Origin of the sequence: Clostridium pacaense, assembly GCF_020709765.2 — a bacterium.
Taxonomy (GTDB): domain Bacteria; phylum Bacillota; class Clostridia; order Lachnospirales; family Lachnospiraceae; genus Enterocloster; species Enterocloster hominis.
This window is the reverse complement of record NZ_JAJFEB020000003.1, coordinates 403,698-457,335: the sequence shown is the minus strand read 5'-3', so window position 1 is coordinate 457,335 and position 53,638 is coordinate 403,698. Positions and strand designations below refer to the sequence as shown.

General features: G+C 48.0%; 37 protein-coding genes and 1 pseudogene (1 of these 38 running past the window's edge). 7 read left to right on the top strand and 31 right to left on the bottom strand.

The genetic code is table 11. From position 1 onward, the window contains the following. Nucleotides 1–4,104, bottom strand: a 4,104-nt coding sequence (locus LK536_RS38090; RefSeq protein ID WP_506092106.1) for an InlB B-repeat-containing protein, incomplete at its 3' end; no start/stop codon positions are given. Nucleotides 4,105–4,522: 418 nt separating this feature from the next. Here LK536_RS38090 and LK536_RS38085 point away from each other — a divergent pair. Continuing rightward, nucleotides 4,523–5,707, top strand: coding sequence for an AAA family ATPase (locus LK536_RS38085; RefSeq protein WP_227795365.1), 1,185 nt, complete (start codon nt 4,523–4,525; stop codon nt 5,705–5,707). A gap of 13 nt (nt 5,708–5,720) precedes the next feature. On the opposite strand, the gene LK536_RS38080 is transcribed toward LK536_RS38085, so the two are convergent. The 4 genes from LK536_RS38080 to LK536_RS38065 all read right to left on the bottom strand — a co-directional run bounded on the left by LK536_RS38080 (nt 5,721) and on the right by LK536_RS38065 (nt 10,077). Then, complete coding sequence (locus LK536_RS38080; protein ID WP_008721935.1) at nt 5,721–6,938, bottom strand: AfsR/SARP family transcriptional regulator; 1,218 nt, start codon at nt 6,936–6,938, stop codon at nt 5,721–5,723. A 102-nt stretch (nt 6,939–7,040) separates the two neighbouring features. Next, entirely contained in the window at nt 7,041–8,366 is a 1,326-nt protein-coding gene (locus LK536_RS38075; RefSeq protein ID WP_025483009.1) for an MATE family efflux transporter, read from the bottom strand. Nucleotides 8,367–8,415: 49 nt separating this feature from the next. Further along, entirely contained in the window at nt 8,416–8,919 is a 504-nt protein-coding gene (gene greA / locus LK536_RS38070) for a transcription elongation factor GreA (protein WP_025483010.1), read from the bottom strand. A gap of 39 nt (nt 8,920–8,958) precedes the next feature. Continuing rightward, nucleotides 8,959–10,077 carry a hypothetical protein gene (locus LK536_RS38065; RefSeq protein ID WP_227795364.1) on the bottom strand — a complete coding sequence of 373 codons (1,119 nt, stop codon included), beginning with the start codon at nt 10,075–10,077 and terminating at the stop codon, nt 8,959–8,961. Nucleotides 10,078–10,378: 301 nt separating this feature from the next. Here LK536_RS38065 and LK536_RS38060 point away from each other — a divergent pair, with 301 nt between their 5' ends. Continuing rightward, nucleotides 10,379–10,885 (top strand): superoxide dismutase family protein, encoded by a 507-nt coding sequence (locus LK536_RS38060; RefSeq protein WP_008721924.1) that lies wholly within the window; start codon nt 10,379–10,381, stop codon nt 10,883–10,885. Nucleotides 10,886–11,036: 151 nt separating this feature from the next. Here LK536_RS38060 and LK536_RS38055 read toward each other — a convergent pair whose 3' ends face one another. From LK536_RS38055 to LK536_RS37980, 16 genes are all read right to left on the bottom strand, one after another. Beyond that, nucleotides 11,037–12,005: a tRNA dihydrouridine synthase gene (locus LK536_RS38055; protein WP_227795363.1), complete on the bottom strand. Its 969-nt coding sequence runs from the start codon at nt 12,003–12,005 to the stop codon at nt 11,037–11,039. 243 nt (nt 12,006–12,248) lie between these two features. Then, nucleotides 12,249–12,956, bottom strand: a complete 708-nt coding sequence (locus LK536_RS38050; RefSeq protein WP_227795362.1) for an MBL fold metallo-hydrolase — start codon at nt 12,954–12,956, stop codon at nt 12,249–12,251. 30 nt (nt 12,957–12,986) lie between these two features. After that, on the bottom strand, nt 12,987–14,216 hold the full coding sequence (locus tag LK536_RS38045; protein WP_227795361.1) for a D-galactonate dehydratase family protein: 1,230 nt from the start codon (nt 14,214–14,216) through the stop codon (nt 12,987–12,989). A 37-nt stretch (nt 14,217–14,253) separates the two neighbouring features. After that, nucleotides 14,254–15,147 carry an SDR family NAD(P)-dependent oxidoreductase gene (locus LK536_RS38040; protein ID WP_227795360.1) on the bottom strand — a complete coding sequence of 298 codons (894 nt, stop codon included), beginning with the start codon at nt 15,145–15,147 and terminating at the stop codon, nt 14,254–14,256. Next, nucleotides 15,144–15,695: a hypothetical protein gene (locus LK536_RS38035; RefSeq protein WP_227795359.1), complete on the bottom strand. Its 552-nt coding sequence runs from the start codon at nt 15,693–15,695 to the stop codon at nt 15,144–15,146. The genes LK536_RS38040 and LK536_RS38035 overlap by 4 nt, the downstream gene beginning before the upstream one ends. 2 nt (nt 15,696–15,697) lie before the next feature. Continuing rightward, nucleotides 15,698–17,314 carry a sugar ABC transporter ATP-binding protein gene (locus tag LK536_RS38030; RefSeq protein ID WP_227795358.1) on the bottom strand — a complete coding sequence of 539 codons (1,617 nt, stop codon included), beginning with the start codon at nt 17,312–17,314 and terminating at the stop codon, nt 15,698–15,700. A gap of 67 nt (nt 17,315–17,381) precedes the next feature. Next, entirely contained in the window at nt 17,382–18,443 is a 1,062-nt protein-coding gene (locus tag LK536_RS38025) for a sugar ABC transporter substrate-binding protein (protein WP_227795357.1), read from the bottom strand. Nucleotides 18,444–18,541: 98 nt separating this feature from the next. After that, the gene (locus tag LK536_RS38020; RefSeq protein ID WP_227795356.1) at nt 18,542–19,507 is read right to left on the bottom strand and encodes an ABC transporter permease; all 966 of its coding nucleotides are present in this window, start codon (nt 19,505–19,507) and stop codon (nt 18,542–18,544) included. Between the two features lie 10 nt (nt 19,508–19,517). Then, on the bottom strand, nt 19,518–20,567 hold the full coding sequence (locus tag LK536_RS38015) for a LacI family DNA-binding transcriptional regulator (RefSeq protein ID WP_227795355.1): 1,050 nt from the start codon (nt 20,565–20,567) through the stop codon (nt 19,518–19,520). 383 nt (nt 20,568–20,950) lie between these two features. Beyond that, the gene (locus LK536_RS38010; RefSeq protein ID WP_227795354.1) at nt 20,951–23,308 is read right to left on the bottom strand and encodes a hypothetical protein; all 2,358 of its coding nucleotides are present in this window, start codon (nt 23,306–23,308) and stop codon (nt 20,951–20,953) included. 247 nt (nt 23,309–23,555) lie between these two features. Next, nucleotides 23,556–24,875 (bottom strand): acetyl-CoA hydrolase/transferase family protein, encoded by a 1,320-nt coding sequence (locus LK536_RS38005; RefSeq protein ID WP_227795353.1) that lies wholly within the window; start codon nt 24,873–24,875, stop codon nt 23,556–23,558. Beyond that, a complete protein-coding gene (locus LK536_RS38000) occupies nt 24,872–25,435 on the bottom strand; it encodes a 2-oxoacid:ferredoxin oxidoreductase subunit gamma family protein (protein WP_130789485.1) in 564 nt (187 codons plus the stop codon). The genes LK536_RS38005 and LK536_RS38000 overlap by 4 nt, the downstream gene beginning before the upstream one ends. Continuing rightward, the gene (locus LK536_RS37995; RefSeq protein WP_025483016.1) at nt 25,432–26,181 is read right to left on the bottom strand and encodes a thiamine pyrophosphate-dependent enzyme; all 750 of its coding nucleotides are present in this window, start codon (nt 26,179–26,181) and stop codon (nt 25,432–25,434) included. The genes LK536_RS38000 and LK536_RS37995 overlap by 4 nt, the downstream gene beginning before the upstream one ends. Nucleotides 26,182–26,185: 4 nt before the next feature. Further along, nucleotides 26,186–27,247 (bottom strand): 3-methyl-2-oxobutanoate dehydrogenase subunit VorB, encoded by a 1,062-nt coding sequence (gene vorB / locus LK536_RS37990; RefSeq protein WP_008721915.1) that lies wholly within the window; start codon nt 27,245–27,247, stop codon nt 26,186–26,188. A gap of 50 nt (nt 27,248–27,297) precedes the next feature. After that, on the bottom strand, nt 27,298–27,501 hold the full coding sequence (locus LK536_RS37985) for a 4Fe-4S dicluster domain-containing protein (protein ID WP_227795352.1): 204 nt from the start codon (nt 27,499–27,501) through the stop codon (nt 27,298–27,300). A gap of 68 nt (nt 27,502–27,569) precedes the next feature. Next, nucleotides 27,570–28,235 (bottom strand): nucleotide-binding protein, encoded by a 666-nt coding sequence (locus tag LK536_RS37980; RefSeq protein ID WP_227795351.1) that lies wholly within the window; start codon nt 28,233–28,235, stop codon nt 27,570–27,572. 336 nt (nt 28,236–28,571) lie between these two features. Between LK536_RS37980 and LK536_RS37975 the strand changes: the two genes are divergently transcribed. Both LK536_RS37975 and LK536_RS37970 read left to right on the top strand, forming a co-directional pair. Next, a complete protein-coding gene (locus tag LK536_RS37975; protein WP_227795350.1) occupies nt 28,572–29,969 on the top strand; it encodes an SLC13 family permease in 1,398 nt (465 codons plus the stop codon). A gap of 86 nt (nt 29,970–30,055) precedes the next feature. Beyond that, a complete protein-coding gene (locus LK536_RS37970; RefSeq protein WP_227795349.1) occupies nt 30,056–30,763 on the top strand; it encodes a GntR family transcriptional regulator in 708 nt (235 codons plus the stop codon). Nucleotides 30,764–30,847: 84 nt separating this feature from the next. Here the strand turns inward: LK536_RS37970 and LK536_RS37965 are convergent, their stop codons facing one another. Then, nucleotides 30,848–31,552, bottom strand: coding sequence for an alpha/beta hydrolase (locus tag LK536_RS37965; RefSeq protein WP_227795348.1), 705 nt, complete (start codon nt 31,550–31,552; stop codon nt 30,848–30,850). A gap of 266 nt (nt 31,553–31,818) precedes the next feature. On the opposite strand from LK536_RS37965, the gene LK536_RS37960 reads away from it, so the two are divergent. Next, the gene (locus tag LK536_RS37960) at nt 31,819–32,376 is read left to right on the top strand and encodes a TetR/AcrR family transcriptional regulator (protein WP_227795347.1); all 558 of its coding nucleotides are present in this window, start codon (nt 31,819–31,821) and stop codon (nt 32,374–32,376) included. A gap of 20 nt (nt 32,377–32,396) precedes the next feature. Here the strand turns inward: LK536_RS37960 and LK536_RS37955 are convergent, their stop codons facing one another. Then, nucleotides 32,397–32,525 (bottom strand): DUF6783 domain-containing protein, encoded by a 129-nt coding sequence (locus LK536_RS37955; RefSeq protein ID WP_327395107.1) that lies wholly within the window; start codon nt 32,523–32,525, stop codon nt 32,397–32,399. Here LK536_RS37955 and LK536_RS37950 point away from each other — a divergent pair. After that, nucleotides 32,484–32,651 (top strand): annotated as a pseudogene (locus tag LK536_RS37950) (DUF6783 domain-containing protein); the annotation flags it as partial. The gene LK536_RS37955 and the pseudogene LK536_RS37950 sit on opposite strands and share 42 nt — an antisense overlap. Here the strand turns inward: LK536_RS37950 and LK536_RS37945 are convergent. Continuing rightward, the gene (locus LK536_RS37945; RefSeq protein ID WP_227795346.1) at nt 32,575–33,948 is read right to left on the bottom strand and encodes an MATE family efflux transporter; all 1,374 of its coding nucleotides are present in this window, start codon (nt 33,946–33,948) and stop codon (nt 32,575–32,577) included. The pseudogene LK536_RS37950 and the gene LK536_RS37945 overlap by 77 nt on opposite strands. Nucleotides 33,949–34,073: 125 nt before the next feature. On the opposite strand from LK536_RS37945, the gene LK536_RS37940 reads away from it, so the two are divergent. Beyond that, the gene (locus LK536_RS37940; RefSeq protein ID WP_227795345.1) at nt 34,074–34,607 is read left to right on the top strand and encodes a PadR family transcriptional regulator; all 534 of its coding nucleotides are present in this window, start codon (nt 34,074–34,076) and stop codon (nt 34,605–34,607) included. 244 nt (nt 34,608–34,851) lie between these two features. Here the strand turns inward: LK536_RS37940 and LK536_RS37935 are convergent, their stop codons facing one another. The 7 genes from LK536_RS37935 to LK536_RS37905 form a co-directional block, all read right to left on the bottom strand. Continuing rightward, nucleotides 34,852–35,577, bottom strand: coding sequence for a DUF434 domain-containing protein (locus LK536_RS37935; RefSeq protein WP_227795344.1), 726 nt, complete (start codon nt 35,575–35,577; stop codon nt 34,852–34,854). Nucleotides 35,578–35,594: 17 nt separating this feature from the next. Beyond that, nucleotides 35,595–36,998 carry an MATE family efflux transporter gene (locus LK536_RS37930; RefSeq protein WP_025483024.1) on the bottom strand — a complete coding sequence of 468 codons (1,404 nt, stop codon included), beginning with the start codon at nt 36,996–36,998 and terminating at the stop codon, nt 35,595–35,597. A gap of 6 nt (nt 36,999–37,004) precedes the next feature. Beyond that, the gene (locus LK536_RS37925) at nt 37,005–37,448 is read right to left on the bottom strand and encodes a MarR family winged helix-turn-helix transcriptional regulator (protein WP_008721892.1); all 444 of its coding nucleotides are present in this window, start codon (nt 37,446–37,448) and stop codon (nt 37,005–37,007) included. 912 nt (nt 37,449–38,360) lie between these two features. Continuing rightward, complete coding sequence (locus tag LK536_RS37920) at nt 38,361–39,371, bottom strand: GGGtGRT protein (protein WP_008721887.1); 1,011 nt, start codon at nt 39,369–39,371, stop codon at nt 38,361–38,363. Between the two features lie 27 nt (nt 39,372–39,398). Continuing rightward, nucleotides 39,399–40,091 (bottom strand): iron-sulfur cluster assembly scaffold protein, encoded by a 693-nt coding sequence (locus LK536_RS37915; RefSeq protein WP_008721886.1) that lies wholly within the window; start codon nt 40,089–40,091, stop codon nt 39,399–39,401. A gap of 117 nt (nt 40,092–40,208) precedes the next feature. Continuing rightward, nucleotides 40,209–41,558, bottom strand: a complete 1,350-nt coding sequence (locus tag LK536_RS37910; protein WP_227795342.1) for an MATE family efflux transporter — start codon at nt 41,556–41,558, stop codon at nt 40,209–40,211. Nucleotides 41,559–41,781: 223 nt separating this feature from the next. Further along, a protein-coding gene (locus LK536_RS37905) for a SpaA isopeptide-forming pilin-related protein (RefSeq protein WP_227795341.1) crosses the window boundary here: on the bottom strand, nt 41,782–53,638 show its 3' portion. The gene runs 1,121 nt beyond the window's last position; only the last 11,857 of its 12,978 coding nucleotides appear in the window; its start codon lies beyond the right edge, outside the window; the stop codon is at nt 41,782–41,784.

Below are 53,638 nucleotides of genomic sequence, written 5' to 3'. Positions count from 1 at the left end.
GTATCCGAAGGCCGCCTTGATGGCCGGTACCTCGATGGCACTGAACTCCGTGCCCTTCAGCACCTTCTGGCTCACGCTTCCCTCCAGGCTTCCATGTTCCCCTGCCAAGAAGGTCACCGTTGCCCAGTCTTCCGCATTCTCCTCATACTGTGCCGTATAGGTCGCATTACTGGTTATGGCCGTTGTCCCACCCGGCAGCTCCGGGCTCCATGGCTGTTCCGCCACCTGGTATCCGAAAGCCGCCTTGATAGTTGGCACTCTAATCTCACTGAAATCGGTTCCCTTTAGAACTTCTTGAGTTAATACTCCTTCAAGTTCTCCATGTAATCCTTTATCAAAAGTTATAGTCACCCACTGGCTGAGATCCTTTTCAAATTTGGCATAGAATGTCGTTCCATTTTTCCATCCATTTTCAGGACGTATAGGTTTATAAAGCAAATCGGAGGATAATTTATACTTTTCCTCACAGCTCTTATCACTATACCATCCTACAAATCTGTATCCGTAATTCGCCTTTGCTGTAGAACCATTAGATACGCCAATGTCTGGATTTAGCCATTCATTTTGTGGTCCAACCGTTCCACTTCCTATGATACCAACCACAGCATATTTAATTTCAACACTGTTTTTAGGGTTCCATTGAGCGTATAATATCATATTGCTAGTAAGTTTTATACGATTACCTGGGGAATAAGAAATACCACTACCATCCCTCTCGGTATTCCAACCAACAAACTCATAGCCTGAACGATACATTGTATTTTGACCTTGAACAAAAACGCTACCACCTACTATTTCCTGCTGGCTATCGGGTTCCTTGCCTTGGGCACCATTTCTATCATACGTCAAGTATACACTTTCATAATTACGCAATGCACCATCTATATGCCATGTATTATCCGTCCCAGTTCCTCTTTGATCTTTAATAACATACCATTCAATATACTGAGTTTCAGAATCCCACCAACGGTACTTGTTATTCTGTTGCTCTACTAATTGATAAAAATTGTTTGTTAAATTGTTGCTTACATCATCAATTCCTGTTGTAGTATGTGCATATCTAATATATTTAAGTATGTTCACAGAATCCGGGGATGAATCATATACCGTAATATGTTCACCAGAATGTATTGATGGTTCAGCATACACAGTTCCATCTGTAAATACCGCAATCTTAAATTTTGAATATTTACTTCCTGAATCCTGTGCCCACACAGCATAAAGAGTAACATTATCTTTACCAACACCAAAATATTCTCCTGGCTTTATAACTTCCGGTGCTAATTTATTAACGCCATCCACACCAGATTCAATTTTGCTGGAATCACTCGATAATGACCATCCTAAGAATCGATATTGATTCTTCATCAAACTCCCCTGCCCGGGTAAAACAATTGAAGAATCCGGACTCACTTTCAATGCGGCCGGAGCCTCACCACTCCCGTTATTCGCATTAAAAGTCACCGTTAATTTCTCCTCAGAGAACAACATCTTAACAGTGGTTCCTGATTTTAAATCATTCCATGTACTACCACCATTAGAACTGTACACAAAATTGTATTTCCACCCTTTTTTATATTCTCTGGTATATCCAATATGTGTAACTTCTATATTAGCATTCGTACTTAAAACAGCCTTTTCAAACTTGTATCCTGTCTGATTTATTCCCAAAGCTTTCGCCATATCCTTAGAAATATCAGATACACTTTTTGAAGTAGACTCCCAACCGATACCAAAGGACAACTTATAAGAGTTGTTCTTATCTAAACCATCAGGATATATCTCACGGCCTGTTGCCTCATTAAAAGGAACAAAGTTTATGATATTCTCACTATTTCCGGAAGAATTTGTAAAGGTTACTGTATATACAGAAAAATGTTCAGCCTCAAATGCAATTTCACTAATACTTTGTTCACCGGATACATCAACCGCATCAGCCACTGCTTCTACTGAAATCACGTCATGTGAGCTGACATCCGCCTGAGGTTCATCCTCTTTCGTAGTAGCAACATATAGCACCTCAACTGAATCAGCTTCCTTACTGTTCTTCTCAATAGGAGCACCTGTAAAGGTCACCTGCACAGCGCCACTCCAAATTTCATCGTCTAGTTTATTACCACTCACATCTAGCAAATCGATATTGTAGGACAAAGAAGTAATTACTTCCTTTGTTTCCCCTTCAGCCGCCGCCTGTGCTTCAACACTTTCCTTAACTACATCTTCAATACCAGTTACAACACTTGCAACTGCTTTTGTATTTGCTGGCAATACTCCTTCTGGTGCATACAGACTAATTATAGTTCCGTCTTCCATCGGAAGTTCTGCACTAAACTCCGGATGCTCCCCAGTCTCCGTCATATAGACTTCAACCTCCTGCTCCTCATAAATCTCAGGAACAGAATACCAGACAGTCTGTGAACCATCATCATTATCCGTGATGGAATCAACTGAGAGGATTTCTCCATTCGCAGTCACACTCTCAACCGCATACCCAATCTGATTCTTAACACCAAAGCTTAACGCCTGGCCTTCCTCAACGCCTCTTGGTCCTTCAACGATGCGGGCGCTGGCTTCCGGGTAGATGGCATAAGAAATCTTATATCCCTCAAAGTCATCCAAAGCCTTCAGCTGGTTGATGGTAGTCACATAAACCTTAGCAGTGGAACAATAACCGATTCCAACCAAATCACTTGTTCCTGCCGCAGAAACATTATCATCTTTTGCAGGTGCCTCGGTCGGCTTAGCCTCTGACGGTGAAGCCACATCCGGAACCGTCTGTGCCGGCGCCTTAGTTTCGCTTTCATCCGCAGAACTGCTTCCGCTCTCCACCGGTGCTGCCGTTGTCTCATCCGTACCAGGTACGGTGGTTTCCCCATCAGCTGCAGTAGTGGTTTCGTCAGTTGCATCCTGAGCCGGCTTTGTCGGGTCTGTTGAATCTGTTGCTTCTGTTGACTCCTCCTTGGTCGGAGCCTCTGTTGCATCAGTCTCTTCAGCCGTTGTTGCCTCTTCCTTCGTGGGAGCCTCAGTCTCCTTTGGCGCTTCCTCTTTCTCAGGTTCAGGAGCTTCTGTTTCTTCCTTGGCTTCCGCTTCTTCCTTAGTCCCGGCTGCGTCCCCATTCTCATTGTCAGCAACCAATGGTGCGTTGTGACGGATGATGGATGCTACAGGTTCGCCTACCTCGGCTTCAGGAGCTTCTGCTTCGGGTGCTTCGGTTTCAGGAGCTTCGGTCTTCTCCGGCTCGGTTGCTTCCTGAGTTTTTTCCTCAGCAGCTTCCGTTGTCGCCGGTTCTTCTGTCTGGCTTTCCTCCGGAGCAGCTGTTGTCTCATCCGGTAAGGTTGCCTGCGTCTCATCAGCAGCTGTGGTTTCATCCGGAGCTGTTGTGGTTTCGTCTGTTGCATCGTCCGGTGCTGCCGTGGTCCCATCTACAGATGGAGCCGTGGTCTCAACCTGGCTCTCAGTCTCTGCTGGTGCCGTTGTTTCATCTGCGCCAGGCCTGTTTGTATCTTCAGGTAACGGTGCAGGTGTTTCCACTGGCTTGGAGATGAGATTCACTTCCTCATCGCCATAAGCAGCCTCATAACTCTTTACAGTAACACGTTTGGTCTTCTTGACCTTTTCCACACCGTCATCCATCCTTGTGATTTCAGTGGTGCAGCTGATGCTATCTTCTCCGTTATTCACATATAAGAAGATAATCTCTTCATCGCCGGTTACCATATACATGTCATCAGCATCTTCCGGCAGCCGTACGAACACCCTTAGTTCTGCGTCCATACTTCCGCCATCCGGATCAGGGAATGCCTCATAGATTTTCCCCTCCCCGAAGAAGAGTTTCTCAAATTCAGCAATCTTTCCATTGGTGAAATCGAGATCCTCTGCCGTCACTTCATTACCATTGGCGATTGCTTCATCAATGGCTTTGACAAGCTGTGATCCGCTCATCGAGAAGGTGACGGATTCTGACGAAGTTGCTGCAAGGGCCGTATTCAAATCCGCACCCACATTGGTTAGGATCATGGCTGCTGCAAGCACGAACGCCAGAAGTCTTTTCTGAACGCTGTACACTGTCCGCGACAGCGCCCTAGACCTTTTTCTTCCTTCCATACATATTCTCCTCTCATGATATTTCTTTTCCAAACTTAGGATAATTTACAACTATCTGGAACAAGTATATCAAATGACAGTTACAAACGGGTTACAAATTAAGAAAAGTTAAAATTTTTCTTAAATTATTTCTGCCCATTCCTAACCTCTGTAATAATCATAGCAAACCCGGCGTTACAAGGGGCGTTATTTCATACAGCTTTTTTGTTACTATTTCAATCCTCTTCCCCATTTTAGATTTTACTTTATAACCGGTTTTGCATTTTTGGACGTACATCAGATTTAAATTGTCAAATAATATCTGCAATTGTTGTCGTGAGATTTTTTCTCGTTCATTATTGCATTTCCCCCTCTTCCTATGGTACAATGTTACCAATGATTGTTATGAGTTTTTTTCTCTCAGAAAGTGAGGTATACCATGCTGGTTCAGCTTACATTGAAGAATTTTAAGATATTCAAAGAGGAAACCCTGTTGGATTGTATTCCCGGTCCGATTAATGAGCATAAGGCATCCCTGATTAAGGATCCGCTGGATGGCGAACAGTTCCTTCCTGTCATCTCCGTCTATGGCCCAAACAGCGGGGGGAAGTCCACGGTCCTCTATGGACTCTCGTATCTGTCCGCTCTTATTACCGCCCCGGCATCCGCATCATCCATACCATCCGTACCCCAGCATCTTTCATACCGCATGGATCCGGATTGTGCCCACATTCCCACTGAGTTTGATGTGCTGTTCCGTCATAAGGGATTCCTGTTCCGCTATCAGCTTCATCTTCTGAGGGGAGTCATCCAGGAAGAGAACCTTTTCTATGGACGCCTTGGCAAGGATGATGCAGGTATTCTTTTTAATAGGAAGGAATCCGATTTTCATCTGGGGAAAACCGTGCCAGCGGTTCAGATTGAACAGCTTCCTCCGGACCGTCCTCTCCTTGCGCTTCTGTTCCATTCCCTGGATTGCGGATCCATGGCCTGTGAATCAGTGCAGGCTGCATTTTCCTGGTTCAGGGACATCCATTTCCTGTCTCCTGACAGCCCGGTGTACCCGCAGCTGCCCAATGAGCCGGACATGCAGGCTGCAATCTGCTCTGCTCTGCAGGCCATGGATTTAGATATTACCGGTTACAGGACCATCCTGAGAGATGGAATAGATGGAAGGGAACTTTTAATCACCCATACCCCGGCAGCTTCCGCCAGTTATGAATTACCCTGCAGCGAAGAATCAAAGGGCACCAGAAAGCTTCTGTCCATACTGCCAGATATACTCCTCAGCCTGAAGGAAGGACATCTGGTTGTGGCGGATGACCTGGATTCCTTACTGCATCCCCATCTGCTCCGGTACATAACCAGCCTTTATACTAATTGTGAGAAAAATCCTCACGGTTCGCAGCTTATATTTACCAGTCATAATACTGCAATCCTGATGCCCGCCGTTCTTAGACGGGATGAGATATGGCTCTGCTCCCGCCCCACGGGAGAGGATGCACAGCTCTATCCCCTTTCATGGTATAAAAAAGAAAACGGCCTCATCCCGCGAAACGATGAGGCCTATGGCAAGCAATACCTGGAAGGGCGTTATGGCGCCAGCCCTAAGGTATCTTATTGATATTCAGTTTCTGTTACAGCAGGCTTTCAGGCATTACCTGATAGTTCAGCTTCACCCTTCTCCCTCCGTCCCACAGATGGAGGTTCCTGTCAATACGTTCGTATATCCTGAGACAGTATTCCTGGGAGGTGCCGTTGAGCATCACCAGGTACTGGCTGGGATTGTAGCAGGTGAACACATCCCCTTTCCTGATTGATTTGCCGATGGCTTCATGGAGCTTGGAGGATGCTGCCTTTAAGAGTTCCCCTCCTGCATCCAGCGGCTTTCCTTTGGAGTCCAGCAGGGTGCAGCACAGAAGCACATTGGTGAAATCAATCCTCTCCGACATGCGGACCAAGAGCCGGTAGCAGTCTATGAACGCGGGATAGGAGCAATAGTATGGGCCGTTCACCCGGTCCCGCTCATGCAGGCTGTCCCTTATGTCCTTAAGCGTATCAGAGGTATAGCGTATCTGGCCGCTCATGGTCCTGAACCGTTCCAGCATCTTCTCAGACGGAGGCAGTCCCTGTTCCTCAAAGTACTGGGTCACCGCCTGGTCATATACCTGCATTGCATCCTTGAAGCGTTTCATGGCAATCAGACAGTCAATCTTCATGATCTGGCATTCTTCGTAGGGATAAAGCTCACAGGCGGCCGAGGACAACTCCAGCAGGTCTGTGTATTCCCGGTTCTCCTTCATGATATAATATGCCATCCTGAGACAGTCAAAATACAGTTCCTGGCACCGGACCCCGATGACAGATACCCACTTCTCTCCTGCCAGCTGGGCCATGAATTCCCCCTGGTATAACCCGCAGGCCCTCTTTAAAAGGAATTCATCCTTTTGTTTCAGCGCTTTGCGGGCTGTTGACTCAAAGTCCTTTGCATCAATATAGACAGGTACGCCTCCGCTGTCCCACCGGTATATGCCGCTGTCAGTGCGTATGTATTCATGCTCCGGCAATCCACAGCCCTCCAGGGTCTTCCTCAGCCGGAACACCGCCGCCCTCAGGCTGCCGGACGGATTCGTATTCTCCCCATTGCCGTAGAGCATGTCTAATAGTTCTTCCCTGAGTACGCCCTTATCCCCTGCGTATAAAAGAATCAGGAACAGCTGGAGCATCTTCCCCTGCGGATTCCCCATAAGCGGCATGGGCTTCCTGTTGTACTCCACCATGACTGTTCCCATCATAAATACGGTTATGCCTTCATGCTCCATCCCCGGTACATAGGCATCCTGCTCTGTATCCATCTTGTATCCCCCTGCACAATAGCGTTATATTGCATATAACACCATTGTACATTATTCCGTGCCTTTTTTCTACAAATCTTCCCAATTTTCCTCTAATTACCCCTATTTCCCCCTCATGAACCAGAAATAATAGGGAATCTCTACCAAAAGCATTACGCTCCATCCAATGGCGCAGGCATATGCCACACCCTGCATCCCAATAGCAGGCGCCAGAAGATATACAAACACCACCCGCAGGCCGGTCTGGACAAATGTCCCCAGAAGCGTTATGCTCATATTCCCCATTCCGCGGAAAAATCCCTGGATACCATTAGTAAATGCCGGGAATATGTAAAAGACCGCCATCAAAGCCAGATAACTGCTGCCCAGCTTCACAATCCCTTCATTGCCAGCAGTGACGAATAGTCCCATCAACGGCTTTTTGAACAATGTGATTATAAGTCCGATACACACCCAATAAAGGAATTCCAGCCGCAGCCCATGAGAAAACCCTTTCCTGATACGTTCTGTTTTCCCGGCTCCCCTGTTCTGGGCCACAAAAGTTGTTATTCCATGGGAAATACTCTGCTCCGGAGTGAATGCGTAATCATCTATCCTGTTTACCGCGTTAAACGCGGCAATCAAATCCACTCCCAGCGGATTAATGGCCCCCTGGATCAACAGCTTTCCAATGGGCTGGCAGGACTGCTGCAAAGCGGTCACGCTTCCGTATCGCAACGTCTGTTTGAGAAGCAGACGGTCCATGGTGAATTCCCCCTTGCGGAGCTGCAGCATGGGTATCTTCCTATATACATAGATGATGCACAGGATTGCAGAAGCTGCTTCCGCAATCACGGTGGTGACGGCAGAGCACACAATCCCAAACCCCAGGCCGCCGATGAATATCAAATCCAGGACCGCATTTAATATGGAAGAAAATGCGAGGAATTTAAGGGGTGTCTTGGAATCCCCCACACTTTTCAACGCGGCCGACACAGCGTTATAAAAGTAAGTAAAGGGCGCGCCTAAAAATATGATGGACAGATAGGTGGAGGCCATTCCAAGGATTTCATCCGGCACATTCAGGACGGCAAGAAGTGGACGTGAGAAAAACACTCCAAGAATCGCAACAATGACCGAGAAATAACAGCCGAATATGACCGTAGTGGACATTTCCCGTTTCAGCTTATCATGCTGCCCTGCCCCATAGAATTCGCTCATCAGCACGGAAGCTCCCATACAGATGCCGGAAATGCCCAGGATGACAATGTTCATGACCGGGCTGGCAGTGCCTTCCGCTGCCAGGGCCTGCTTCCCTATGAAACGGCCCGCTATGATGGAGTCCACTGCATTGTACGTGAGCTGGAACAGATTGCCCAGGATAAGCGGAACCGAATAGCGGACCAGATGATTTGTTATATTTCCCTCTGTCATGTTTACAGCAGCCATGATTGTCTCTCCTTAAGATTACCTTAACTCTTATCATAAAACTGCGCAGTTAAAAGCTGCGCAGTTTATCGTCCTCCCCGCCCGTGCTTTTATCAATGGAACGTATTTCCACGTCATAGCCAAAGCGGTCATCCACCTTCACATGTACCCTGTCCCCCACCTTGTGCCTGCGGATTGCCTTTCCCAGGGGCGAGTCAATGCTGATCAGGCCCTGAAGGGAGTTTCCCCGCACGGTTGTCACCAGCTTATACCGTTCTGTCTCATCGTCATCCGGTATATATATTTCAACCGTGTCTCCCAGCCCCACTTCGTTGTCCTTGGACTCATCGGAAATAATCCTGGCTGTCTTTATCATCTTCTCCAGATAACGGATACGGCTTTCATTGCGGTTCTTGTCCTGCTTTGCAGCCTTGTACTCAAAGTTCTCGCTTAGGTCCCCATGGGCCCTGGCCTCCTTGACCGCCTCCAGCGCTTCCTTCCGGACCACCAGCTTGCGGTATTCTATCTCTTCCTGCATTTTTTCAATATCACTTTTTGTCAGATTATCAAACATCCTAAATCACTGCCTTTCTGATACACTATAATGGATATACTATTGATATCCCCGCATCTGGTTGCTGCTTTTAAGCTCATACACAGCCCCTGGCGCCAGGCTGTCAAGGTTCATATATTCCCTGTGAGGATTTTCCTCATCGAAATACGTTTTCATGATCCGTTCCACTTCCTGATTGGCTGTATTGGTAAAGCAACGTTTTACCAATGCCTGGGGCATAAGGCCGGTCACTGCCAGGTCCACCTTGTACCAGTTCCCGTCCGCCTGTACATAGACAAACATATGGTCCTTGTCATTATCATCCGGGGCGCAGAAACTGTTCAGTCCGGTTGCCCTGGCTAAAAGCTGATACGCCACCGACATGCCTTCGCATACCGCCTTGTGGTTCACAAGACAGCCATAGGCTGTAAATGACGGATCGCCGCTTGTATTTTCACCGGCAACGAACCGGTCATACAGGGTTTTATCATACGTACAGTTGGAGGCAATATAGAAAGCAGCGTTCCTGGCGCGCTCCAGTTCGCTGACCGTGCGCCATTGGAAGCTGCCCAGATAATCCCGTATCACGATTGCCAGGGCATTGCGCTGCTGTTTATAGGTGTCGCTTCCCACTGCTTCCTGGTACAGGGCTGTCTGGGCAAGGACCAGAAGGCTGTCCCCGTCAACGGCATTTTCCCCGGTACCAATCTGGTCCGTATCCTTGCCGTACAGCGCCTTGCACAGGTCGTCTGACAGACCGAAGTAATTGTAAAGGCTGTATATCCCATCCTGCCTCAGACGGCGTTCCATGATAGGCTCACCTTTCTTGTTGTAGCCCATGACCGCATCTACGTACTGCAGTCCGGCTTTGTCCACATAATCCTTTAACGGATAATCGGCATCATATGAGGCATAGGGGTCAATATCCACCCACGCCCCATCTGCACCCAGCTGGTATCCGTCCGGCGTGACGGTATCTGACAGCATGTGTCCATTGGCATCAAAATAATACCATTTGCTGTCCAGATCCTGAAACCATCCTTTTGCAAAGGAACCGTCATCATTCCTGTATTTCCACTGTCCGCTTTCTGATATCCAGGTGCCTGCATAGGCGGCGGTGGATAAACAGATGCTAAGAGCTGCTGAAACCGCTAATATTTTCCAAAAACGTCCCTTCATATAGATATCACTCCTGCCTTTTATAAATTGTTTATGTTTACTTAAGTTTCTTTAGTGATTCTTTAGCGTATGCTCAAATTTTAGTCACATTTTCCCTGTATAGTATTACTTGTAAGGTGATAGACCTTTTACTATACAGGAAGACACTTTTTCATACCTATGGCCGGCAGCACCCCTTCTGCCGGCCCCCTCCATTTTATATGACGGATGTGGCCTGGACATGCAATGGCAGTGCATGTTTGGTCACATTCTTTTTTTGTCAGCATATCCTATAGGGAATAAACCTTTTCAGGAGACCATCATGGATAACCAGTCTGTCACTCCCGCTGACGTCTTTGCAGATTTACTGCGTTTCAGGGCACCTGCCGCTGTTGCCTGGGTAAGAGGCGGGGCATCCGCCCCCGCAATAAGCGGCCTTGTTAAATTCTATCAGACTCCCTACCAGGGCGTGCTGGTGGAAGCCGAGATTTTTAATCTTCCCAATAAGAATGTAGCCGGCTCTTCGAATTTCTATGCCATGCACATCCATCAGAACGGCGACTGTTCAGATAATTTCGCCAACACCGGTGAACATTATAACCCAACGAATGCCGCGCACCCCAATCATGCAGGCGACCTGCTTCCCGTGTTAGGCAATGAAGGGTATGCCTGGTCGGCCTTTTATGACAAACGTTTTGGCATTGATGAAATTATCGGCAGGTCTGTCATCATCCACAGCCAGGCCGATGATTTCCGCAGTCAGCCTTCCGGCAATTCGGGGAGTAAAATAGCCTGCGGTACCATTATAAAGGCGGATTATCCTGACTAGAGCAGCCTTGCGTAAATACCGGTGAAGTCAGTGCCTGATATCCGCAGCAGAAGCGTGTCTGCAAAGCGGCGGCGTAGTGGTCCCTACGGCTAGCTTTGCAGGCGTGCCAGGGTTTGGTCCGGTTTCCTAAAAGTATAGCACACTTTCCATTTTAATACAATTTGAACCCTGCTCCTTCTGCGATGTCCAGTTCTGAGAAAATGCTGCTTACCGCGGCTTCATACTCGGTGAGATGCTGGGCTTTTTTTATTTTCTTTCCATGCTTTTCAGAGTCAGCGAATATCTGGATCATGGAAGCCCAGATTTCCTTCATCTTGAATAAAACATTCCGGTCTCCGGACATAATCCCGCGGTATCCCTCGTACAGGAGCTGATGGAATTCCCGGAGCTGTTTCTTATCCACGGGCCGTCCTGTCCTTATCCCACCCACCAGTCCGGGATTGGCTATGATTCCGCGGCCCAGCATCACCTCATCCAGTTCCGGATATGACCGGGACAGCCTTTTAAAATCTTCCACCGTGAATATATCCCCATTGTAACAGACATGGTTTGCGCTGTTCTCCAGTCCATGCCGGAACATTTCCCAATTGGGGGTATTCCTGTAGTAATCCGTGCGGATTCTGGGATGTATGATCAGCCGCTTCAGATGATACTGATTGTAAATATCCAGCAGTTCATAAAATTCATCCGGTGTCACCATGCCCAGCCTTGTCTTTACCGAAAGCTCCATCCCCAGCGCCTCAAGCTGTTCCGTAACCGTACTTAGAAATGAATTTAAACCGCAGGTTAAAGCCAGGAAACCAGCGCCTTTGTGTTTGGACACCACGGTACCTGACGGACAGCCCAGATTCAGGTTGACTTCCTGATAGCCATAGTCTTTCAGTATCCTGGCCACGGTAAGGAAATCCTCCGCCTGGTTGGTCAGTATCTGCGGCACCACATGAAGACCCTTATTGTGTTCCGGCAGGATGTCGTTTATCTCCCTGGAACTTAAACATCCCCTGGCTTTGGGGGAGATGAAGGGGGTGTAATATAAGTCCATGGGGGTAAAGCATGTGTGGTATGCATTTCTATAGATATATCCCGTAAGCCCCTCCATGGGGGCCATGTAAAATTCCATATTGATTGTTCCGTCCGTTTCTTCTATATTAATTGCTGTGTCTGTTCCTTCTATAATAATGTGTATGATAATGCGTAATAGGTTTAGTATAGCATATTCCATTGATTTCAGAAACCCAGTGCAGGAAATTTATATCTCCCCCTGATTCCACATAAAAAGCGCACCGGTCATGTGGGATATCCACTTACCGGTGCGCTTGGATGGTACTATGAACCATATAATCATATTAATTTTTTAAACAAGCTACAATGACATAACTACAGTTTCCATAAACCTCAGTTCCTTATATAAAATCCCTGTACCCTCCAGGGCCGTCCTGAATCTCTCTGGATTCTCCGTATTATCCTCAAACATTCCATAGTGGCATGGAACAGCCATTTTTACGCCTATTTCTCCGGCCAGCCTGGCAGCTGATTCACAATCCATATTTCCTAGTTTACCATTGATACATGTTATCATTGTATCCGGTTCATATTTTTTTACTTCTGTCAGTACTTCTGAGTATTCTGTGTCCCCAGTCATATACATCCCCCCCATACATTTTTCCTTGTCTTGGATCAGAAGACCTATACTGTCCCTGGTATGACACGCATATGTAGCCCGTACGGCAATCCGGTTGCCAATTACCACCTGATTATAACGCTCCAGCCGTATTCCCGTGCGGATATTACAGTCTTTCAGCTTTTCCATACAGGATTCAGGGCCAATGAATGTAATAGGATGGCCTGCCAGACGCCGAATGGACATTTCATCAAAATGATCCAGATGATTATGGGTGAACAGGATATAATCCACATCCAGTTCTTCTGGCATTACAGGAATTGGCACCATACGTTTCATTCCCTCAATCTTCTCAACTTCATCTGACAAATATGGATCCACACAAAGTCTGCAATCTATAAAATCCATAATATATCCCGCCTGCCCTAGCCATGTTATTTTAAAATCCATTTCCCATCACTCCTTTATGCCTGTTAACTGCTACCAGTTATGGACTGCACCTTCCCTATCCCTTATAGTTGGAAGGAACTTAGGGCTGTAAACATATTCCTTTGCCGCACATTCATCCACCTCCACGCCTAATCCAGGATTGTCTTTGATAGTGATGTATCCATTTTCATACTGTATATTTGTACGGAACACCTGGTCCAACTCTTCGTTATGGTCTACCCATTCCTGTATCCCAAAATTTGGTATTGCAAAATCTACATGAACCAGGGCAGCATGAGCCAACGGTGATATATCACTTGGTCCATGGAATGCTATTTTCACTCCATGGTTATCTGCCGCTGCCGCCGTCTTCATGGACGGTGTAATTCCCCCATAGTGACTGATATCAAGTCTTAGATAATCAATCAGGTTCTTCTCAATAGGAATCAGGCAATCTTTCATACTGTTGTACAACTCACCCATGGCAATGGGCATCACACTATGCTGACGTATGATTTCCAAGCCTTGGACATTCACTGGTTCAATGGGATCTTCCAGGAAGTACAGTCCGTAGGATTCCAGTTGTTTCGCTGCTGCCGCTGCCTGTATAGGAGTAAAACGCTCATGGCTGTCATGAATCAGACCAATATCAGGACCAAATGTATCCCTGAGATAGGCTGTCACGTCAACCAGATCGTGGTAGTATACTTCCGTATCCCATATTTCCGGCCTGCCAACATTTCCCTCTGTGACTTCAATCCGTTTTCCGAGGCTGATATCCTGATGTGGTTGGTTAAAAGAAAGTCCTTCCTCCCGCCGGTCCCTAGTATCAAAGCTGTATCTGAAGCAGGTGCAGCCGTCATCCATACGCTGCCTGATACGTTCGGCCAGTTCCTCTTTTGTATGTCCATGTACATGGAAGTAGGCCCTCAGCCTGTCCCTGCAGCGGCCGCCCAGAAGCTGATACACCGGGGCCTGATAACGTTTGCCTTTGATATCCCATAAAGCCATGTCTATGCCGGCCAATGCGGTCATGAACACAGGACCTCCCCTCCAGTAGGTTCCCCTGTAAACAAGTTCCCATATATCCGTAATCCGCTCTGCATCCATCCCTGTCAGGTATTTGGACAAATGATGGTCCAGGACTGCTTTCACTGACAGTTCCCGGCCATTGAGTGTGGCGTCCCCATACCCAACGATACCATCTTCGGTTGTTATCTTAACAATTAGATAATTCCGGCCAGGGCAGGTCAGAATTGTCTCCATAGATTCAATCAGCATGCTGTTTCTCCTTATTGTCCAACCAACCTGGTTCCTGTCACCCAAGGGACTGGAACCATTGGTTCATCGGTTCCTGTTTTTTATGTAATTCCATCAAAGTCTCCATATCCAAGGCACCTGGTTCCGGAAGCAGGGATGTCAATCCACCATCCACAACAATATCGCTTCCTGTTACAAACCTGGACTCATCTGATGCAAGGTATATCGCTGTATATCCAATGTCTTTTGGCTCCCCCAGCATATGCAGGGGCTGGTTACACTCCATTCCCAAAAGATGTATGTCCCGGAACTTCTCTACATATTCATCATAGACCTCCTGCCCATATCTGGATAATACCCAGTGTCCTACCTTCACCTGGATAGCGCCTGGTGATATACAATTGACCCGGATATTATAAGGCGCCAGTTCTACAGCCAAGGCCTTTGTCATCATCTTAACCGCTCCTTTGGCCGCACAGTATGCTGTCTCATTAGACAGGCCCAGATGCCCCCGGACAGACGAAATATTGATGATGCTGCCCTTATTTCCCATTTTCATATAAGGCACCGTAAATCTGGCTCCGAACCAGTATCCTCTTACATTTGTTTCCATTATGGCCTCATACCGCTTTTCAGCTTCCTCATCCTCATCATCCACAGCATATCCAAACATGGGATACCCCGCATTATTAACCAATATATCAATGGCTCCATAAGTATCATATGCGGTCTTTACCATGTTTTTCATACTGTCCTTGCTGCACACATCCGTACACACACATATGCTCTCACCTCCCTGTTCACGGATTGAGTGCTGTAGTGTTTCCATTTCCTCCATACTCCTGGCCGCCAGCACCACCTTGGCGCCCTCAGACGCAAACATGGATGCCGTCTTGGCACCAATTCCCCTGCTTGCGCCTGTGACAATTGCTACTTTATCCTTCAGTCTCATACTGCCTCCTGTTTTCCATTCACTGCATCCACAAATAAATCCTTTACCTCCGAGATATCCACCATATTCGTGGCCATATCAGAAGGTTCCGTTACTATCAGGACCGGATTGGTTCCTTCTCCCAAACAGGTGAATTCACCGTGAAGTACTCCTGGATTAATTGCAAAGCTGCTCCATTCCGGATTGTTATAAAGCATCTCAACTATGATGAAGTCTTCCTCACCCAGACACTCCTGATTCTTCCTTCTCATAAATCCTTCCAGCCCATTAAGGGCAAAGGCGATATATAAAGGTTTGGTTTTCATACCGGACATCAGAAATACCTGTTCATGGGCCGGATGATGGTGGAACATGGATGGCCAGGAAAGATTCATCCCAACATTAATCAGCTTATTTCCACCATAAGCATTGCATTCATGTACAATATCCACCTGCGCTCTGTTCTCTGGCAGGCTGTATAGTTCATCCCTGCTTCTAACCGTGGAAATAAACCCGTTACTTATTAGGTAATCCCATGTCTTTCCATTCATTTTATTTACTTGTATCATATTTATCCCTCTGCACCAGTTGCGGCCATCATGATTGCATTTTCACTGACATTGGTCCTATCAAACTCCGCTGTAATCGTACCCTTAGTCATCACAAGAAAACGGTCGCACATCTCTATCAATTCAGTGAGTTCAGAAGAAATCATGATGATTCCGATGCCTTTTGCCGCCAGGCCGGAAATGGTCTTATAGATTTCCACCTTGGCTCCCACATCAATTCCTCTAGTGGGTTCATCCAATATAAGGATTCTTGGATTAGTACTCAGACATTTTGCAAGAACCACCTTCTGCTGATTTCCACCGCTTAGATTCAACACTTTTGTATCAATTGATTCTGCTTTTATATTCAGGGTCTCCTTCATGCCTTGGGCATGTTTTCTTTCTTTCACCCTATCGATAAGACCTTTCCTTGACACGTTCTTTAAGCTGGCAATTGAAATATTATCCCTAATGGAAGCAATGGCTATGATACCATCCTTTTTCCTGTCTTCAGTTACAAGCCCGATTCCATATTGCATGGCTATGCGGGGGGAATCAATTTTCACTTGTTTTCCATCCATATAGATAACTTTGCTGTATTTTCCTTTATATGACCCAAAAATAGCGTTGACCAGTTCACTTCTTCCAGCTCCCACAAGGCCTGAAAGCCCAAGGATTTCTCCCTCCCGTACTGCAAAGCTGACACCGTTTACAATATTTTTCTGCTTGTTATAGGGGTGCTGGACCACTACATCTTCCACGCGCATGATTTCCTTCCCAATTGGCACGTTTTCCTTTGGATACATGTTTTCAATCTTGCGTCCTATCATCTTTTCCACAACAGCCTTTGAATTAAACTCCGGGCGGTCAAAGCCGCCCTGAGTTTCCCCATCCTTAAGAACGGTAATCTTATCTGCAATGTCAAACACTTCATTCAGACGGTGGGATATGTAAATGCAGGAGATTTTATCCTTTTTCAATTCCAGTAGAATCTTTAGGAGATTATCGGTTTCTTTCAGGGTCAACGTGGACGTGGGTTCGTCTAAGACCAGCACCTTAGGCTTTTTTCTGATGGCCTTCGCAATCAGGACCAGCTGCTGTTCACTTGCACTTAAATTGCGCATGGTTTCCCTGGACGAAACATCAAGCCCTACCTTAGCTAAGGCTGCTTCCGATTCAGAGTAAATCCGATTCCAGTCCACGGTGCCATTTGGCTTTTTATAATAACTGCCAATGAATATGTTTTCTGCAATATTCATATCCAGCATACAGCTAATCTCCTGATAAATCATCTCGACCCCACATCCGGAGGAATCAGAGGGTATATAAAATTTCTTTTCCTCCCCCTCTATAAATATCTGCCCAGTGTAGGAACTACATGGATACGCCCCGCTCAACACTTTCATGAGTGTGGACTTACCTGCACCATTTTCACCTACCAAGGCGTGAATCTCCCCTTCTTTGACCTGGATATTGACATGATTAAGCGCCTTTACTCCTGGAAATTCTTTTGTGATATCTTTCATCTCTAAAACATATTTATTCATGGACCAGTCTCCTACAATCTGTATTGCGAAATTTGACTTTTCACACTCGGTTCGGTATAATAAAAGCTGGTATAAGCCTGCTTCATTCTGCACTGTTTCCCCAAACATGATGATGAATCAACGGCCTATACCTTTTTCTGATTCCACCTCATTCTGCCTCCTATCTGGCCGCATCCACTTCCGGATAATCAGAATCATGTTCATATGTCTCCACATTCTCAGCTGTTACAATGGTTACGCCAGAATCTACGGAAGATGGAACTTCCTCACCTAGAATAGCTTTGTAGCAAAGTTCTGCTCCCAGATAACCCATTTCGAAGAAATCCTGGGCTGCCACTGCATAGACCTGACCTTTTCGCACCGCATCCAGATTCATATCTGTGTCATCCATGCACACAGCAACCACCTGATCCATGACCCCCAATTCCTCTAGTGCTTTACCGACTCCAGGGGTTCCACCACTCTCTCCGCTGAAAATAGCATTGATATCAGGATTTGCCTTAATCATGGTGGTCACTTTATCCAGGGACTGTACAGGGTCTGCATTGTCAGCCTGTTTGTCAACAATCTCATACTCGATTCCAATTTCCTTCATATAGGCTTCGGCGCCTTCAAGCTGTGAAATCTGATTTGCCGCATCAATGTTACTCATAAGCACGCCCATTACCACTTTTTTGTCCCTGCCTAGTTTTTCTACAATTGCTTCCATCTGGGAACGCCCACAGGCATAAGGATCCATTCCCACAAATGCGGTTCTTTGATCCTCGCTCTCGGAATCTACACATACAGTAGTTACTACTATCCCGCTGCCCTGGGCCTTCATAAGCACATTGGAAAATGCAGTTGGCGAAAACGGACAGCATACAATCCCATCCGGCGCTGCTGCGATTGTATTCTCAATGGCTTCCACTGTTTTCTCTACTGAATGGTCATCCGCTCCGGTCCATACGGCTTCAAATCCAAGGTCCTTACCGGCCGCCTCAAAACCTGCTTTTGCAATCAGCCACACAGGGTCATTTACCTTCGGACAGTCAAACATAATCTTTATGTTCTTATCCGGCGCCGTTTTCTCTGCTGTTTCAGACTTTTCTGTTTTGGCTTCTGCTGCCGTTGTTCCGGGGGCCGCACCCTTATCAGCCTTTGAAGCTGAATTGCCGCACCCTGCCAGTGATGCAGATACCATTGCTACACATAGTAATAAACCCAAACTCTTCTTGAACATGTTTACCCTCCCAATTTCTGTTGTTTATTTTCATTGTTTGTTTATAGTTCCCATAACAAGATGCCCTTACTACAGCCTCCTTTCCCCTGATATCTTTATCACTTCACATCCAGGCCAGCGCGTCTCTTGCTAATAAGGTCAATGGCTACAGATAATACAATAATGGCTCCGATAGCGATGTTCTGCCAGTATACAGATACGTTCATGATAATCATCCCATTAGAAATCACCGACATCAATGCTGCCCCCAATACAGTTCCCAGTACGGTTCCTGAACCGCCAAGCATACTTGTCCCGCCTATGATTGCGGATGCGATAACCGTCATCTCCCATCCCTGTCCCAGTGAAGTCTGTCCCGACTCAATCCTGGATGTCATGATAACCCCCGCAGCAGCAGCGGCCAGGCTGCTGAGCAGATAAATCATGATTTTAATCCTAGTCACATTAATACCTGACAGCCTGGCCGTCTCTTCATTTCCCCCAATTGCATATACGGACCTTCCAAATGTGGTGTTTTTCAATATGAAGTCCAGTATGAAAGCAACCATGATTACAAAAAAAACAGACCCCGGCACGCCAAACAAGGTTCCATTGCCTATGACGGAAAAGTTCTCCGGCAATGGATATACCGGTACACCCTTTGTCAATCCATTGCAGATTCCCCTTGCTATGTACATAGTCCCCAGTGTGACGATGAATGCAGGCATCCTCACAAGAACAATGAGCGTTCCATTAAACAATCCCACCAGTGATGCCACCACCATGGATGCCACTACTGCTATGGGGATTGGAAGCCCCATCTTGAGAAACATGGCAACCGCAATCCCGCTGACACCTATAACCGAACCAACGGACAAATCCATGCCGCCAACGATAATTACCATTGTCATGAATATGGCAATGATTACCACATAGGATGTCTGCCTTGCCAGATTGATAAGATTACTGGCTGAATAAAATGCCGGGTTAGCAACGCTGATGACCACGCACAGCAACACCAGCGCCCCTAATACCCCAATCTCAGTGAACCGCTTCCCCTTGCTCTTCTTTCCCTCTGTCTTCATAACAACCTCCTCAAATTTCCCATTCTTGAAAATCCCTGTCGATGTTTTCACATAGCCTTATATCAATACTCGTCATATAGGTATCTGCTTTCACCTCCTTATCCCCAATGATAAGGTCGCTTAATATCTTTAGTGCCATATATCCCTGTTTTTCCGGATCCTGGCAGATAACCGCATCAATAACCCCCTTTTTTACATAATCAGTAACAAATGCAGAATTGTCATAACAGATGATTTTGATTTCCTTGCTCCGGTTCTTAACTTCCACTGCTTTAGCGACACCCTTAATCCCGTATCCTGCTATGAAAATGCCGTTGATCCGGTCATTGGTTTCCAATGCCTTAAGGGTTTCCCTAAAAGCTATCTCATCATTCTCTTCCACCTCCAATACCCCCGCCAAGCTTATCTGGGGATAAGCTTCTTTAATTTTGTATTCGAATCCATTCAGCCTTTGCATGTGTGCCATGATATACCGGTAACCTATTGTTACCAGAAATTCCCCCTGTCCACCATTAAACTTAGCCAACAATTCCGCTGCCACCCTTGCACTCTTTTCATGGCAGAAACCTACAAAGCAGTCCCGCTTCTCATTACTGATGTCCGTGCTGCAAGTCACTATTCTGATTCCAGCTTTTTTCATATTCTCAAGCTTATCAATTACAACTGGTGAATTGATTGCATTAAGGGCAATTCCTGAGACACCCATATCTTCCAACCTGTCTAATAGTTCCACCATCTCCTTTTCTTCATGTGTATTCATGCAAAATATGTGGGTTGTAATTCCATATTCATTCAGCGCATCCCGCATCTGCTCCACACCTTTTTTCAGTTCTTCAAAAAAGGGGTTTGATATGGGTTCTACAATAAATCCAAGCTGCATATTCCTATTCCGTAGCACTAAGGCCTTGCCAAGCCTGTTAGGTTTATAGTCCAGCGATTCTGCAATTGCCATAATCCTTTCCCGCGTTTTAGCACTGACCCCTGGTTTATTGTTAAGTGCCCGGTCCACAGTTCCTATGGAAGTGTTGGCCATCTTTGCAATATCTTTTATGGTCGTCATAATACCAATCCCTCATTTCTTTTTTATTAACGTGAACGATTTCGTACTTTGAACTTATATATCAACGATATTTATCATATTTTCTACAATATATAAGAATTTTTTGCATATAATTATCGTGAACGTTCACGTTGTCTATCCTTAAAATAACACCTTTTTTAGAAATTGTCAACAACTACTTTGAATGATTTTGTGTTTTTTTATCATATTTATCAATACATGTGTGATGTTGAATTGTTTTTCCTATAGCGTAAATGTGATTCATATAGCAGAATGGATGGGGGTACAAAAAAGCTGTACCGGATATAATTGCCGGCACAGCCTCTGTTTTTATCAGTCATTATGTAACATCTTAGCATTTACGCTGCTCAAGCTAAATCCTTTCAATCATCCCACTTCAAAGACTCCACAAACATCTGATATGCCTCCAGATCCTCCTCGTCCTCCAGATCCGCCAGAAACTGTCTGGACAGTTCTATCATACGGTCATTCTCCTCATCCGGAATAAAGTACCGGATGAATGTGGAGCCGGCTGTCATCAGGCCGTTGTCCGTATGGGTTACAAGCTTAATTGCCTTTCTGCCATCCAGCAGGATGTCCTCTGCCTTTTCCACCGTGAAGTCATCTTCCCCTATATCATAGCCGTATTCTTTCATGGTGGAATCGTATACATCCTTCATCCACTGTCCAAAGGCGGCGGCATTGTCGTATTCCTTAAGGGCAGTGTAACCATCCGTCATATAGATACTGTATCGTTCATTGCCTTCTTCATCAAAGCATGCCAGCGACACCGCATCTCCAAAACCGTGTATCTCATGATAGTATCCCTGATTCTCATTTTCCTTCAGGTCTATATGGAATCCGTACTCCGTATCATAAAATACAGAACCGTCAATATATGCCCTGTCCAGATAATCCCGTCCCGGGTCGAAGTCACTGTTGGCATACTCCCCAAGCGCTCCATTTTCATCCTGTCCGCTCCAGTTCCAGTCCCAGGGCACCACATCCACAAACCGGTTCCGGTCGTGCTGGAAAAATACAGTCACGTCTTCGTCAATCACCTGTGTCCCGTCAGTATTATAGAATGAAAGCGTACCCAGATACGGATAACTGTCCCGGCAGTCAGAAAGCAGAAGCATTCCTCCTGCATATGGTTCGCACTGGACAACATTTTCACGGAATACCTTGGATGAACCGGCCGTGGTAATCCTCATAAGGTCAGGCACTGCCCCATCCTTTTCCTGGAATACAAAATACTCCCCGGCGCTGCCATCCAGCTGGCGCAGCGTTTCGGGATTGACCTTATCAAGGATCCTGTTTCCTTCGCAATATAGAATCTGGTTCCCGGAAATGCTGTCTGTGTAAAAGGCTTTTCCATCCCTTTCATCAACCAGATATAGGTCGGTTCCATGTGCCACGCATTCAAGCGTCTGGCTCAGCTGACCGGAGGACAGCTTATATCTGTATATCCAGCTTTCCTCTGCCTGATATGCATCATTCAGTTTTGATACGGTCAGATAGATGCCATTTTCCATGCCTGTGATTTTCTTAAAATATCCGTCCAGCCAGTCTTCCGGCATGCCGGGAACCGTGAATGCGCAGACATTCCCGTCCACAGCCTCATACAGCGTCTCCTTTCCGGCCGGACCGGACTGATAGATAACCATGGACTTCCCATCCAGCCATTCAGGTTCGCTTATGTATTCCCACACCATGGATACCTGGTCCGACAGCAGCTTCTTCTCCCCTTCCGAGGAATAGGACAGGGTGTTCCGCCCTTCCTTTCCATAGACAAAGGTATATAGATTGCCGGAATCCGGATCCAGATAATAAGCCCCTGCCTGGTCCTCTTTTGTGAGGACCGGCTCTTTGGCGCCGTCTTTTCCCAGCTTAAGGAGTTCATAGTAAAACCCATCCTCCTCCTCAACCGTACGCTGTGCATAGATGACACTGTAATCCTCATTGGCGCCTGCAAAATTCATTTCATCTGCCAGGAGGACTTCCCTGCCGTCCTCAGCCAGGTACAGGTCTTGAACCCACTCCTCATCCATTTTTGTAATGCAGACAGCGGAGCCGTCCTTGGAAGGAAAGAAGTTATACAAGCCGGATGCCTCCAGCTTCTTCCCCTGCTCCGGCGTATAGGAATACAGGTCATACTGCACATCAGCCAGTCCCCCTGCTTCATTTCCCGCTTCATTTCCTGCTTCATGCTCAACCTGAAACAGCAGTTTATTGCCGCACATGGCGGTGTTGGCGTAGCCCTCATGGATGATTTGGGAGGTGCCGTCCTCATTGTTGACAGCAACCAGTACCGCATCATCAAGGAACAGGCCCCCATCTGTCTCAAACTGAAAGGCGAGGAAGCTGCCGTCTTCAGACAGGCTTACATCATAGTAATCCTTGAGATTGACGTTTTTCCCTATTCCCGCCATGACAAGGGATGGGTTCTTTCCGGACTCCATGGGGCCGTTTACATCCGCCCTCATGAGATCCGCATCTTTTATGTAATAGACATAGGAGGGCTTTTGGACAGGATCCGCCACGCCTTGTTCCGCCTGGTCCTCTTCCCCCTTCTGGTTCCCGGCCCCATTGTCTGACAAAGATGTTGTCTTTTCTCCTGTCCCGGCCGGCGCAGCGCAGCCGCCTGATGCTAATGCTGCACAGATTGCCAGCACCAGCAGGATGAATGGCTTATTCCTGCCGTAATGTTTTCCCACTTGCCTTTTCATACATCCGCCCATATAGCTCCTCCTGTTTCCATGACGGAAATCCCGGTCCGCCGCAGGGATGTATATCCTCCCCCCTGAAGGATAGGATATGCCCTCTGCTGCGGGATAGGATTGTCTGCCAGACACATTCCGTCCATAAACCATAATGTCTGTTTATATTATAACAACAATCAGAAGGATTTTCCATTGTCAGTTGCAGGAGAATGACTGACTATAGGATGGCTACCCTATAGATTATACGATGATTCATCCGTATCCCCTATAAAAGCAGCCCCGCCTTACCGGCCTGCGCCGTCAATTCATCGCGGAACCTGGGATGGGCGATGCTGATAAGGAGTTTTGCCCGCTCCTTAACGGTCCTACCGCTCAGGCGCACGATTCCGTACTCTGTCGCCACATAGTCCACATCGTTCCTGGACAGCGTGACTGCCGTGCCGGGCGCATGGGATATACAGATTTTTGACAGCGTGCCGTTTTTAGCAGTGGATGCCAGGGCAATGATGGACTTGCCTCCCGTGGCGTGGATTGCGCCGGTTACCGTGTCAACCTGGCCGCCGCTCCCGCTGTACTGCATGTATCCGATGCTTTCTGAGGACACCTGGCCCAGCAGGTCTATTCCCATGGCCGTGTTCACGGACACCATTTTGTAATTTTGGGCAATCACATGGGGATTGTTGACATAGCTGCAGGGATTCATGGCCACACAGGGGTTGCGGTCCATGAAGTCATAGAGTTTCTGGGAACCGCGGCTGAATGCGCCTATGATGATTCCCCTGTTTATGCTTTTCCTCTGCCCGGTCACCACCCCGGCCTCCACCAGCTCCAGTATGCTGTTGGTTATCATTTCCGTGTGCACGCCCAGGTCCTTTTTGTCCATGAACGCATGGGCCACCGCATCCGGGATTGCACCGATGCCAAGCTGGATGGTGGATCCGTCCTCCACCAGTCCGGCCACATAACTGCCAATCTGTTTCTCCACTTCCCCGAAGGGAAGCGGATCCATGGTTTCAAGCGGATGGTCGTATTCGTAAATTCCGTCGGCCTCGCTGATATGTATCTCATTATTGCCGTAAATGACCGGAAGGCTTGGGACCACTTCCAGGAATATCTTTTTTGCCGAATTGCGGAAATCCGTTTCATTGACATTGGAAAGGGAAGTCCGGAAGTACCCGGTCCGCTCATCCATGGGGCAGACAGCCGCCACATATACATCCAGACCGCCCCTGGCCTGAATCATTTTCATGCCCTGGCTGTGGTAATGGGTGGGTACATAGTCCACCCGGCCTTCCTGGATGTACCCGCGCTCATCCTTGCAGAGCACGAAGCCTGACAGCGTCCTGATTTTCCCCTTGCACGCCTGGCTTTCCAGGAACTCAAAGTCGCCCTTTTTATAGGTCGTGCCGTAAAAGAAATCGATTCCCTGTTTCAGCCTTGGGGCAACTTTATGGAGATTTTTGTAAAATAACAAAGGCGCATTCACACCGCCGCTGGTGGCCACGAAATCACCGTCCCGGATTGCTGCCAGGGCATCATCCACCGTGCATTGTCTGGCCTTATATTCTTCCAGATACCGGTTCATCGGAACTCACCTGCCTCTTTTAATCTGCGCACCACATCAGCCCCGGCTTTGAAGGCCCTGCGGTTTAATTCAATCAGTTCCGGCTTCCTGCCCAGCTTGTGCATGGCGATTTCCTCTGCCTTGTCAAGGGGTATGGTGTTGACCAGGGCCATATAGGCCCCGAACATGATAACATTGGCCACCTTCCGGTTCCCCAAATCGTAGGCCATGTTGTCGATATCCACCTGCACAATCTGGATGTCGTCCCTCTCCACAGAGGAAACATCCACAATGGAACTGTTGACCAGCAGGGTCCCGCCGGGACGCAGCCTGGGCAGGAAGTCCACCATGGACGGCTGGTTCAGGGCGCACAGTACATCCAGCCTGCTGGAGGTGGGGGAGCCTATCATCCGGTCAGACTGGATGACCGTACAGTTGGCAGTGCCTCCCCTCTGTTCAGCGCCGTAGGACGGGAAAAATGTGGCATTCAGGTCCTGTTCCATGGCACACTGGCCGATTAACTTTCCAATCATCATGACACCCTGCCCGCCAAAGCCGGCAATCATTAAACGGTTAATCATTTCTCCACCTCCTCGTTGTCTTTGTAGATACCCAGGGGAAATTCCTTCATTACCTGCTCCTGAAGCATTTTCACGCTCTCAATCGGTGACAGGCCCCAGTTGGTCGGGCAGTTGCTGAGCATTTCCACAAAGGAAAATCCCTTGTTGTCAATCTGGTTCTCAAACGCCTTTTTAAGGGCGTCCTTGGCCTTTTTGATATGGGCTGGGGTATCAAGGGCAAACCGCCCGGAATACACCACCCCTTTCAGGGTTGCCACCAGTTCCGCCATGTGCATGGGATATCCGGTCAGATCCGGGTTCCTGCCCTCCACACAGGTGGTGGTCTTCTGGCCAATGAGTGTGGTTGGGGACATCTGGCCTCCGGTCATGCCGTAGTTACAGTTGTTAATATAGAAAACACATATGTTCTCACCGCGGTTCGCGGCGTGCATTACCTCTGCAAAGCCAATGGAGCTGAGGTCCCCGTCCCCCTGGTATGTAAACACGATTGAATCCGGGTGGCAGCGTTTTAATCCTGTTGCATAGGCCGGGGCGCGGCCATGGAGGGCGCAGCCCTGGTCAATGGCAATACAGGGGGAGCTGTTGTTGGCGCACCCAATGGGCTGGATTACCACCGCCCGGTCCGCAATCCCCAGTTCATCAATTACCTGCATGCAGATTTTAATAAAGGTGCTGTGCATGCAGCCCGGGCAAAATTTATTATTTGAAATATCAAGGCTTTCTGGCCTGCTGTATACTTTTTCCATTGTTTCACTCTCCTTTCGCAAGTCTGATTGCACATCTGACCACTTCATCTGAATCCACGATCACACCGCCTGTAGTCAGACAGGTGTGGATTGGCAGGTGGTCCCCCACGGCCAGCCGGACATCTTCTGCCATCAGCGCCGGGATTGCCATCTCCACATCCAGAATGAACCGTACTTTTCCTATCAGCTTCCTGTATGCCTCTGCCGGGAACGGGTTGGTGGTGATGGGGCGTACCAGTCCCGCCTTATAACCGGCTTCCCGCAGTTCATCCACACAGGTGTGGCAGATGCGGCCGCAGGAGCCATATGCTGTCAGCACGAAATCCGCATCCTCTGTCATGTATTCTTCCACCATGACCTCATCCTTTTTCCATCCCTCGTAAATCCCAGCCCACTCCTGGGCCTTCTTCATCTGCTGTTCTTCCACAAAGGAGGCATTGAGCACAATATTGGGCTTTCCGCCGTGGTATCCCTTGCCGATTACCGCCCACTCAGGTGTCTTTGGCGGTTCCTGCGGTTCGGGCAGGGTCACTGCCTCCATCAATCCGCCCACAAGGCTGTCTGCAAATACGAAAACAGGCATGCGGTACTTCTGGGTTACCTGGAATGCTTTGGTCACAAGGTCCACTGCTTCCTGGATGGTTGCCGGGGCATAGTTGATGGTCTGATACCCCCCATGGCCCGAAGCCCGGTTAATCTGGAAATAGTCGGACTGGGCCGGCTTCATGACACCGGTACCGGGGCCGGCCCTCATGATATCCACTATCACCGATGGCACCCGGGCAGCTGCCAGGGAGGAAATCCCTTCCGCCATAAGGCTGATTCCCGGACCTGAGGTGGATGTCATGGCAAGGGTGCCTCCTGCCCCTGCCCCGTAAACCATGTTAATGGATGCAACCTCGCTTTCGCCCTGGACAAATATCCCGCCTGCCTTTGGCAGCGCCCGGGACAGATACTCCGGTACCTCGCTCTGGGGTGTAATGGGGTAACCGGCATAAAACCGGCAGCCAGCCCTGACGGCTGCCTCTGCAATGGCTTCATTGCCCTTCATAAATTTTCTTTCCATCACTGTTCTTCCTTTCCTGTGCATTTTACATTATTAAATCCTTCATTTTCTTACTTAAATACTTCAATGACACAATCCGGACATACCTGGGCGCACATGCAGCAGGCAATGCAGGCTTCCGGGTGGGCGTCCACCACATGGCGGTATCCCTTTTTATTGATTCCTTCCCCTATTTCCAGGACCTGTTTGGGGCATACGTTTACACATATCCCACAGCTTTTGCAGCTTTCTTTGCTGATTTCCAGTTTAGCCATAATCACACTTCCTCTCCTTTTAATGATGTTATCATGTTTGAATCATGTTCTTTTACTTAATCCATGCTTCATACATACAGTTTGTCTACAAAGGTATCCAGTTCCAGCAGCGGAAGCCTTGTCAGTTTCCTGACTTCTTTGGAAAATGATTTGGAAACAGCCAGACACGTGATTTTTAAATCCAGCTTCACAAGTTCCTGTTCCAGCTTCCTGCAATATCCGTCAATCAGCTCCGCTGTTGTGTATCCGCCCATATAAGGGTTGGCGATTACTTCCAGCCGTCCTGCCGGGACACGGGCTGATACCATAATCGCATCCAGGCTTTCCTTAATCTCCTCCCTTGTGCCTGAAAATGCACGGCAGGGATTGATTACATAGTAATAACCGGTAGCCATCCCCGCCAGCTGTCCGGCAAATTGTCCCATCATGGCTGCGCCTGCCGCGTTCCCGCCTGCATCAAATATGCACCGGATTCCTTCATCCATTAACAGGGCGCTGACCCCCAAAGGCATCAGGGGCGAATCCCACAGCTCCGGGTTTTCTGCCATATGTACCTGCCTTTTCTCTAATAAAGATGAAAAATCCCTGGCCCGGAACAGACACTTTGTCTGGTCCATGTCAATCAGATACACTGGCTTTTCATCCTTTTCTGCCAGGCGGATTGCTATGTTGGCGGCTATTTCTGTTTTTCCGCTTCCTGCTTCCCCCAGCAGTACAATGTTGTGTATGTCCATACCCCTTTCTCCATTTTCTTTTTTAATTCAGAGCCTCGCTTTACGTTTGCGAGACTGATTGTATCACACTGTTTTTTGGAATGCAAGTAATTTTTAATAGTTTTTGCTAATTTTTATCTTATTTTTTATGCACATTATCTAATAAATCGAAAATAAAACCAAAATATTTTACATATATCCTTAAAATATAACTAAAATATACGTGATATATACGTGTTTTATAAGCTTATTGCACAAAACCCTATTGACTTATTCCAAAGCAGGTACTACTATAGGTGCATGGAGTTTTTACGTTTGCGCGTCCTACGAATATAAAATATCAGGGAGAGGTTTTTCATGAAATCTGCAAATATTAAGAAATATGTTCTGAGCATCCTATGTATATTGATTGGGCTGGCCATCGGTCTGAGCCGGCCCCCAGGGGAACTGACCGTTGAAAGCATGCGCTATCTCGGCATCTTCATGGCAGCTGTCCTTCTGTTAATCCTTCAGCTTTATCCGGCTCCTCTTGTTGCGCTGTTTGCCTGTGTTGCATTTGTTACCTTCCACGTGTGCACCTTCCCGGAGGCGTTCTCTGCCTGGAGCGGGGATACCATGTGGACCGTTATCCTGATGATGATCTTTGCCACGGGTATTGCAAAGACAGGGCTGATTGACCGGATTGCATTTAACATCATCAAGTTTTTCCCGGCTACTTATACCGGTATGGTGGTTGCAATCATGGCCACCTCCACCATCCTGTCGCCCATTGTGCCCAACTCCTATTCAAAATGCGCGGTGTTAGGCCCGTTTGCCGCTTCCGTGGCCAAGGCCAACAACATTGAAAAAGGCAGCAAGGCAGCTGCCGGGCTGTTCTGCGCCTTTTTTGTCCCGGCCGCCATCCATACCATGGCATTCCTCACCGGAAGCGCCATGACCTTTGTATTAATCGGCATGATGGGGGAAGGATATTCCTTTAGCTGGTTCGGCTGGTTCATGTGCTGTTCCGTGTGGTTTGCCGTAAACCTGGCCCTTACCTTCCTGTTCATCCTGGTATATTACAGGCCAAAGGAAAAACTGAACATATCCAAGGAACTGATTAACCGCAAGATAGCGGAATTAAAGCCCATGAGCAGCGATGAGAAGGCCGCGTCCATTATCCTTATCCTGTCCATACTGCTCTGGATTACCGGCTCCTATACCGGTCTGAAACCATATACAGTGGCAGCCCTTGCCTTCTGCGCCATGTTCCTCAAAGGTATCTTTACCATGAAGGATTTTCAGGACCTGGTGCCATGGGGCGGACTGATTACCCTGGTTGCCTCCCTGCTGTCCATCTCCGCCCTCCTTGGTGTGGTGGGGGTTAATCACTGGCTGGCAAGTGTGGCTGCCCCGGTCATCATCCGGTTCGTGCCCAATGTATATGTGTTCATCATCCTCTTGTGCGTGACTACATACCTGCTGCGGTACCTGGAGTGTACCGGACTTGCCACGCTTGCCATCATTGCGGCCATTTTCCTGCCTATCGGGGCGCCTTTGGGAATCCATCCCTTCATCACCCTGTTTGCGGATTATCTGGCAATGCTGGTCTGGAACCTGTCCTTCCACAATCCATATTACCTGCAGGCCGAAGCTGTTGTGGATGGACTTGTGACCCATAAGAACGTGGTCTCCATGTCCTATGCCTATATGGTCATCCATGTATTAGGCTTGATTGCAAGCGTGCCGCTGTGGAGATACCTGGGAATGTGCTGATTCATTGATTAATGATTGTATTTTCATATCCATCCCTATATAATTAGAATATTACCGGTCCTTGACCGAGCTGGGGGTATGACGTTATGACAGATACAATTACGACTGTGGGGAACGATTTGAAAAATTACGCTTATAACATAATAAAAGAACGCCTGATAAATTGTACCTATGCACCTGGAAGCATTTTAAATGAAGCGCATCTCACCGCGGGCCTGAAGCTCAGCCGCACCCCGGTGCGGGAGGCGGTCAGCCGTCTGGAAAATGAGGGCTTTGTCAAGGTCATTCCTAAAAAGGGAATCTATGTCACTGATATCCTTTTAAGCGACGTGCTGCAGATTTACCAGATACGCCTGGAATTTGAGCCAGCCATCCTCCGTCTGGCTGCCTCACAGCTTCCCAAGGAGGAAATCCAGTATTTCTGCCAGAGATTTGAACACGGGGAGCCTGATGAGACAACCATGGACCGCATCCAGCTGGATACCGCCATGCATCTGTTCATCATAGAACATTGCGGCAACCGTTACATGGTGGATGTCATGCACCGTGTTTACGATATCAGCAGCCGGATTGTTTATTTCGTCCATCAGAACCATGCCACGGTACATATTGACGCCGGAGAGAACCTGGAGATTTTAAAACTGCTGCTGGAGGACAATGTGGACGCTGCCACGGAGAAGATGAAGATCCATATCGAGCACTGCAGGATGGCGGCGCTAAATTATTTTTATACCATTCCCCAGGGCGCGACGCCGGTGCAGACCTATCGTGAGAAGCTGTACAAAAAGCAGTAGGCCATGGCATCTTTTTCAAACACGCCCCTGTTCCGGGTAAAGAGAAAGCCGTAAATCCGATTCCGGGTTTGCGGCTTTTCCATGTCAACCGTTCTGTAGGCAGGTCTCCATCCAATGATATAGAAAATCCAATTGTTCTTCCGTATGGAACCAATGTCCGCCATGCTCCAGAACAGTCAGGCTGCAGTTAAATTGCCGGGTAAACCTGTCCACAGCACTGCGTTCTATCAGGTTATCAGCGCTGCCATACAATATATATGTGGGTACTTCCCATCTGGTAACGGGATGTGTCCTGGTATACGTCAGATACTCCCATGACAATGTCTGGCCAAAGGAAGTCCTGATTACCTGTTCACGCTTTAACCGCTCCTCTGACACATCGGCCTGCGCCATCATATTTAAAATCAGGCGTTCCATGTCAGGTACGGGGGATACCATCAGGCATTCCTCCAGCCACCTGCTTTCAAGGCCCAGCAGGCTGAACCACGCCCCGATACTGTTGGCGCACAGGGAGACATGGGGCCAATGTAAGCGGATGTACTTCATGACGGATAGCAGCTCCGGCACCACATGCCACGGGACAAACGAACCGGCTTCCGTTTTCCTTTCGCCGTGTCCGGGCAGGTCAATGCTCAGGACCTGGCATGAATGGCGGCATGCTATGCCTGCAAAGGCTTCGGCTTCCTCCTTATATCCGCCTTGACCGTGTATGTACAGGTATACTTTCTCTGATGGGGCGCCCCAGATGATTGCAGGGGTCTGCATAATATGGATTCTTTGGGTTTTCATTTTGTCCTCCTGGTTGGTTTCTTATGGTAGTAGTGATACTAATTATTGTAGTTTAAAAACTAATATAATTAGTATTTTATAAGAAAATATGCCAGATGTCAATATGTAGGATAGGCCGTGTCTGAAAATTTGATTCCACTATCCGTACAGCCTGACAATCGAATGAATCCAAACGGATTCATTGACATGGTTAATATCCATTGACGCTGCTAATATTATTAGTTAAACTACTAAAGAGAATCATTTTAAATAAGGGAGGACTCCTCATGCGCGTTACAAAAGCAGCCGTAGTGCAAACCGCTTCAGATATAGCCGACAGAGAAGGGCTTGGCAGCATTTCCTTAAAAACCGTTGCTGAAGCACTGAATATCCGCACACCGTCACTCTATAACCACATAGCCGGTTTAGAAGACCTGCTGCGGGAAGTAGCCCACAATGGAATGAGAACCATGAATGAAAGGATGTGCCGGGCCGCCATCGGTAAATCCGGCGACATGGCCATCAAGTCCGTGGGCATTGAATATCTTAACTTCATGATAGAGCACCCTGGGGTTTATGAAACCATTCAGTGGGCCACGTGGCATGGAAATGATGAAACTGCGATAATTTACGGAGATTACACCACTCTTCTGGCCACCCTTATCCGTTCCATAAATCTGAAGGCGCCAGAGGTGGATGAAATATTAAATCTTCTCACCGGCATGTTACACGGCTATACCACCCTGCAGCTGCGTTCTGCATTTAATAATCCTGAGGAAACAAGGAAGGGGTTATGTGATGCCATGGACACGGTCCTTCTGGGCGTCCATCAGAAATATGACTGACAGACGCCCGGGAGGCCGGATCATGACGGATTAATTCTAGGGCGTGTTTGAAAATTGCTTTCCGTCAGCTGTGCGTTCCACTTTGTGGGAGATTTGGTCCCGATGAGGGAGGCGTAGCGGGCTACGTTGACCGAATTGGGACCAAATATACCGCGAAGTGGGGCGTACAGATGGCGGGAATGAATTTTCAAACACGTCCTAAACCGCCGGTGAGGGAAACCGCGTTTTGGCTGCCGCCAGTTCTTTATGTAAATGAACCGCCATGCACGCGGTAATAATCCCAGACAGAACATCGGCAATGGGCTGGGCGTACAGAATCCCGCCAAGCCCCCAGAACATGGGAAGCACCAGGATGACAGGCACGAAGCAGATTCCCTGCCTGCATGCACCAAGGATACAGCCTTCCCTGGCTTTTCCCATCACAAGGAACAGGAAGGAATAGACCGTATAGAAGCCGAAAAGCATGAAAGAAAGACCGTTTGCCCTCAATGCAATGGACCCCACACGGACCATTTCCATATCGTCTTTTGTAAACAGGGACATGATGCTGGTGGAAAATAGGGCGGCCACGGAACCGAATATCACACAGAACGCGGTAGACCAGAGGATGGACGTCCTGATTGCTTCATTCAGACGGTCAAACCTTTTTGCCCCATAACTGAACCCGGCAATGGGCTGGAAGCCTTTTAAAAACCCAAATACAACCAGACTGCCCATGGACATGATTTTTGTAAGAGGCCCCATGGCTGCAAGGGCGGAACTTCCGTAATCCCTGGCCGCGCCGTTCATCATACTGATTGAAAGACTGGTCAACAGCTGAAAAACCAGTGTGGGAATCCCTATCTTTAAAATCTCAGACATGATTTCTTTGGAAAAGTCACACTCCTTCACACTAAAACTGAATACACTCTTCTTTCGGAAAATATAGCACAGATAGACGAAAGTAGAAACCATCTGTGATATGGCTGTAGCAATGGCTGCTCCGGCAACCCCAAGGTCCAGCCCATAAATAAATACAGGATCCAATCCCACATTCAGCAAAGCGCCTGCCATCAATGCACACATAGCTGTTTTGGCCGCGCCCTCGCTTGACACGATGTTATTCATGGTAACGTTAAATACATTAAAAATTGAACATGTGATATAAATGCTGGAATATGTCACTGCGTAGGGCATGATTTCCTCCATTGCCCCAATCTGCTTCAGGATTGGTTTCAGGAAAATCATGGAACCACAGATAACAATCGCCCCAATGAAAATGCTGCTGTACACAGCGGTGCTGGCCACTTTGTTGGCAGTATCCCTGTCCCCCCGTCCAAGCAGCCTTGAAAGACAGGCGGCAGCGCCATTACCAAACAACAGGCCAAGTCCCACCACAATCTGCCCAAGAGGAAAGGCCACTGTGACCGCTCCCATCTGGTTGGTACCCAGGCCTCCTACAAAATAGGTGTCCACCAGATTATAGAGTGCGTTAATCAGCATACCGATCATGGTTGGAAGGCCCAGTGCGGCAAGCGCTTTTGGTATTGGCGCACTTCCCAGCAGTTCCATTTTTGTATTACGTCCATTCATGTTTAACTCTCCTTTCACTTGACACACAGTGCAAAATATAGTAGTATAAATTATAGTATTTTGTCGTTGTCGATTATACTACTATAATTTATACTATTTGTCAATCACAAAAACAGGAGGGAATCATGGCATCCATAGATTTAGTTGTATTGGGCATGTTGAAAAAGAAGCCGTTAAGCGCCTATGACATCCAGAAATTAGTCGAGTACCGCAACATTTCCAAGTGGGTAAAAATCAGTACACCTTCCATATACAAAAAGGTAATTCAGTTGGAAGAAAAAGGTTACATTAAAAGCAGTCCTGTAAAAGAGGGAAAAATGCCAGAGAAGGCAGTCTACTCACTGACAGACACCGGGGAAGAAAAATTCGAATGCCTTATGCATGAGATTGCTTCCCAGCCCATTCACTTTTTTCTGGATTTCAATGCCGTGATTGTGAACCTGTCCGGTCTTCCGCCAGAAGGACAGAAATCCTGTCTGGACAATATTGAGGATAATGTGAAAACCTTAAAGGCCTATTTGGAAGAAAACATCCGAGAAAAAGAAACAGCGCCGGATATACCGGAAACAGGTATGGCTGTTTTACAGCAGCAATATGCATTGGCGCAGTCAATTGAAACATGGATTACCTCGCTGAAGGGTAAAGAAATGTTTACATGATATGGTCTTGATTCTGCGTAAATGAAACCCCCTGGGGAATTGTAGTCTTCCCAAGGGGGGCGTATGGAGAAAAGTGGCAGATGAATCCGGCAGTTGATTGCAGCGGTTGAATCCAGCAGCTGATTGTAATAGTTGAGTTTGGCAGATGGATGGAATGATTGAGTCCAGCAGATGGATGGAATGATTAAGTCCGGCAGATGGATGGAACAGCCGGAATCAGAGATGACGATACCCTCACCCCCGCTTATTCCGTAATCCGGCTGATTCCCATATCAATATACGGATAATCTCCAAATTCCTGCTCAATTGCTTCCCTGGTCAGGTTAAACCAGCTTATGCAGTCATCCAATATGATGGCGTCGCTGGTAATGACATGATCCTGCTGTTTTAACACGGAATCCACGTTGTGTATGGTAACTGCCTGGACCTCAAAATCAAAGCCGCCCAGCAGCTCCACAATCCGTTCTTTCAGCCTGCCGGAATTAGAAACCGGGGAATCCAGATAAAATACAGCTTTGCGGATCTGGTTGGACTCCAGAACCTTTCCAATCCGTGTAATTGCCATGTCCGTTTTATCAATTAAGCGGTAGGTTCCCCTAAGTCCAGCCAGATCCCTTATGGTGCCATCCATGCATTTTAACAGCGGGGAGCCTGAGAGCGCCACTTCCAATGTTATGATGATGTTAAAGCCGTCAATATTTACCGTGCAGCCTTCCAGACCGCCCTTTAATTCCTTATCCATCCTTAAACGGATATTCTCTTTCGGTGAGACAGCCCTCACCAGGGCCAGCCGCTGCCTTTCAGACAACAGATAATGGTTTCCCACAAATACGGAGGCGCTCTTGATGGGATATCCCCGGTTCAGCAAATAGTACAGATTACTCCCCGCGGCACGCAGTTTCCTGACCCCATCTTCGGTAAATTCCCTTTTGTCGCTGTGTACATATCCTCTTTTAACCATCTTCTCCATACTTAAAGTCCTCCCAATCAAATGCTTTCATGTCCCTGACTTTCACGTATCTTTTGATTCAGCTTTTTCATGGATGGAATGATAAAGCAGGCCACGATGACAGCAGAACCTATATCAGCCACGGGTCCGGCGTAGAGAATCCCATCCAGGCCAAAAAACAGGGGCAAAATCAGCAGAAGCGGAATAAGGATGATTAACTGGCGCAGCATGGAAAGGAGGGACGCCTTTAATGGCTGTCCTGTAGCCTGGAAATAGTTGGTGGAAACAATCTGGAAACCTGCGCAGAAAAGGCCGCCCAGATATATCCTCATACATTTTACAGCAAACCGTGTAAATTGCGCATTGCCGCTTCCGAACAGCCTCAGGATTAAATGAGGCATTGTCTGACAGACCAGCCATCCAACGGAAATGGACACAGTGGCATAGATGATTGCCTTAAAATAGGTGTCACGGATCCTCTTATATTTTCCAGCCCCGTAGTTAAACCCAAGGATAGGCTGGGAACCGACTCCAATGCCAATACAGACAGAACCAAGTATCATTACAATCTTCATCACGATTCCCATGGCGCTCAGCGCCACATCCCCGGTCACATCGCTCTGATTGCCATAATAAACCAGGGAATTATTCATTACAACCTGCATCACGCAGGCAACCAGCTGGGCAATGCCGGAAGACGCCCCAAGCGTAAGGGACTTCACACAGACCCGGGGCACCAGCTTCATAAGCTTAAACTGAAACCGCATATTGCCCCGTCTCCAGAAATAATGGCAGAGAATACCGGCAGACAGGATCTGGGAGGTTATTGTGGCAATGGCCGCCCCTTTTACCCCCCAATGGAAAACAAAGATATAAAGCGGATCCAAGATTGTGTTGAGGGTTGCGCCAATCAGGATACCATACATGGAAAGCCTGGGGTTCCCATCCGTCCTTGCCATATTGGACATTGTGATTCCCAAAACACTGAACGGCACTCCCATGAGGATGATGGAGGTGTAATCCCTCGCGTACGGCATAACTGTTTCCGTGGCGCCAAACATGCGGAGCAGGGGATCCAGAAAGAGAAGTCCCAGAGCGGAAATCAGGATTCCGATGATGAGGGACATGGAAAACAGGTTGTTCAGCGTCAGGTCTGCCTCCCGAACATCCTTTTCCCCCAGCTTGATAGCTGCATAAGCGCCGCCACCGGAGCCGGCCAGGGTCGCGAACGCCATCACGATGGTCATCATTGGAAATGAAACCGTGGTCGCGGCATTTCCCAGATATCCAACCCCCTGTCCGATAAAAATCTGATCCACGATGTTGTACACCGAATTAACCAGGCATGCAATGATTGAGGGTACAGAGAAGGCCAGCAATAATTTGCCGACCGGCTCCGTACCCAGTGGGTTTTCTTTATGTATGATTGTACTTTCAGTCATTCTTGTTTAATTCCTTTCATTCATGTACTTCCAGGCATTCTCTGCCATTCTCCCCAATAATTCCTCTGCCTTTGCACACTCCTCCGGTGTCAGGCCGTCCACCAGGATTTCATTCCATTCCTGACGGATGCCATAGAGCCGTTCTATGATCAAAACCGCTTTCCCCGTTGTGTATAAACGCCTTGAACGCTTATCTGCCTCATCCGTTTCCACCCGGATATATCCCTGCTCTTCCAGCTTCTGAATCCCCTTTGTAACGGTCCCCTTGTCAAAATGTCCCAACTGCGCCACACCGTACATGCTGATTCCCTCATGCTCATGGATACACAAAAGAAAAGTCAGCTGCCCGCTGCTGATATTGTACTCTTCCAGCTTTTTGTCATAAAACCGGTGCGCCTGCCGATACATCATGGATATGCTGCTAATCATGTTGCGCTCTGTCATCATCATTCACCATATAATTAGTTGGATAGTCAACGAATATAATATATCATGAAATGGTTGGATAATCAACTATTTTTTGTTTACTGAATCTATTAGATTTATTGGATTTTAGTGTTCACTTGGACTGGAATACATAACCGCTTTCCTTATCCCTATCACGGCGGGTATAGCCTGCTGGCGTATCTGCAGATGGTTGTATGGAAATACGTAACCAACAGCCTGCCTAAGTTATTCCTCTTTAAAAGGAAAACAGAAGCCCCAAGGAATTGCCTCTCCCTGGGGCTTTACTTTGCATCCAATGGACACAACAGCTTTTTTTGCTAAGATGAACTTATATCATGAACCATCTTATTTCGATAGCGAAATTATCTTAATTGCTTTTTGTTCCAATCATGAAAAAAATCTCAAATTTTATAAATCCTTATTTCATAAGGGATATTTTAGGATTTGCTTTAGCGCTCTCCTCGATGGAAACGGTGTAGGGAGAGTTTTCAGCTGCTCACTATTGTGATGAATTTTGTATTAGCAATGGATATCTCATCACTTTATAGATATAATTAATATGCTGTTGACTCTTTCCAGCAGGAAGGAGGTGCGACCAGTGCAATACATAACCGCTTTTCTTATCTCTGTTGTGGCAGGTATAGTTTGCTACTATATTTGTAAATGGTTGGACGGAGATAAATAACCAACAGCCTACCTAAGTTATTCCTCTTCAAAAGGAAAAAAGAAACCCCAAGGAGTTGCACCTCCTTGGGGTTTCGCTTTGCGTCCAGTGGACACAACCGCTTTTCTTTGCTACCATTATATTACGCCAAGGAAGTGAAAATGTCAATAGTTTAGTAAAAATAGCTCTTTTTGTTCCAACCACGAACCACTTTCACAACTTTGAAATTCCCTTATTCTATCAGCATTTTCTTAGAATTTCCCTTCCTTCGCCGCTTCCTCAATCGAAACCGCAATCGCAACCGTCATACCAACCATTGGGTTGTTGCCTGCGCCGATAAGACCCATCATTTCAACGTGTGCAGGTACGGAAGAGGAACCGGCAAACTGTGCATCGGAGTGCATACGTCCCATGGTATCGGTCATGCCGTAGGAAGCAGGACCAGCTGCCATGTTGTCAGGATGCAGGGTACGGCCTGTGCCGCCGCCGGATGCAACGGAGAAGTACTTCTTACCCTTCTCAACGCATTCCTTCTTGTAGGTACCAGCTACCGGATGCTGGAATCTGGTTGGGTTGGTGGAGTTACCGGTGATGGAAACATCAACGCCTTCCTTCCACATGATGGCAACGCCCTCTGTTACGTCATTCGCGCCGTAGCAGTTAACCTTTGCCCTTAAGCCTTCGGAGTAGGACTTTCTCCACAGTTCCTTTACTTCGCCTGTGTAGTAATCCATCTCTGTCTCTACATATGTAAAGCCGTTGATTCTGGAGATAACCTGTGCAGCGTCCTTACCTAAACCATTCAGGATGACGCGCAGTGGTTTCTGACGGACCTTATTTGCCTTCTCAGCAATACCGATAGCGCCCTCTGCGGCTGCAAAGGACTCATGTCCTGCCAGGAAACAGAAACAGTCTGTGTTCTCTTCCAGAAGCATCTTTCCTAAGTTACCATGGCCTAAACCTACCTTACGCTGGTCAGCAACGGAACCTGGGATACAGAATGACTGAAGGCCTTCTCCGATTGCGGCAGCAGCGTCAGCAGCTTTCCTACAGTCCTTCTTAATAGCAATTGCAGCACCTACTATGTATGCCCAGCAAGCGTTCTCAAAGCAGATTGGCTGGATCTTCTTAACCTGATCATAAACGTCCAGGCCTGCATCTTTGGTAATCTTCTCAGCTTCTTCAATAGAAGCAATGCCATAGCTGTTTAATACAGAATTGATTTTGTCAATTCTTCTCTCATATGATTCAAATAATGCCATCTTCTTATTCCTCCTATTCGGTCTTCATCATTCTTTACGTGGGTCGATAATCTTAACAGCGTCAGCAACGCGGCCGTACTGGCCTTTTGCTTTTTCCCATGCTGTGTTAGGATCGTCGCCCTTCTTGATGAAATCAGTCATCTTGCCAAGGCTTACGAACTGATAACCAATGATCTGATCTTCTGCATCCAGTGCAATACCGGTTACATAGCCTTCAGCCATTTCCAAATAGCGGGGACCTTTTTTCAGTGTTCCATACATGGTACCAACCTGGGAACGAAGGCCCTTACCTAAGTCTTCCAGACCAGCGCCTACAGGAAGTCCGTCCTCAGAGAAAGCACTCTGTGTTCTTCCGTAAACAATCTGAAGGAACAGTTCCCTCATAGCTGTATTGATTGCGTCACATACCAAGTCTGTATTTAAAGCCTCTAAAACAGTACGTCCTGGCAGGATTTCTGCTGCCATGGCTGCGGAGTGGGTCATACCGGAACATCCGATGGTCTCAACCAGCGCTTCCTGGATGATACCTTCTTTTACGTTCAGTGTCAGTTTGCAGGCACCCTGCTGAGGAGCACACCAGCCCACACCGTGGGTAAGGCCGGAAATGTCTTTTACTTCTTTTGATTTTACCCATTTTGCTTCTTCCGGAATTGGAGCAGCGCCATGATGAACGCCCTGTGCAACTGTGCACATCTCTTCTACTTCATGTGAATAAATCATGTGTTAAAACTCCTTTCAAAAATGAATTTGATCAAGTACAGTGCCCATTTGTTAAATTTATCACATCATACTTGGTTCTATTCTCTCACAAAATACGACATTTTACAAGCATATTTTTTATTTTTGGGTCCCCCATCCACGCATCATACGCTGGAATACGATAAAGAAAATAATCCCCTTCACAATGCTTGATATGGTAAGTGCCCACCAGATACCGTTAAGCCCCAGGGCTGTCCCGCCCAGGAGAAGTGCCAGCGGGATACGGGCAGCTGTAAGTATGATGGTAATCACAGAAGCCTCCATGGTCTTTCCCATGCCTGACATGGCGCCCACTGTCATCAGTTCCACACACATGAACATTTCCGAAAATCCAATGATGCGCAGATAATCCGCTCCAGCCGGTATGACCTCCGGTTCATGGATGAACAGGCTGAATATGGGGACTGCCCCGAAAATCAGAAGCAGGGTCGTGAACATTCCCCAGATAAACATAATACCCGCTGCCTTCATATAACCTTTCTTCACACGTTTTAAATTGCCTGCCCCGTAATTCTGTCCCACAAATGCATTGATGGCCGAGCCAAAACCCTCTGCTGTCATCCATGAGATGGATTCAATCTGTCCTCCCACCCTCTGGACCGCCACAGCCGTGTCGCCCCACGAAGTGACAAACCGTGTCAGTATCATGGAAATGCTGCAGTAAAGCATGCTCTGCACGGCGGAAGGGAAACCAATCCGTATCATGGTCTTTATATTGGACAATGGCGTGGGCTTCCAGACACGCATCTGGGCTGCCAGCACCGGGTCCTTTCTCATGGATAATACAAGCACCAGGCTGACAATGAACTGGGCCGAAACCGTGGCAGCCGCTGCTCCCGCCACTCCAAGTCCCGGGATTGGTCCCAGGCCAAAAATCAGAATGGGATCCAGTATGATATTGGCCCCCATTCCAATGCAGTTTGCCATCAGGGGGGTCCGGCTGTTGCCCGAGGCCGTATAAAGCCCGGTCAGGGTCTGTCCAATAAATGCAAATACGATAAACCCACAGGCAATCCTCAGATATGTAATGGCATTGGCAACCACCTGCGGGGAATTGAGATGGAAAAAGCCAATCAGCGGACCAGCCAGCAGGTTCGTCAGCAGTCCATATGCCGCTGCCAGCACAAGGGCCAGCTGCAGCGCTCCCTTTCCGTACTGGATAACTTCCCTTCGGTTGCCTTCCCCATAGGCATGGGCGGACTTTACCTGTCCTCCCATCCTGGCCAGGGTCACCACACCGGAGGACAGCCAGGTATACATGGCGGCAGCTCCCACTGCCGCCACCGCATCACTTCCAACCATTCCAATCCATGCCATGTCCGTCAGGTTATATGCTGTCTGTACCAGGGATGTGGCCATAATAGGAACAGCCAGTTCCGTCAGGGACTTCAGGATATTACCATTTAATAAATCTATATTCTTCTTCACAAACTTCACCTATCGCTATTATATTTTCATAATTTCAACCACTACTATACTATCTTTCGTCTTTATATGCAATATGGAAAGTATATGTCTTAGCATAGCCAGGTGGATGGATTGTCTTTATATAGCGCTTGGCTTATGTCTGTCCTATGGGAGCTTTTCCTAATATATAGAATTCTTCCTCTTAGTATATGGCTTTTCCCCTTAGTATATAGCTTTTCCCCTCTTAGTAGAAGGCGTTCCCCTGCTGGGCTTCGCTTAATAGCGCCTGGATAATCAGGCGTTCCTTCTTATTAATACAGGTGGACAGGGTGACCAGCTTTTCATTTCCCTCCGGAATGATTCCGGTATCATAGATAGATGATTCCTTCATCTCTTTTAGATAGCCGTCCCATTCTTCCATAAGAAGGTTGGTTTTATAGGCGCCTGCATCATTTTCACTTCTAATCTGGCAGGAAAAAATGGGACACTCTTTCCATTTCCCCTGATAAAAAATCCGGATGACCGGGTGTTCACGGTAAAATGCCGTTTCCCTGTATTTCTTAAGCCCTGCAAACATGGAACCGTCCTTCATGTTGTGTCCGTAAAGGACCGTGTTGTCCGCTGCCAAGGGAATACTGCTGCAATCTGCAAAGATACTGCCGTTTATCTGTTCCTTCATCATAAAGTCGTGGGTCAGGTAATATTGGTTGTCTTCATGTTGTACCACAGGATAATCAATTTCGGTTCCTGGGATGGACAGCCAGAATTTATACCCAGGATTTTGCAGGATCAGTTCCTGCTCATTTATGGAAGGGGACGGATACGTAACGGGTGGTGAAGGCTGTATCTGCGGCATATGCTGCCCCATCTGCATCTGCGTATTTTTATAAGCGGTTTCCTTCACTGTACGGTATGTATTCCTTCCATTTATATAAGCAGTCCCCATTTTAACAAGAACAGCAGAACAAATCATGAATCCGGCAAAAAACAGGATGGACAGCAGTCCACTGGCCCGCTTAAATACTGTCATCAGCTTACCGGACCCGTATCTGCGCCATATCCAAAAGGAAAATACACATCCTGCCATTATAGTCATGGCTACAATGACAGTTACATGTCCCGGAATCCCTGTTTCCTTATGCGTCACGCTATCATCCGTACCTTCCTGGTCCATTTCCGCACTCTCATGTGCACCGCTGTTACCAAACACGCTCCTGTTTACTTCACCACTATATACAGCCGTACAGTCTGCAACCATCCGGCTTCCCTCTGCCGTCACATCCCTGTACCATACGCCGTCTTCCTCATAAGGTTTCCCCTTCCATTGAAGCCGTCCTATCCTGTATGCCTGGCTATCCAGTCCGGCCTGGGCTAAAAGCTTTTCTTTCAAATATTCCGGGAATCCTTCTCCCTGAAACTCAACCAGGTCATCCTCCATCAGATACCCGTCTGCCCCATAATCCAGAACCGTTACATCCAGCCGGAAACCATTTTCCCATCGCTTATTTGAAAAATGATAATCTGACAGGGGAAGCAGGACCTCCCTGTCCTGCCCCGTTATTGCATCGTGCGCCCATATCCAGGCGGATTGCGGAACCGGCTCCACTGCCTCCATCCCAGGATATATGATTTCATCTGATACATAGATGGTTTCCGAAGCCATTCTTCCGACCTCTTCTCCTTGCTGTGCAGCCATACTGTCATACGGTAATATAAGTCCTGTCAGGATTAAAATCAGGATGACCGCCGCCATCTTTTTTCCACGTGACCATTTCGCTCCCTTTTTTACATACAAACTGACAGCAAAACCAATCAGGCAGAAGATTCCAAGGACAGCCACAGCAAAAACAGGCATATTATCTCCCGTCTGAACCCTATGCTTTGGCCCGGTCCCAAAATGGAAGGTACCATTTCCAAACCTGCTTTTAACCTTATATACGGCCGTAATCCTCCCTATCCGTTTTACCGGTATTTTTTCCTTCCAGTTATAAAGGGTGGTATTCCCCCGTACCTGTCCTTCACTGTCCACAGTAAACTCATAGCTGGTATCCGTTGCCGTATATCCTCCCGGCGCCGTCACTTCGCTTATGGAAAATGTTCCTGGCCCTGTTGGATGATATGTGACTATTCCGTTTACATCCGTCACTCCGTCCAATACTGCCTGGTCCGGTTCCTGTATATTCCGTACGCGCAGGCCAGTTCCCTCCAGGGGCTGTCCTGTATCGCCATCCAGCTTAGTGATATCGATACGCATATCCTGGTTAACAATCTGATAGTCGCCGCGGATAATGTCAGCGCCGTTTACCGTAAAGCTGTAAATTGCCGGATTCAGCGCATATCCTGACGGCGCTTTGGTTTCCTTGAATGTATAGGTGCCGTCTGCTGGTTTCTTTATACGGAAGCTTCCATTGGAATCGCTTACAGATGTCCCGATTATATTTCCCTGCTGGTCATAGAAGGTGAACTGCGCCCCTCCCACTGCGTTTCCTAAAGTATCTGTCTTTTTAAAGGAAATATATTCCGGTCTTGGTTTCGGCGTGCCGCCTCCGCCGCCGGATGAGGAAGCGGTACGGTTGGCATAATAGAATATCTGGGTGGTATGATTGCTGTCCGTCACTGTGATTTCCATGTCCTCTGCTTTTTTATAGCCTGGCGGTGCCTGGATTTCATGAACGATATAGGTTCCCGGCTCAAGACCATGGAATCTGCGGCCTCCTGATTCCTCCGACGTCCATTCCTGTATGATTTCACCGCTATCCTTTCGAATCAGCCGGAGCCTGGCGCCTGCAAGCAGCGTGTCGGTCCCGTCTTTTATTTTACAGATATCTATTATTGTCGAATAGTTCCACATCTTCAGATGAAGGACTTCCTCCATGCCGTCTGTTATGGTAAATTCCACTGGCTCAGCCAGGATTTTAAAGCCCTCCGGTCCTTCCATCTCCATGAGACGGTAATCCCCGGCCTGTAAATCCCTGGTGAAATGTCCCTGCCGTCCGGTTGTCCACTGGTCTATTGTCTCCCAGCCCTCTGATTCCCCGTCTTTCCTCCGCTCAATGCGCAGTACTGCACCTTCCAGCATTTCCCCGGTGTCTCCCAGCAGCTTATCCGTAACCACGCGGTTGGAATCATTGGATGGATGGTAATCCAACACAATTATGGGGGTGCCCTCATCCATGTATTCGAACTGGAATTCATATGGCTTCAGGTTCAGCATATGTCCGGCTGCCGCCTTGGTTTCCCTACACACATAGGTGTATTGTTGGAAATTTCCTTCCCGGTCCATGTAACCAATGGGCTGTGGCCGGAACCGGGCCTGTCCCCGGCTGTCAGTCATTACGGTTTCACAGACTCTTCCCGTGGTCTGATTGGTTAACTGGAATTCAACTCCGGACAGCTTTTCATCTGGACGGTCCGTATCACTTTTGATTATCTCAAGGATTCCATCCGGTATTTCATCCCTTATCTCTGTTTTCTGGATTATCCCTGTGTCGGTAACCGTGAATGGTACATCCACCGACTGAAGGAAGCCATATGGAGTTGTCTCTTCCCTTAATATATAATCGCCTTCCGGTATATATTCTATGAGATGGGGTTTTAAGTCCCCTGGCATAAATCCCTCCGGAATCCTGCCTTCTGCCTGGTCTTCCCGGGTATATCTTCCGTCCAGACCGCTGACCCACACTGCTTCTATATCCTGATATCCGCCTTCTTTTGTGGGCTGGTGGAGAACCAACGGTGTATCAGGGATATTCCCCTTGTCATCCACCGGATAGACAGTGAGTTTTGCCCCATGGACTTCCTTTCCGCCAGTGGCATTTACCTTTGAAACCTCCATTTTCAAAGGTTCGTCACCCATCCGGGCGTACTGTATCCTCTCCAGATGGCCTATGTCTTCAATGGTTATCAGGATTGGACCTGACGTGGCATATCCCTCCGGATTACTTGACTCTGTAAGGACGTAGTATCCCACTGGGAGATATTCAAGACGTGTGGTTCCATTTTCCGTGTAATAATAACGGCCCTGATAGGTATTGGGAATCGGACGGAAATCATAATCATATTTCATGATTGCATGGTTTCCTCCTGCATCCGGTGTTACCCTTCCGGTTGCAGCTACCTCCTGTCCATCCTGATACGTGGCTGCACGGAATGTAAATATGCTTGCCTCTGCATCATATTGAGGCAGGCCATCCTCAATCAGCGGATATCCCTTATCATCCAGGCGGGCACGGTACAATGTGAGGTACGCCTCACTGTCTTTGTAAATGGTATCGTTGTTCTGTGTGTCGTATTTCCAGATATCAACAGCGGTAAAATCATCTTCCATCTCAAAGCTTTGGACATCGCCAGTTTCTGTTACATGGATATTGACTTGTGCCGACTGCACATAGCCCTGTTCATAAGGACATGCTGTCTCTTCCAGAACATAAAACCCAATGGGGATATGGTCAATCCAGTGAGGCTGTGTGGTTGGGATTGGCTGGCCGTTCCCATCCAGTTCCAGGTTCCCATCGTCATCATACCTGCATCCGCTTATCCAGCTGGCGTACACACCGCCCTTTTCATAGCGTCCGTTTTCTCCCTGAACCGGGCTTCCGTCCCCATTGAGCCGGGCACGGTATAGTGTCATGACAGCGCCCTGGATTTCCTTCTGGGTGCGCACGTCTATTTTTGCAAATGCTGTCTTGGTATATTCATTCTGCATAAAATATTTCTGTACCTCATCCGTGTCATGAAGCACCAGTCCCATATGCTTTGACTGGATATATCCCTGGTCATACGGAACCCGTTCCTCCTGAAGGATGTACGCCCCAAAAGGAAGGCGCGCAATGGAATGGACAGCCCCGGCGGTCTCGTCATTTCCATGGGAATCCGTGCTGCTATCTGTTATCCAGGATTCTTCCTTTGTGACCACATTTCCGCCCGTATAGTAAACCGGCAGGCCATTTTCATCATCTTTTGTGGTCTTGTCCTCATAAATGGTCTGTCCGGTTCCGGTTCCGTCATCCACCACCTGGATGGACTTTACCAGTTCTTTGTTCCCCTCCTCATCCGCGGTGTAGGCCAGCATCCGGCCATAATCGTCATAGACATAGGCCATGCCGGACCTGGAATCCGCATAGCACAGATGGTTGCCCTGCCCGTCCAACACGGACAGCTGGCCTGCAGCCGTGCCTGGCCTTGTGGCGGTCTGGTCAAGGTCATAGTAATACAGGCTGACCGGTTCATTCGGCACAATGACCGTGTCCCATACATCCGCCCCGGCTGGTCCGCTGTCCTGCCCGGTTATGCGGATTTCCCTGTGGGTGCCTGTATTTGTATCCTCTATACCTGTTACCTTACCATTTTCCATTGAAACCGTTATCCCTTTATACGTATGTTCAGCAAGCTTCTCTATCTCCACGGCCCTGTAAAGTGAGAGCCTGGCGCCTGACACGGGTATGTCAAACCGGATGCCTTTTCCGGTAAAGGTTCCATCCATCTGATAGAGCGGCTTTACGCCTGCCATGGACTTTAACAGCTTCTCACTGCCCTCTATAATATGTTCTGAAAATTCATCCAATTCCTTTGTCACATATCCATACCAATCCCCGCTTTCAGCATCAAAGGAAATGTCCCTCACATCACCCCTGGCCTCCAGCTTCTCCTTACGCCCGTGAACCTGATAGACCAGCAGGTCGCCTTCATCATTGACCGTGATATCACGGCCAAAACCGCCGCTAAGCTCCGTCCTTCCCTGGGCGTCTGTCTTTTGGAGGATGTTCCGGTTCCCAACCAAAGAGTCCCCGTCTTCCACTTTATATAGTTCCAGCCTGGACGGATAATCCTCCACCTTTACCTGGCTTACTGTCTCTGTATGGAATTTGTCTGTCTCACCGGATACCGGGACTGCATACTGGTATTTCTCCGCTGTCCGCGGTTCCCAGCCACTGGTTGTACCGTCTGCATTCCTCTGTTCCCTGTAGTAAGTCACATCATCCGAGTATATCTCAAAGGCTGCCGGTCGGCTCCGGGTGTAACCCTCCGGGGCCTGGACCTCTACCAGTACATAAGCGCCCGCACCCAGAGGCTGATACAATTCAATATATCCAACCGGGACTTTCTGCACCTGTCCGTCCTTGATTATCTCCCGGATGGTGGAATAAGCCCTGAAAATGCCGGTCTCATTTCCATCCTTATCTTCCTGCCTGATTAACTGGCTCTCATCATATTGGGGGATTCCCTCCTTATCCAACCGGATGGGCAGGTCATCCTCTGCCCCATTGTCCTGTCCGACCCTTGGATACATGATTTTATTACCGTCCGCATCCACCACGGTGTTTCCTTCCCAGTCCACCGCCTCCCCAAACAGCACATCACCTGTCCCGGCAACCGTATTCATGCCGCTTTTAGCCACATCACGTTTGGCAGCGTAAATCCGGAACAAAGCGCCGTCATGGAGAATGTTGTCCCCTGTCTCCGCGTCCAGCTTTTCAATCCGCAGCCTGGAACGGTAATATGCATCTTCAAAATCCTCCTGGGCAAATGCAACAAAGTTAAAATCTTCCCCGCTTCCTGACGGGACAAGTGTCTCCACATTCCCATTATCCGGGTTCACCCGGTCCGTTGCCGGGGCCAGCACGGTCCAGGGCACCAGCATGGACGCAAACTTTCCGTCAATGGCTGTCTGCATTCCGGACATTGTAGGTACATTGTCCCTTACCTCCATCTGGCCGCTGTCCGTCTCATATCCGTCATAGACCACGTTGTCCATCATCCCGGCATCCTCACTTTGGGATGTGTATCCATGATAATAGGCTTTTACAGTGTCATTCTTCCCATCCATATATTCCGGATGACAGGGCTTTGTGGATGTAAGGCTGTGTCCGGGTCTGCTATCCCGGTCCAGGCCATATTTATATACTTCAAAATCACCGTCCTGTCCATGTGCCTGGATGATATGGGTTTCCTCATTAAAGCGTATTTTGTACTTTCTTATCAATTCCTCCGGGGTATCCGCGCTGTCATACCTGTAATAAGGGCTTCCTGTCTGGTCGTTGACATCCGTTTCACCGGTATTGGCGTCCTGGCTTATATCCGGGACAAAGGGCAGGGTGATTTCCTTGGGATAATCCTTATTAAAATGCCGGTTTGCCAGCTCTTTATCCACATCCTCCGGTGTCTGTTCCGCTATGACATAGGTGCCATAGGGGAGCATGATGGAATGGTTGTAGTAATCATCCTTTCCATTCTTTGTATTGCACTGCAGCGTGGTCCTGTCACCATCCGCACCTCCGCCCGGATCCTTATCCCAGGCAATTGCCAGGCGGCTGTCCAGACCTGTAAAGATATCCAGATAAGCGGCAGCCTCCCCCTCTGTCCTCAGAAGCGCTTTTTCATAGGCTGTATCACTGTTTAATCCTGGTTCTGCGGCAAGTATTTCCTTCTTATATCCATCTATGTCATAGTAATCAATCGCAAACTGCCTGAGCACTGCGGCCGGATAACCTCCCCGGGTCTTTTTGTCTGCTGCATACATGGCATCAAAGAATTTTGTATAGTTATATGTTCCATCCGTGGCTCCGTCCATTGGTTCCAGCAGACGACGTCCGCTGCCATCCATGGGCGGCAGATAGATTTTCTGTACGTCACCCCTGAAGTCATCCCTTCCTATGTATTGGGAAATAATGTTTCCTGACTCATCCACATAAATATGTTCCAGGTTGCTTTTTAAATATGCCTTGAATTTAAACTGGTTCAATATCTTCGCGCCCTGTTGGGAACTGTTACCGCCATTAAACAGGCCCAGAAATACGGTCAGAGGGTCATTATGCAAGGAACCATATGTGTTCACCCCATCATACGATGTCTGTGAAATATCTTTCGTGACTTTGATGGACTGCTTGATGACCCGCTGCAGGACCTGGATTGGTCTGGTTCCGGTATCCCCATCCTGTACAGGCTGGGTCTGGCCAGGGTAAAACAGTGCCTTGGCCACCATATAGCTGCCCGGCTCCATGACCGGAAGGGTTGCATATGTACTGACACCCGCTCCTGCTATATCGGTGAGATACTGGTTATAGGGCATTTCCATTCCATTATGGTCAATGGTTTTCCTGGGCGTAACTGCCCGGTATACAGTCCTCACAGACTGTGTAATCCTATCCCAATCTGTTGTATTTTCCACATGGATTGAGTATCTGCCTGTGCCTGCGTCATAGATTGCTTCCAATGGCACCAGTTGCTCATAGTCATGTGTTACTATCTCCTCTGCATAGTTAAATATCCGCTCCATGACAGGGATGGGGTTCCCTGAACTGTCTTTCAGGATTTCCCCCTTTCCATATGTCTCATAGATGGGCTGATATATGGTTTCAATCTGTTTTTCTATATCCTCTCCATATGTGATTTTGTGGGTAATTGCCATTTTTTCTTTGATGGATACGGTTTTGCCCGATAAATTGAATCCGCCTTTCTGATATTCAATCCAGTACCTTACCTGGCCAGCCGGGCCTCCATCCACGGCAGCTGTCTTCTGAACATACAGACGCTGGTTCGCAAAATCGTATATGGCCGGGTAATCCTCACCGGATGCTGAATAGTCATACCGCAGGCGGGCATAATATGCCCCATCTTTATGATAAATGGAATCCACGGCCCCGCAGTCATAAAAGTTGTGGGCGGTAAACCAGTCAAGGATTTCCGCGGCTGCCAGGGCATTGGTATTCCCGGACAGGTTCAGGTTAATCCAGGGGGATTCATCCATGACAGGCTTGTACTTTAGCTGGGATAACATTTCATTTACCTGTCCGGCCAGGTAATCCGCATCAATGGGCTGCCCCCATTGGCTCATGTCATCCGGCGCCGCCGTGCCACTTGGATAAGGGGCCGTCCGAAAGCGGTAGTAAAGGATTTCCCCACAGGGAAGCTGTTTATCCGGACTGCTGTCCGTGGATGTATCCGGCTTAAGGAGCGGATTTCCATCCGGGCCTATTTTGTATTCCCCTCCCTTGGCGGCCTGATAGATCGGACTCCCATGTTCATCTAGTTTTGGCTGAAGGGAACTTCCTGTAATAATCTGTTCCCTTTCATTCCTGCTCTCTGTATCCACACGGTAAAAATCAGTGCCTGCAGGATAACCGCTGATAATGATGTCATAACCGTTTTCTGTCTTATAGTTTTCAACTATGAACTCATTCCAGGAACCGTCCGCATTCATGTTGTTATAATCAGAAAGTCCGCCTGTTATCCAGGCCTGCCCTGCTTCCCTTACCGTGGTCATTCCGGTCTGCGTGCGGTTACTTTCTGCAAGGGAAATGCCGTTAACAGACAGTTCGTATCCCTCGGAACGGCTCAGTTCTTTTATATAATAATTTCCCAGGAGCAGTGGCCGTCCTATCCATTGATTGCCATTGACCTCTGCATTATCCGGATATGTGAAGGTCCCAAATCCTTCACTGGATGAGGTGATGGTTGAGCCGTTATACAGGTTCCCTGACCCGGTGTTTCCTTCCGGCGGCTTTATGTTGCCGTGCCCGTCCTGGCGGGTTGCAGGTTTCTCCGTACAGGTCAGGAACGAGGCATCCCCGTTCTTATCCGTTGTGGCAATTGACACTATATCGTTTTGATTGTATATGACACCTGACTTTCCATCCGGGTGGATGATGTCCTGGGCCGCAAACAGACCATATACGGCGCCCTCCAGGGTTGCATCGCCCTGGGTCTGCCCAAAGCTGCTGTCAATATCCGCCTTATACAGTTCCAGGTCACGTTTATTAATATGAATGCGTCCTTCCGTACGGTGATTCCACACCTTGAAGGTGTAGAGGATGTGCCCTGGGTTCCCATAGGCTGAAACATCCATGGAATCCAGACTGTCTTCCAGGAAGCCGGGAAGGGAGCCTGATATGGTGTCATCGTCCTCATGGACGAATAGTGACGTCAGAAAACGTGTCAGCGCATTCTCTTTATCCTGTGGTTCCGGGTTTTGTTCTGCAAGGCTTATGTCTGTTTCAATTGATGTCTGGATGGGGTTTCTTATATATTCATACGCTTCATAGGATTCTCCCTGGTTTCTCTGGTCTTCCTCATCTTCATCCGATTCCTCATCTTCATCCATCATCATATCATCCCTTGATTCTGATGATGCGTTGTTATCCGTTGCAATGGAGGATGATAGGATGGTCTTGGCTCGGGCTGTTTTTGAAACCGCAGGTATTTCCTGGCTTTTGTATGTGAGTCTGATGGGATTCTGTGTGTTATCCCTGAGATTCATTGTGTCATGACTTTTACTCACGGCAGTTACGGCAAAATAATTTTCATCTTTGGAATGCGTATTGTTATGATTTTCACTCTTGGAAACTCCGGTATCCGCACTTTTATTTTGATGATCTGGGGTATTGTGACCTTTAATTCCGGAATCCTGGGTGTCCTGATTTTCATTGTTGAAACCTCCTGATTCTTGGACAGCACTTTGCATATCACTGTTGGTTTTATTCATTTTTGAGGTTCCGATTACCTCAATTGCAGGGGTTCGGCTTTCTTCGGTACCATATCTGCTACTTTCCATTTCTCCGGTTCTCAAGCTTCTGCTTCCATTTTCTTCGGTTGCCTGATATCTGTTTCCACTTCTATTTTCTTTTGTTTCCAGGATTCCATTTCCGTTTGCTTCGGCTCCCTGTCCTCCGCTTCCGCTAGATCTGGTTCCTTGGCTTCCGTTTTCATTTTCCCCGGTTCCCTGATTTCTACTTCCATTTTCTTCGGTTCCCTGACTTCCGCTTCCTCCGGTTCCTTGATTTCCACTTTCTTCGGCTCCCTGGCTTCCGCTTTCTCCGGTTCTCTGGCCTCCACTTCCGTCCTCTCCGTTTTCCTGGCTTCCGCTTTCTCCGATTCCTTGGCTTCCACTTTCTCCGGTTCCTTGGCTTCCGCTTCCTTCCGTTCCTGGGCTTCCGCTTTCTCCGGTTCCCAGGCTTCCGCTTTCTCCGGTTCCTGGGCTTCCACTTTCTCCGGTTCCTTGGCTTCCGCTTCCTTCCGTTCCTGGGCTTCCACTTCCTTCCGTTCCCGGGCTTCCACTTCCTCCGGTTCCCAGGCTTCCACTTTCTCCGGTTCCTGGGCTTCCGCTTTCTCCGATTCCTGGACTTCCGCTTTCTCCGGTTCCCGGGCTTCCGCTTTCTCCGGTTCCTGAGCTTCCGCTTCCTCCGGTTCCCGGGCTTCCGTTTCCATTTAATCCAGTTCCCTGATTCCCACTTCCGCTTTCTTCGCCTCCCTGGCTTCCAGTTTCGCCGCTTCCCTGGCCTCCGCTTCCATCTTCCCCAATTCCCTGATTTCCGTTTCCATTTTCCCCGCCAGCCTGGCCTTCACTCCCAGCAATGCCGCTCTCTTTGGTGACATCCTCTCCGGTCATTTCAGTTCCAACAGCTTTTTTCTCACCTTTTTCTACCATTACATCCACAATGCTTCTCAGTTCATCCATCCCCTGCCTCTGCGCTTCCGGTGCCGGATACGTATAAAACCGTAAGCTGTTCATCCTATCCACTGCATGATATATCGGATCCAGCATACGGTTAACCATACCAGCTTTATAATATCCGGTTACCACATTCCCGCCAGCCTGGGCTGAGGTAAGAATCACGGTCTCTATCTCTTTGTCATCATTATGTAATCCATGTAATATATAGCCTGTCCTGGCAGTTTTTTCCTGCAGATGATAACTGTATTCCAGATTGATATAATTCTCATAGGTCTGGTCCCGGTCTACCAGCATGGCCTGCATGGCTTCCGGATTCTGGTCATGGTCATCCTCATTTTCATTCTGCACATGGAAATCACAAGTGGCTGCACACAACTCCTGCTCTGCCATCCACTGCTGACGCAGGCGTTCATTTTCTTCATCGCAGCTGCAGTCTTCCCCATCGCCTTCATCTTCTCCATCCCCGCCCTCATGGTCACACTCAATCCACTCCGGCGCAGGATGGCCCATACAATAAGTCTTACTGTAATTGTATTGCCTGACGTCACTATGGCTGGCCTGACCATTGGTATCCGTGTTGATGGTGTCACAGATATAGCTGCTTTCCGGCTCCGGCGACATACGGTTTATATATACTTCTCCTGTGGAACCA

Coding starts and splice junctions, on each gene's coding strand:
- LK536_RS38085 (WP_227795365.1), top strand. CDS start 4,523: ATGCTGGTTCAGCTTACATTGAAGAATTTTAAGATATTCAAAGAGGAA.
- LK536_RS38080 (WP_008721935.1), bottom strand. CDS start 6,938: ATGGATACAGAGCAGGATGCCTATGTACCGGGGATGGAGCATGAAGGC.
- LK536_RS38075 (WP_025483009.1), bottom strand. CDS start 8,366: ATGGCTGCTGTAAACATGACAGAGGGAAATATAACAAATCATCTGGTC.
- greA (WP_025483010.1), bottom strand. CDS start 8,919: ATGTTTGATAATCTGACAAAAAGTGATATTGAAAAAATGCAGGAAGAG.
- LK536_RS38065 (WP_227795364.1), bottom strand. CDS start 10,077: ATGAAGGGACGTTTTTGGAAAATATTAGCGGTTTCAGCAGCTCTTAGC.
- LK536_RS38060 (WP_008721924.1), top strand. CDS start 10,379: ATGGATAACCAGTCTGTCACTCCCGCTGACGTCTTTGCAGATTTACTG.
- LK536_RS38055 (WP_227795363.1), bottom strand. CDS start 12,005: ATGGAATTTTACATGGCCCCCATGGAGGGGCTTACGGGATATATCTAT.
- LK536_RS38050 (WP_227795362.1), bottom strand. CDS start 12,956: ATGGATTTTAAAATAACATGGCTAGGGCAGGCGGGATATATTATGGAT.
- LK536_RS38045 (WP_227795361.1), bottom strand. CDS start 14,216: ATGCTGATTGAATCTATGGAGACAATTCTGACCTGCCCTGGCCGGAAT.
- LK536_RS38040 (WP_227795360.1), bottom strand. CDS start 15,147: ATGAGACTGAAGGATAAAGTAGCAATTGTCACAGGCGCAAGCAGGGGA.
- LK536_RS38035 (WP_227795359.1), bottom strand. CDS start 15,695: ATGATACAAGTAAATAAAATGAATGGAAAGACATGGGATTACCTAATA.
- LK536_RS38025 (WP_227795357.1), bottom strand. CDS start 18,443: ATGTTCAAGAAGAGTTTGGGTTTATTACTATGTGTAGCAATGGTATCT.
- LK536_RS38020 (WP_227795356.1), bottom strand. CDS start 19,507: ATGAAGACAGAGGGAAAGAAGAGCAAGGGGAAGCGGTTCACTGAGATT.
- LK536_RS38015 (WP_227795355.1), bottom strand. CDS start 20,567: ATGACGACCATAAAAGATATTGCAAAGATGGCCAACACTTCCATAGGA.
- LK536_RS38010 (WP_227795354.1), bottom strand. CDS start 23,308: ATGGGCGGATGTATGAAAAGGCAAGTGGGAAAACATTACGGCAGGAAT.
- LK536_RS38005 (WP_227795353.1), bottom strand. CDS start 24,875: ATGAACCGGTATCTGGAAGAATATAAGGCCAGACAATGCACGGTGGAT.
- LK536_RS38000 (WP_130789485.1), bottom strand. CDS start 25,435: ATGATTAACCGTTTAATGATTGCCGGCTTTGGCGGGCAGGGTGTCATG.
- LK536_RS37995 (WP_025483016.1), bottom strand. CDS start 26,181: ATGGAAAAAGTATACAGCAGGCCAGAAAGCCTTGATATTTCAAATAAT.
- vorB (WP_008721915.1), bottom strand. CDS start 27,247: ATGGAAAGAAAATTTATGAAGGGCAATGAAGCCATTGCAGAGGCAGCC.
- LK536_RS37985 (WP_227795352.1), bottom strand. CDS start 27,501: ATGGCTAAACTGGAAATCAGCAAAGAAAGCTGCAAAAGCTGTGGGATA.
- LK536_RS37980 (WP_227795351.1), bottom strand. CDS start 28,235: ATGGACATACACAACATTGTACTGCTGGGGGAAGCAGGAAGCGGAAAA.
- LK536_RS37975 (WP_227795350.1), top strand. CDS start 28,572: ATGAAATCTGCAAATATTAAGAAATATGTTCTGAGCATCCTATGTATA.
- LK536_RS37970 (WP_227795349.1), top strand. CDS start 30,056: ATGACAGATACAATTACGACTGTGGGGAACGATTTGAAAAATTACGCT.
- LK536_RS37965 (WP_227795348.1), bottom strand. CDS start 31,552: ATGAAAACCCAAAGAATCCATATTATGCAGACCCCTGCAATCATCTGG.
- LK536_RS37960 (WP_227795347.1), top strand. CDS start 31,819: ATGCGCGTTACAAAAGCAGCCGTAGTGCAAACCGCTTCAGATATAGCC.
- LK536_RS37945 (WP_227795346.1), bottom strand. CDS start 33,948: ATGAATGGACGTAATACAAAAATGGAACTGCTGGGAAGTGCGCCAATA.
- LK536_RS37940 (WP_227795345.1), top strand. CDS start 34,074: ATGGCATCCATAGATTTAGTTGTATTGGGCATGTTGAAAAAGAAGCCG.
- LK536_RS37935 (WP_227795344.1), bottom strand. CDS start 35,577: ATGGAGAAGATGGTTAAAAGAGGATATGTACACAGCGACAAAAGGGAA.
- LK536_RS37930 (WP_025483024.1), bottom strand. CDS start 36,998: ATGACTGAAAGTACAATCATACATAAAGAAAACCCACTGGGTACGGAG.
- LK536_RS37925 (WP_008721892.1), bottom strand. CDS start 37,448: ATGATGATGACAGAGCGCAACATGATTAGCAGCATATCCATGATGTAT.
- LK536_RS37920 (WP_008721887.1), bottom strand. CDS start 39,371: ATGGCATTATTTGAATCATATGAGAGAAGAATTGACAAAATCAATTCT.
- LK536_RS37915 (WP_008721886.1), bottom strand. CDS start 40,091: ATGATTTATTCACATGAAGTAGAAGAGATGTGCACAGTTGCACAGGGC.